At 71.7% G+C, this 56,981-nt stretch carries 48 protein-coding genes and 1 pseudogene (2 of these 49 cut by a window edge); 18 read left to right on the top strand and 31 right to left on the bottom strand.

All coding sequences use genetic code 11. The features are described 5' to 3' along the window. Window positions 1-699, bottom strand: partial view of an ArsR family transcriptional regulator gene (locus tag ABKA17_RS12165; protein WP_353691985.1) — the 5' portion only. 285 nt of this gene lie to the left of the window's left edge; the window shows 699 of its 984 coding nt (coding positions 1-699); its start codon is at window positions 697-699; its stop codon lies beyond the left edge, outside the window. A 56-nt stretch (window positions 700-755) separates the two neighbouring features. Between ABKA17_RS12165 and ABKA17_RS12160 the strand changes: the two genes are divergently transcribed. Then, window positions 756-2,033, top strand: a complete 1,278-nt coding sequence (locus tag ABKA17_RS12160; RefSeq protein ID WP_353691984.1) for an MFS transporter — start codon at window positions 756-758, stop codon at window positions 2,031-2,033. A gap of 353 nt (window positions 2,034-2,386) precedes the next feature. Here ABKA17_RS12160 and ABKA17_RS12155 read toward each other — a convergent pair whose 3' ends face one another. Beyond that, window positions 2,387-3,409: a ketopantoate reductase family protein gene (locus tag ABKA17_RS12155; protein ID WP_353691983.1), complete on the bottom strand. Its 1,023-nt coding sequence runs from the start codon at window positions 3,407-3,409 to the stop codon at window positions 2,387-2,389. A gap of 56 nt (window positions 3,410-3,465) precedes the next feature. Here ABKA17_RS12155 and ABKA17_RS12150 point away from each other — a divergent pair, with 56 nt between their 5' ends. Beyond that, entirely contained in the window at window positions 3,466-4,314 is an 849-nt protein-coding gene (locus tag ABKA17_RS12150; RefSeq protein ID WP_353691982.1) for a transglutaminase-like domain-containing protein, read from the top strand. On the opposite strand, the gene ABKA17_RS12145 is transcribed toward ABKA17_RS12150, so the two are convergent. Continuing rightward, on the bottom strand, window positions 4,286-4,834 hold the full coding sequence (locus ABKA17_RS12145) for a DUF1697 domain-containing protein (RefSeq protein WP_353691981.1): 549 nt from the start codon (window positions 4,832-4,834) through the stop codon (window positions 4,286-4,288). The two genes, ABKA17_RS12150 and ABKA17_RS12145, sit on opposite strands and share 29 nt — an antisense overlap. A gap of 213 nt (window positions 4,835-5,047) precedes the next feature. Between ABKA17_RS12145 and ABKA17_RS12140 the strand changes: the two genes are divergently transcribed. After that, entirely contained in the window at window positions 5,048-7,312 is a 2,265-nt protein-coding gene (locus ABKA17_RS12140) for an MMPL family transporter (RefSeq protein ID WP_353691980.1), read from the top strand. Between the two features lie 135 nt (window positions 7,313-7,447). After that, window positions 7,448-8,410, top strand: coding sequence for a hypothetical protein (locus ABKA17_RS12135; protein ID WP_353691979.1), 963 nt, complete (start codon window positions 7,448-7,450; stop codon window positions 8,408-8,410). Here the strand turns inward: ABKA17_RS12135 and mgt are convergent. From mgt to ABKA17_RS12110, 5 genes and pseudogenes are all read right to left on the bottom strand, one after another. Further along, window positions 8,407-9,640: pseudogene (gene mgt / locus ABKA17_RS12130) on the bottom strand (macrolide-inactivating glycosyltransferase). The gene ABKA17_RS12135 and the pseudogene mgt overlap by 4 nt on opposite strands. A 7-nt stretch (window positions 9,641-9,647) precedes the next feature. Then, on the bottom strand, window positions 9,648-10,427 hold the full coding sequence (gene erm, locus ABKA17_RS12125) for an ErmE/ErmH/ErmO/ErmR family 23S rRNA (adenine(2058)-N(6))-methyltransferase (RefSeq protein WP_353691978.1): 780 nt from the start codon (window positions 10,425-10,427) through the stop codon (window positions 9,648-9,650). Between the two features lie 277 nt (window positions 10,428-10,704). Continuing rightward, entirely contained in the window at window positions 10,705-11,988 is a 1,284-nt protein-coding gene (locus tag ABKA17_RS12120; RefSeq protein WP_353691977.1) for an ABC transporter substrate-binding protein, read from the bottom strand. Continuing rightward, window positions 11,988-12,821 (bottom strand): carbohydrate ABC transporter permease, encoded by an 834-nt coding sequence (locus ABKA17_RS12115; protein WP_353691976.1) that lies wholly within the window; start codon window positions 12,819-12,821, stop codon window positions 11,988-11,990. The genes ABKA17_RS12120 and ABKA17_RS12115 overlap by 1 nt, the downstream gene beginning before the upstream one ends. Next, on the bottom strand, window positions 12,818-13,753 hold the full coding sequence (locus ABKA17_RS12110) for a carbohydrate ABC transporter permease (protein ID WP_353691975.1): 936 nt from the start codon (window positions 13,751-13,753) through the stop codon (window positions 12,818-12,820). The genes ABKA17_RS12115 and ABKA17_RS12110 overlap by 4 nt, the downstream gene beginning before the upstream one ends. A 220-nt stretch (window positions 13,754-13,973) precedes the next feature. On the opposite strand from ABKA17_RS12110, the gene ABKA17_RS12105 reads away from it, so the two are divergent. Then, window positions 13,974-14,837, top strand: coding sequence for a phosphotransferase enzyme family protein (locus ABKA17_RS12105; protein WP_353691974.1), 864 nt, complete (start codon window positions 13,974-13,976; stop codon window positions 14,835-14,837). Window positions 14,838-14,855: 18 nt separating this feature from the next. Here ABKA17_RS12105 and ABKA17_RS12100 read toward each other — a convergent pair whose 3' ends face one another. The 4 genes from ABKA17_RS12100 to ABKA17_RS12085 form a co-directional block, all read right to left on the bottom strand. Next, window positions 14,856-15,578: a 3'-5' exonuclease gene (locus tag ABKA17_RS12100; RefSeq protein WP_353691973.1), complete on the bottom strand. Its 723-nt coding sequence runs from the start codon at window positions 15,576-15,578 to the stop codon at window positions 14,856-14,858. A gap of 107 nt (window positions 15,579-15,685) precedes the next feature. Then, complete coding sequence (locus ABKA17_RS12095) at window positions 15,686-16,927, bottom strand: DUF5919 domain-containing protein (protein WP_353692327.1); 1,242 nt, start codon at window positions 16,925-16,927, stop codon at window positions 15,686-15,688. Between the two features lie 114 nt (window positions 16,928-17,041). Continuing rightward, window positions 17,042-18,364, bottom strand: a complete 1,323-nt coding sequence (locus tag ABKA17_RS12090; protein WP_353691972.1) for a copper amine oxidase — start codon at window positions 18,362-18,364, stop codon at window positions 17,042-17,044. 55 nt (window positions 18,365-18,419) lie between these two features. Continuing rightward, window positions 18,420-19,247, bottom strand: a complete 828-nt coding sequence (locus ABKA17_RS12085) for a Tat pathway signal sequence domain protein (RefSeq protein WP_353691971.1) — start codon at window positions 19,245-19,247, stop codon at window positions 18,420-18,422. Between the two features lie 191 nt (window positions 19,248-19,438). On the opposite strand from ABKA17_RS12085, the gene glgX reads away from it, so the two are divergent. Then, entirely contained in the window at window positions 19,439-21,556 is a 2,118-nt protein-coding gene (gene glgX / locus ABKA17_RS12080; protein ID WP_353691970.1) for a glycogen debranching protein GlgX, read from the top strand. Here glgX and ABKA17_RS12075 read toward each other — a convergent pair. After that, the gene (locus ABKA17_RS12075; protein WP_353691969.1) at window positions 21,553-22,911 is read right to left on the bottom strand and encodes an MFS transporter; all 1,359 of its coding nucleotides are present in this window, start codon (window positions 22,909-22,911) and stop codon (window positions 21,553-21,555) included. The two genes, glgX and ABKA17_RS12075, sit on opposite strands and share 4 nt — an antisense overlap. An 81-nt stretch (window positions 22,912-22,992) precedes the next feature. Between ABKA17_RS12075 and treY the strand changes: the two genes are divergently transcribed. Together treY and ABKA17_RS12065 are read left to right on the top strand one after the other, a co-directional pair. Next, window positions 22,993-25,353 (top strand): malto-oligosyltrehalose synthase, encoded by a 2,361-nt coding sequence (gene treY, locus ABKA17_RS12070; protein ID WP_353691968.1) that lies wholly within the window; start codon window positions 22,993-22,995, stop codon window positions 25,351-25,353. 361 nt (window positions 25,354-25,714) lie between these two features. After that, window positions 25,715-26,965: a M14 family zinc carboxypeptidase gene (locus ABKA17_RS12065; RefSeq protein WP_353691967.1), complete on the top strand. Its 1,251-nt coding sequence runs from the start codon at window positions 25,715-25,717 to the stop codon at window positions 26,963-26,965. A gap of 22 nt (window positions 26,966-26,987) precedes the next feature. Here ABKA17_RS12065 and ABKA17_RS12060 read toward each other — a convergent pair whose 3' ends face one another. From ABKA17_RS12060 to ABKA17_RS12050, 3 genes are all read right to left on the bottom strand, one after another. Further along, window positions 26,988-27,425, bottom strand: coding sequence for an SSI family serine proteinase inhibitor (locus ABKA17_RS12060; protein WP_353691966.1), 438 nt, complete (start codon window positions 27,423-27,425; stop codon window positions 26,988-26,990). Continuing rightward, a complete protein-coding gene (locus tag ABKA17_RS12055) occupies window positions 27,422-28,789 on the bottom strand; it encodes a M14 family zinc carboxypeptidase (protein ID WP_353691965.1) in 1,368 nt (455 codons plus the stop codon). Before ABKA17_RS12055 ends, ABKA17_RS12060 begins: the two co-directional genes overlap by 4 nt. A gap of 140 nt (window positions 28,790-28,929) precedes the next feature. Further along, on the bottom strand, window positions 28,930-29,481 hold the full coding sequence (locus tag ABKA17_RS12050) for an FHA domain-containing protein (protein ID WP_353691964.1): 552 nt from the start codon (window positions 29,479-29,481) through the stop codon (window positions 28,930-28,932). A gap of 184 nt (window positions 29,482-29,665) precedes the next feature. Between ABKA17_RS12050 and treZ the strand changes: the two genes are divergently transcribed. After that, window positions 29,666-31,411, top strand: coding sequence for a malto-oligosyltrehalose trehalohydrolase (gene treZ, locus ABKA17_RS12045; protein ID WP_353691963.1), 1,746 nt, complete (start codon window positions 29,666-29,668; stop codon window positions 31,409-31,411). 33 nt (window positions 31,412-31,444) lie between these two features. Here the strand turns inward: treZ and ABKA17_RS12040 are convergent, their stop codons facing one another. The 4 genes from ABKA17_RS12040 to ABKA17_RS12025 all read right to left on the bottom strand — a co-directional run bounded on the left by ABKA17_RS12040 (window position 31,445) and on the right by ABKA17_RS12025 (window position 35,655). After that, entirely contained in the window at window positions 31,445-32,380 is a 936-nt protein-coding gene (locus tag ABKA17_RS12040) for an aminoglycoside phosphotransferase family protein (RefSeq protein WP_353691962.1), read from the bottom strand. A gap of 47 nt (window positions 32,381-32,427) precedes the next feature. After that, a complete protein-coding gene (locus tag ABKA17_RS12035) occupies window positions 32,428-33,555 on the bottom strand; it encodes an aminopeptidase P family protein (protein ID WP_353691961.1) in 1,128 nt (375 codons plus the stop codon). 516 nt (window positions 33,556-34,071) lie between these two features. Then, window positions 34,072-34,644: a PDZ domain-containing protein gene (locus ABKA17_RS12030; protein ID WP_353691960.1), complete on the bottom strand. Its 573-nt coding sequence runs from the start codon at window positions 34,642-34,644 to the stop codon at window positions 34,072-34,074. A gap of 150 nt (window positions 34,645-34,794) precedes the next feature. Beyond that, window positions 34,795-35,655: a LysR family transcriptional regulator gene (locus ABKA17_RS12025; RefSeq protein WP_353691959.1), complete on the bottom strand. Its 861-nt coding sequence runs from the start codon at window positions 35,653-35,655 to the stop codon at window positions 34,795-34,797. Window positions 35,656-35,742: 87 nt separating this feature from the next. Here ABKA17_RS12025 and ABKA17_RS12020 point away from each other — a divergent pair, with 87 nt between their 5' ends. Next, the gene (locus tag ABKA17_RS12020; RefSeq protein ID WP_353691958.1) at window positions 35,743-36,477 is read left to right on the top strand and encodes a CTP synthase C-terminal region-related (seleno)protein; all 735 of its coding nucleotides are present in this window, start codon (window positions 35,743-35,745) and stop codon (window positions 36,475-36,477) included. Here the strand turns inward: ABKA17_RS12020 and phsA are convergent. Both phsA and cyc2 read right to left on the bottom strand, forming a co-directional pair. Then, complete coding sequence (gene phsA / locus ABKA17_RS12015; protein WP_353691957.1) at window positions 36,465-38,342, bottom strand: O-aminophenol oxidase PhsA; 1,878 nt, start codon at window positions 38,340-38,342, stop codon at window positions 36,465-36,467. The genes ABKA17_RS12020 and phsA overlap by 13 nt on opposite strands. 115 nt (window positions 38,343-38,457) lie before the next feature. Beyond that, the gene (gene cyc2, locus ABKA17_RS12010) at window positions 38,458-40,614 is read right to left on the bottom strand and encodes a germacradienol/geosmin synthase Cyc2 (protein ID WP_353691956.1); all 2,157 of its coding nucleotides are present in this window, start codon (window positions 40,612-40,614) and stop codon (window positions 38,458-38,460) included. A 362-nt stretch (window positions 40,615-40,976) separates the two neighbouring features. Between cyc2 and ABKA17_RS12005 the strand changes: the two genes are divergently transcribed. Next, a complete protein-coding gene (locus ABKA17_RS12005) occupies window positions 40,977-41,144 on the top strand; it encodes a hypothetical protein (protein WP_353691955.1) in 168 nt (55 codons plus the stop codon). A 22-nt stretch (window positions 41,145-41,166) separates the two neighbouring features. On the opposite strand, the gene ABKA17_RS12000 is transcribed toward ABKA17_RS12005, so the two are convergent. The 7 genes from ABKA17_RS12000 to ABKA17_RS11970 form a co-directional block, all read right to left on the bottom strand. Continuing rightward, window positions 41,167-41,916 carry an ABC transporter ATP-binding protein gene (locus ABKA17_RS12000; protein WP_353691954.1) on the bottom strand — a complete coding sequence of 250 codons (750 nt, stop codon included), beginning with the start codon at window positions 41,914-41,916 and terminating at the stop codon, window positions 41,167-41,169. 64 nt (window positions 41,917-41,980) lie between these two features. After that, window positions 41,981-42,814 (bottom strand): ABC transporter permease, encoded by an 834-nt coding sequence (locus tag ABKA17_RS11995; protein WP_353691953.1) that lies wholly within the window; start codon window positions 42,812-42,814, stop codon window positions 41,981-41,983. A 293-nt stretch (window positions 42,815-43,107) separates the two neighbouring features. Continuing rightward, window positions 43,108-43,902, bottom strand: coding sequence for an ABC transporter permease (locus tag ABKA17_RS11990; RefSeq protein ID WP_353691952.1), 795 nt, complete (start codon window positions 43,900-43,902; stop codon window positions 43,108-43,110). A 13-nt stretch (window positions 43,903-43,915) separates the two neighbouring features. Continuing rightward, window positions 43,916-44,890 (bottom strand): ABC transporter substrate-binding protein, encoded by a 975-nt coding sequence (locus tag ABKA17_RS11985; RefSeq protein WP_353691951.1) that lies wholly within the window; start codon window positions 44,888-44,890, stop codon window positions 43,916-43,918. 95 nt (window positions 44,891-44,985) lie between these two features. Further along, window positions 44,986-46,158 (bottom strand): damage-control phosphatase ARMT1 family protein, encoded by a 1,173-nt coding sequence (locus ABKA17_RS11980; protein ID WP_353691950.1) that lies wholly within the window; start codon window positions 46,156-46,158, stop codon window positions 44,986-44,988. Between the two features lie 22 nt (window positions 46,159-46,180). Continuing rightward, complete coding sequence (locus ABKA17_RS11975; protein WP_353691949.1) at window positions 46,181-46,828, bottom strand: ScbR family autoregulator-binding transcription factor; 648 nt, start codon at window positions 46,826-46,828, stop codon at window positions 46,181-46,183. Window positions 46,829-47,120: 292 nt separating this feature from the next. After that, window positions 47,121-48,923, bottom strand: a complete 1,803-nt coding sequence (locus ABKA17_RS11970; RefSeq protein ID WP_353691948.1) for a S8 family peptidase — start codon at window positions 48,921-48,923, stop codon at window positions 47,121-47,123. A gap of 353 nt (window positions 48,924-49,276) precedes the next feature. On the opposite strand from ABKA17_RS11970, the gene ABKA17_RS11965 reads away from it, so the two are divergent. Further along, window positions 49,277-50,191, top strand: coding sequence for a lytic polysaccharide monooxygenase (locus ABKA17_RS11965; protein ID WP_353691947.1), 915 nt, complete (start codon window positions 49,277-49,279; stop codon window positions 50,189-50,191). 35 nt (window positions 50,192-50,226) lie between these two features. Here ABKA17_RS11965 and ABKA17_RS11960 read toward each other — a convergent pair whose 3' ends face one another. Continuing rightward, entirely contained in the window at window positions 50,227-50,880 is a 654-nt protein-coding gene (locus ABKA17_RS11960; RefSeq protein ID WP_353691946.1) for a Tat pathway signal sequence domain protein, read from the bottom strand. A gap of 635 nt (window positions 50,881-51,515) precedes the next feature. On the opposite strand from ABKA17_RS11960, the gene ABKA17_RS11955 reads away from it, so the two are divergent. Both ABKA17_RS11955 and ABKA17_RS11950 read left to right on the top strand, forming a co-directional pair. After that, complete coding sequence (locus tag ABKA17_RS11955) at window positions 51,516-52,187, top strand: DUF6230 family protein (RefSeq protein WP_353691945.1); 672 nt, start codon at window positions 51,516-51,518, stop codon at window positions 52,185-52,187. Next, a complete protein-coding gene (locus ABKA17_RS11950; protein ID WP_353691944.1) occupies window positions 52,187-52,642 on the top strand; it encodes a DUF6114 domain-containing protein in 456 nt (151 codons plus the stop codon). The genes ABKA17_RS11955 and ABKA17_RS11950 overlap by 1 nt, the downstream gene beginning before the upstream one ends. A gap of 99 nt (window positions 52,643-52,741) precedes the next feature. On the opposite strand, the gene tatA is transcribed toward ABKA17_RS11950, so the two are convergent. After that, on the bottom strand, window positions 52,742-52,957 hold the full coding sequence (gene tatA / locus ABKA17_RS11945; RefSeq protein WP_353691943.1) for a Sec-independent protein translocase subunit TatA: 216 nt from the start codon (window positions 52,955-52,957) through the stop codon (window positions 52,742-52,744). A 155-nt stretch (window positions 52,958-53,112) separates the two neighbouring features. Between tatA and ABKA17_RS11940 the strand changes: the two genes are divergently transcribed. The 4 genes from ABKA17_RS11940 to ABKA17_RS11925 form a co-directional block, all read left to right on the top strand. Further along, a complete protein-coding gene (locus ABKA17_RS11940) occupies window positions 53,113-54,633 on the top strand; it encodes an LCP family protein (RefSeq protein ID WP_353691942.1) in 1,521 nt (506 codons plus the stop codon). Between the two features lie 108 nt (window positions 54,634-54,741). Next, on the top strand, window positions 54,742-55,557 hold the full coding sequence (locus ABKA17_RS11935; protein ID WP_353691941.1) for an SAM-dependent methyltransferase: 816 nt from the start codon (window positions 54,742-54,744) through the stop codon (window positions 55,555-55,557). A 207-nt stretch (window positions 55,558-55,764) separates the two neighbouring features. Then, window positions 55,765-56,778 (top strand): substrate-binding domain-containing protein, encoded by a 1,014-nt coding sequence (locus ABKA17_RS11930; protein ID WP_353691940.1) that lies wholly within the window; start codon window positions 55,765-55,767, stop codon window positions 56,776-56,778. A gap of 73 nt (window positions 56,779-56,851) precedes the next feature. Continuing rightward, window positions 56,852-56,981: the 5' end (the start) of a sensor histidine kinase gene (locus ABKA17_RS11925; protein ID WP_353691939.1), read on the top strand. Its footprint extends 2,357 nt past the window's final position; the window shows 130 of its 2,487 coding nt (coding positions 1-130); its start codon is at window positions 56,852-56,854; its stop codon lies beyond the right edge, outside the window.

Genomic DNA, 56,981 nt, shown 5'->3' with positions numbered 1-56,981 from the left:
GGGTGGGCGGTCGGGGTCGATGAGGGGCTGGGCGCCGCGGGCGAACATCGTCGGCAGGAGGACCAGGCCGCGCCCCGCGATGCTGGTGTCGCCCCAGGGCGCCTGCTGCATGAAGTCCTGGGTGGACAGCGTCAGTCGGCCGTCGGTCCAGGAGAGCCTGCGGTCGAGGTCCTCGAACATCGCGCCGGCGCCGTGCTCCGCCAGAACCCGCCCGTAGTGGGCGAGGTCGGCCTCCAGGATGCTCTGCACACGGGGCCACCAGTCGGCGACCAGGCAGGTGTGCCAGTACGCGTCGAGGGCGTCCGCGACCTGGGTGAGGAAGGCCTCCGGTCCGGTGAGCCCCCTGGCCACGACGGGCGGCAGCGCGTCCTCGGTGCGATAGGCGGCTCGGAAGTCGGCGTCCAGGACAGTCAAGGGTGTACGGCGGACCCGGTCCAGTTCGTCGGCGAACGCGGGGCGGGCCCGGTCGGGGCGCGGGGTGAGGAAGTCCGGCACCCAGAGCCAGGGCGTGGTGAGGGCGGTGAGCAGTTCGTGGTCGAGGGTTTCGAGGCGGGGGCGCATCCGGCGCAGCCACGGCCGGTGATGCGGGTAACGGGCCGGGTCGTGCAGACAGCGCAGCGAGAACACCGTCTCCTGGAGCGGGGAGTACGCGAAGGAGGTGGTGGCGAGGTCGCCGACCGCGAAACGGAACTCGATCATTGAGCCCCACGCTAAATCATTGTCGGTACGGTCCGGCCGCCGGGTGGGATGTCCGCATGACCACGACTCCCACCGCCGCACCCGCCGACGAACGGCTGCGCCCCTCCCGGCTCCCCACCGACCCGACCCTGCGCCGCGCCACCCTGCTGACCGCGGTCAACTCCCTCGGCAACGGCCTCTACTTCCCGCTCGGCGTCCTGTACTTCACCCGGATCGTCGGCCTCGACGCGACCTCCGTCGGGCTCGGGATGACGGCGGCGGGGCTGGTCGGCGTGGCCGCGGGCGTGCCGGCCGGGCGGGCCGCGGACCGGTGGGGCGCCCGGCGGGTCGGGGCGTGGCTGTGGGCCGGGACGGGGGTGGCTACGGCCGCGTACGTCTTCGTGCAGTCCTACGCCGGGTTCCTCGTCGCGGTGCTGTGCGCGACCGGGTTGCAGATGGCGAGCCGTGGCGTGCAGGGCGCGATCTACGCCGACGTGCTGCCGCTGGCGACCCGGGTCGAGGCGCGGGCGTATCTGCGGATGGTGGTGAACGTCGGTATGGGCGTGGGGGGCCTGTTCGGCGCGATCGCTCTCCAACTCGACACCCGTGCCGCGTATGTGACGGTCATTCTGGTGAACGCGGCGACCTTCGCGGGACCCGCGCTGCTGCTGCCCCGGCTGCCGCTGGCGCCGCACGCCCTGGAGCGCGCGGCCTCGACGGACGACGTCCCGGCCGCGGACCGCTGGCGGGCGGTGCGCGATCTGCCGTTCCTCGCGGTGACCGTGCTCAACGCGATCCTGGTCGCGCAGTACACGCTGAGCGAGGTCGGGCTGCCGCTGTGGATCGTGGAGCGGACCGAGGCGCCGCGCTGGACGGCGGCCCTGCTGATGATCCTCAACTGTGTTCTGGTGGCCCTGCTCCAGGTGCGGGTGGCCCGTAACGCCTCCCAAGTCCCCTCCGCCGTGAGGGCGATGGGCTGGTCGGGACTCCTGCTGGCGGTGGCCTGTGCGGTGTACGCGCTGTCGGCGGGGCTGTCGCCGGTGTGGGCGGTGCTCGCGCTGAGCGTCGGCGCGATCGTGCAGGTCTTCGCCGAGGTCCTGTCGGCGGCGGGCGGCTGGACCCTCGGCTACGAACTCGCCGACTCCCGCCTCCACGGCGTCTACCAGGGCGTGTTCGGCGCCGGCATGTCGGCGGGCATGATGGCCGGCCCCGCCCTGGTCACGGTGACCGCGATCCAGCACGGCTCGGCGGGCTGGGCGGTACTCGGCGTCCTGTTCGCACTCGCGGGCCTCACGGTCGCCCCCGCCGTCCGCTGGGCACAGCGCAACGGCGAGTGGCGAGGCGACAAACACTGACACCCGACGACGACGGCCCCGGCCACCCGGGAGCCAGGGCAGCCGGGAGCCAGGTCGAGTGGGAGCCAGGTCGAGTGGGAGCCAGACCACGCCGAAGCCCGGTCACACGGCACCTCGGTCACTCCGGAGCCGGCCGCGCCGGAGCCGGGCCATTCCGGAACCTGACCCCACGAAGCCGGTCACACCGGAGCCGGGCCACTCCGGAGCCGAGCCCCTCCGGAGCCGAGCCCCTCCGGAGCCGAGCCCCTCCGGAGCCGGGTCACTCCGGAGCCTGGCCACATGGGCCCCAGCCACGCCGAAGCCCCGCCACGCGAAACCCAGCCACGCCGGACCCAGGTCACACGGAACCCCCGTCAAGCCGAAGCCCCGTCGCCCGCCTCCTTCTCCGCGAGTCGCACCAGCTCCGCCACCGGCATCGACCCCGCCGCCCGGTGCTCCCTGGCGAAGGTGTTGGCGAGGCGTTGGAGGAGGTCGTTGAGGGGGGTGGGTACGTCGTGGAGGCGGCCGAGGAGGGCGATCTCGCCGTTGAGGTAGTCGGCCTCGATGGTGCCGGTGCCGCGGCTGAGGGACTGCCAGGAGGAGCCGCCGCCGCGCGGGGTGCCGTGGAGGGGGACGAGGAAGACCTTGTCGCCGCGTACCGCCCGCTGTTCCTCGGTGCTCGCGTACGGGATGCCGGCGGCGTCGAGGACGGCCGCGCCCTCGGCCTTCACCCGGTTCACCAGGGCCACGGCCTCGTCGCTCTCCAGCGGCCCGGTGACAGCCTCCAGCGCGTTGGCGAGGTTGGACAGCAGTTTGGCGTACTGCCAGCGGGCCACGTCCGCCACGACCGGTGCCTCGAAGTGCGACCTCTCCAGGTCGGCGGCGACCAGCCGGGCGGTCTCGTCGGTGCCGTGCGGGTGGCGGCCGAGGTGGAGGATGCCGGTGAGCGGGTCGCCGGCGGCGCTGACGACACCGGGTTCGACATGGGCGCAGGGCAGCCAGACGCAGACGCCGTACACGTTCCGGAAGGTGCGCAGGGCGAGGCGCTGGCTCTCCACGCCGTTCTGCGCGCAGAACAGCGGCAGCCGCTCGGCCGCCGTACCGCCGTCCGCGACCGGTGCCGGGCCCCAGGTCTGGAGGGCCGCGGTGCTGTCCTGGGTCTTCACGGCGAGGACCAGCACGTCGTCGGCGCGCAGCTCGCCGAGCCCGTCGGGTCCCTCGACGACCGGCAACCGGTACGTCAGCTCGCCCTCCGGCACTTTGAGCCGCAGCCCGCCGTCCTCCAGTGCCGCGCGATGGGCGCCGCGCGCGACCAGGACGACCTCGTGTCCCGAGCCGGCGAGCCGCCCGCCGATGGTGCCGCCGACCGCTCCCGCTCCGATGATGATGTAACGCATGGGACGAGCCTCGCACGCTTGACCTTGTCCTTGGGTAAAGGCCGACGGTCGCGCCCATGGACGACTACCTGAGGCAGACGGTGTTCAGCGACCCGGGCCGCCTGGACATCGGCGGGCTGCCGCGTGATCCGGCCGAACTGGCCCGCCTGGCAAGGAACCTGATCATCCATCGGGGCGAGTGTGAGCGTCTGGGGTACGCCGTTCCCGAGCAACGGCTGCACGGGGACGCGGAGTCGCGGTACGTCGGCGAGCTCCTGCGGATCCTGCGGGAGCGCGGCGACGCCCCGCTGACCGAGGCGCGGGGGCCCGAGGGGCGGTTCGTGGGCACCTGCCGGGACTTCGCCCTGCTGCACTGCTCGCTGCTGAGGGCGACGGGGACGCCCGCGCGGATCCGCGGCGGCTTCGCGACGTACTTCGTGGCGGGCTTCCACGAGTGCCACTGGGTCAGCGAGTACCGTCTGCCGGACGGGAGTTGGCGGCTGGTGGACCCGCAGGTCCTGCACGATTCGTACGACGTGCCCTTCGATCCGCTGGACGTGCCCCGGGACCGTTTCCTCGTCGCGGCGGACGTCTGGCGGGCCTGCCGGGAGGGCCGGATCGACCCCCGCACCTGTGGCTTCAGCCCGATCGAGCACCTGAGGGGGCTGTGGTACGTCCGGGCGCGGCTCATGCAGGATCTGGCGGCCCTGAACGGGGTCGAACCGCTCCCCTGGGACGGCTGGGGCCCGCGGCAGATCATGGCCGACGCGGACCTGACCGCCGAGGACCTCGCCCTGGCGGACGCGGTCGCCGCGGGCGAGGTGGCCCGCGACGACCCGCGGCTGGCCGTGCCGGGCACGATCACCTCGTACACCACCTATCGCGGCGTACGGCAGGTCACTCTGCGGTCATCTCCACCAGCTTGACGACGGTGTTCCAGTTGCGGGTGGTGGCGATCAGGCCCTTGGTCACGCGTGGCTTGGCGAGCTGTTCGGAGAGTTTGGAGCGGCCCAGACCGTCCGGCGTGTACAGGTACAGCGCGCGGTCGCCGAGCCTGAACTCCTCGGGGAGGAAGGCGGGTTGGTCGACGGCGGCGAAGCGGTCCGCGTCGACGGGGGCCGAGAAGTAGGTGACATGGAGCTGCTTGGCCTCCAACTCGGACGCCGGGAAGGGGCAGTTGTCGGCGATCGCGGCGAGGTAGGCGTGGTCGCGGACGAGCACGTCGACAAAGAAGCCGAAGTGTTTCTCGATCGCCCCGGTGAGCTCGGCGGCGAGAGCTTCCGCGTCGCCGTGGTCGCTGGTGAAGACGGCCTGGCCGCTCTGGAGGTAGGTGCGCACTCCGCCGTGGCCCAGGCCCTCGAGGAGCGTGCGGAGCTCCGCCATCGGGACCTTCCTGGCGCCGCCCACGTTGATCCCCCGGAGCAGCGCCGCGTACGTCGTCGTCATGGGCCCACCCTAGGACGGCCTCCCGCAGAACCGGCATTAGTTGTAAGGGTCACCCTCCTCCTCAGTGAGGAGGGTGCGGGGGGTCCGAGCGGACGATCCCGCCCACCGCACTTCACCAGGTCGGACGACGAGATGGCTTTATCCGCGCCATACCTTCGAATCGAACGGTGTGCGGCAGGGGGCCGCCACCTCACTCAAGGGGGCAAGCCCGTCATGGGGAACGGAGAAACACGCGTGCGGGGCCTGGCGGCCCGGGCCGGCGGCTGGAGCGCCCGGCATCGCTGGGCGGCTGTCGGCATCTGGGTGCTGTTCGTGGTCCTGGCGATGGGACTCGGTTCGGCGGCGGGCCGGGTCGACGTCGACGAGAGCGAAGGCCTGAAGGGCGAGACACACACCGCCGCGACGATCATCAAGGACGCCGACATCGACGAGCCGGCCGGCGAGACGGTTCTCGTCCAGGCGAAGGGCGCCGGGCTGAAGGCCACGGACGCCGAGTTCCGGGCCGCCGTGGACGCGGTCGTCAAGGCCGTCGACGCGACCGGGAAGGTCGCGGACGTCCAGTCGCCGTACACCGCCGACACGATCTCCAAGGACGGCCGCAGCGCGCTGGTCCAGTTCGACATGCGGGGCGACGCGGAGACCGCGGCCGAGCGGGTCGAGCCGGTGCTGAACGCGGTCGACAAGGTCCAGCAGGACCACTCCTCGGTGCGGATCGAGGAGATCGGCAGCGCCAGCATGCAGAAGACGTTCGACGACGCGTTCGGCGACGACTTCAAGAAGGCCGAGTACTCGGCCGTGCCGGTGGCCCTGGGCATTCTGCTGATCGCCTTCGGCGCGCTTGTTGCGGCGCTGCTGCCGGTGGCCCTGGCGCTCACCGCGATCATCGCGACGATGGGCCTGATGGGCATCGTCAGCCACGTCATGCCGATGGGCGATGTCGCCAACTCGGTGATGCTGCTGGTCGGTCTGGCCGTCGGCGTCGACTACTGCCTGTTCTATCTGCGCCGTGAGCGCGAGGAGCGCGAGGCCGGCCGGGACGCCCAGACCGCGCTGCGGATCGCCGCCGCCACCAGTGGCCGCGCGATCGTCGTCTCCGGTGTCACGGTGTGCGTGGCGATGGCCGGCATGCTCTTCACCGGGATCGCCGACTTCGAGGCGATGGGCCTGGCCTCGCTGATCGTCGTCGCCGTCGCCATGGTCGGGTCGGTCACGGTGCTGCCGGCGGTGCTGTCGCTGCTCGGCCACCGGGTGGAGAAGGGCAAGATCCCCTTCCTGCACCCGGAGAGCCGGCTGCGCCGCAACCGCGGGAGTGTCAGTCGCGAGAGCCGGTTCTGGACGGCCGTCCTGGGCGGTGTTTTGAAGCGGCCCATGGTCTCGGTGGTCGTGGCGGCCGGTGTGCTGCTCGCGATCGCGGCGCCCGCGGTCGGTATGAAGACCCAGAACCTCACGCTGGACCAGGAGTTCGGCGACTCGCTGCCCATCGTGCAGACCTACGACCGGGTCAACGAGGCCTTCCCCGGCGGCTCCGAGCCGGCCGAGGTGATCGTCAAGGCCGACGACATCAACGCGCCCGAGGTCACGAGCGCGCTGGCCGCCTTCAAGCAGCAGGCGATCGCCTCGGGTGCCTCGCGCGGCCCGGTGGAGATCAAGCTGCACGACGCGCAGAACCTCGCCTTCGTGTACGTCCCGCTGGTGGGCGGCTCGGATCTCGACAAGGCGGGTCAGAGCCTGGACAAGCTGCGGGACGAGGTGCGGCCCGCCACGCTCGGCAAGGTGGACGGCGTCGAGGCGCCGATCACCGGGCAGGTCGCCGGGTCGAAGGACTTCAACGACCAGCTGACCGGCGCGGTCGTCCCGGTCTTCGCGTTCGTCGTGGTCTTCGCCTTCCTGCTGATGCTGCTGTCGTTCCGTTCGCTGACGATCGCGATCACCTCGATCGTGCTGAACCTGCTGTCGGTGGGTGCGGCGTACGGCATCCTGGTCGCCGTCTTCCAGCACGGCTGGGGCGCGGGCCTGGTGGGCGCGGAGGGGGTCGGCGCCATCATCAGCTGGCTGCCGCTGTTCCTCTTCGTGATCCTGTTCGGCCTGTCGATGGACTACCACGTGTTCGTGGTCTCGCGGATCCGCGAGGCGCGGCTGCGGGGTCGTACGACGAAGGACGCGATCCAGCACGGTGTGGTCACCACCGCCGGTGTCGTCACCAGTGCCGCGGTCATCATGGTCGCCGTGTTCGGGATCTTCGGGACGCTGTCCATGCAGTCCATGAAGCAGATGGGTGTGGGCCTGGCGGCCGCGGTGCTCATCGACGCCACGATCATCCGGGGTGTGCTGCTCCCCGCGGTCATGGCCCTGCTCGGCGAGCGCAACTGGTATCTGCCGAAGTGGCTGAACCGGCTCCCGGACCTCACGCACGACGAGGCGCCCGAGGCCGTGGTGCGCTCCTCGCGGGACGACGAGGGCGATCGCGTCCCTGTCTGATTCCGCCCCCTCGCCCACAGGGCCCGTCGGTCACCGGGGAACCGACGGGCCCTGTGTGTCATCTAGCCGACCGATCCCCGGAAGTCGTCCGGGGGTCGGTCGACCCGGTTCGGGTCACGGGGGGAAGGACCGCACATGGACAGGCGGAGTCTGCTGAAGGGCGTGGTGGCGGGGGCGGTGGCCGCTCCGGCCGCCGGGCTGCTGACGGCCGGACCGGCGAGCGCGGCGCCGGCGCAGTTCAACGTCCTCATCGGGGACGTCACTTCGGGGAGGATCTTCCTCTTCGACCGCAACAAGCCGTTCACCGACGCCAACATCAAGTGGTCGCTGAACCCGGCCGGTTCGGGCCATCCCATGGAACACCGGTTCCGCGACACCAACGGCGACGGCCGGATCCTGCTGGCCGTGACGGGCACACCGACGAGCGGTACGGCGAGCATCTACCGTCGCTCCGACAAGGCGAAGCTGTGGCAGGCGAACGTGCCGAACTATCCGCACGCCATCGAACGGGCCCGCGGCACCGGGGTGGTGGTGGTCGCGGGCCGCAGCCACGGCAGCGGCGGCGGCACGGCGACGGGCGGCAGTCTGCATGTCTTCCGGCCCACGAACAGTCACAGCAGCTCATTGGTGAGGGCCGGCGACCCGATCCCGTTCCACCAGGCGCACGGCCTGCTGTGGGATCCGCAGCTGGAGCGGATGTGGGTGGCGGGCGGCAAGCGGCTGACGGCGTACCGGATCGTGACGACGGGCGGTACGGCCAGACTCGTCGAGGACACCGACCGCCGCCTGGACACCTTCACCCGCGCCCACGACCTCCAGCCGGACTACCAGAACCCCGGCCGGCTGCTCGTCACGGACACCTACGGGGTGTACGCCGTCGACAAGGCGAGCATGAGCGAGAGCGCCCCGCTGCACAGCCGCCGGCTGGTGAAGTCCTACGTCCATCACTCGTCCGGCGAGCAGATGTGGACGGGTGCCGTGGAGGGCGGCAACGCCTTCGGCACCAAGTACGTCCACTTCAACGTGAGCGGGGTCGCTCGCGCGCGCAACGGGGCGATCGTCTACAAGGCACGCCTCGACACCCCGAACTACCTCTAGCGGGCTGCCAGTTCGGCCTCGATGAGGTCGGCTGCCCGCTTGGTGCCGCCCTCGTGGGCCATGTCGGCCTGGATGTCCTTCAGCTTCCGGGCGACCTCGGGGTCGTCCACGAGGGCGAGGGCCGTGGCGCGCAGGATGTCGGCGGTGGCCTCCTCCGTGGGGACGTGGCGGGCGACGCCGAGCGCCTGGAGCATGTCGGCGTTGCCGAACTGGTCCACGGCCTGCGGTACGGCGATCATCGGCGTGGCGGTGGCCAGACCCTCCTGGCTGCCGCCGGCGCCGGCGTGCGTGACGAACAGGTCGGCCTGCTGGAGCACGGCCAACTGCGGTACCCAGGACCGTACTTCGACGTTGTCGGGCAGCTCGCCCAGTTCGGCCGGGTCCACGTTCCGCCCGATCTGGAGCACCAGGTGCCAGCCGGGCAGCTCACCGAAGGCCCGCACGCACTCCCGGTAGAAGCCGGGCTGCTTGGTGAAGGTGGATCCGAGCGACACGAGCACCACCTTCTCGGCGCCCGCGGGCCGCTGCCAGTCCCCCTCCCCGGTGCGGTCGCCCTGGCAGGCGCCGACGAAGCTGTACGTGGTCTCGTCGACGCGATCGGCGTGCGGCTGAAGCGCCTTGGGGATCAGGACGATCGACCGTGCGGGCCGGCCGGCGAAGTCGTCGGGGTGCTGGGTCACGCCGTTCTCCTCCAGCCAGGCGTGGAAGCGGGCGTAGTACGCCTGTCCCCGTTCGGTCTTCCTGGGTTCGGCCCACATCGGCTCGGCGACCTCCTGTTCGTAGCCCTCCCAGGCGACGAGGTTCGGCGAGAGCGAGACGGCGGGCACGCCCCAGCGGTGGGCGAGGACGCGCGCCGGGTAGGAGGTGACGTCGTGCAGGACGAGGTCGGGCTCGTCCCCGTCGTAGGCCTCGATCAGCTGGGGCAGTGCCTGGATCGCGTCGGCGAGGAACGGTTCGACGTTGTCCAGCAGGGTGCTGCCCCAGGCCTCCGGGTCGGCACCGGGGCCGGGCAGGGTGGAGTTCCAGAGTCTGGGCTCGGCGCCGGTGGCGGCGACCTTGTCCGCGAACACCGGCGGGATCGCGTAGGTGACGCGGTGGCCGCGGGCGACGAGCTCCCGGATCACCTCCAGGTTCGGGTTCACGTGGCCGTGGGCGGCGATGGAGAACATGGCGATGTGTGCGGGAGTGGTCATGTCGAAGACAGTAAACGAGACGAGACGTCTCGTGCAACCTCTTTTCATGATCCCAACACCTCGTGCAGCCTCAGCCACGCCCCCGGAGGGACCTCGCCGACGAGCGCGCGCGGGTCCAGGCACGCCCATCGGAACGCCGCGTCGACCCGCCGCCTCGGGTGCTCCCGACGCAGGGACGCGTGCAGCGAGCCGCCGACCCCGGAGAAGCCCAGCTCCACCAGCCGCCGCCAGCCTTCGTGGGCGCCCGCGTCGAGCAGCGGCGTGCGCCGCCGCTCGATGCGCACGATCCCGGCGTCCACGCGCGGCACGGGCCTGAAGCTGTTCCGGCCGACCCGCCCGACCAGCCGCCACTCGTGACGGGGCCAGGACAGGATCGTCAGCCGCGTCCAAGTGCCGTAGTCCCCGGTGCGTTTGCGGGCGTACTCGAGCTGGGTGAGGAGCGTGGCGTCGGTGAGGGCGGGTGCGCGCAGACACCAGTCGACGATGTCCGCGGTGCGCGAGAAGGGCACGTTGCCCGCGACGGAGAAGGGCGTACGGGGCGGGCGGGCGGCGAGGAAGTCCCCGGCGACGACGTGCACGTGGGGCAGTCGGGCGAACCGGGTCCGCAGCGCGGGCAGGAGTCGCGGATCGATCTCGTAGGCGCGCAGCTCCCGGCAGCGCGGGGCGAGCAGATCGGTCAACGCACCTTTTCCCGCGCCGACTTCGAGCAGCAGAGGGCTCTGCCGAAGGCGGGGGACGGCGAGTTCGGCGAGGCGTGCGGCAGCCGCGCGATCGGTCAGGAAGTTCTGCGAGAGGGCGCGGGAAACGCGCGGAGGGCGGGCCATGGCCTGCGGTCCTTGTCTTCCGTGATCGGGAAACGGGCAGACGAAGGCCCCGACCGGAAGACAGAGGAAGAGAGAAGAAGGAGAGGCCGCGGACGGATGCGCGTCAGCGGACGGTGTCCCTCAGCCGGTCAGGGCACCGAGGCCGGCACGCTCCCGAACGGAGTACGTGCTGCCCCGGCCGTGACCGGAGATGTTGATCGCGTTGCAGGCTCCCACGGACGGCACGCTAGGCGCGGACCGTGGGCGGCGACAACCGAATTTCCGCAGCGCTTGTACCTCAGCGCTGATAGCGGGCGAGCACCAGATTGCCGTCCTTCTCCAGCCGCTCACGCAGCTCGTCGAGTGAGATCGCCCCGCTGTAGTACTCCTGGAAGGCGGGGGTGGCGACCTTGTCCTTCCACTCGGGGTAGCCCCGGACGGACTGCGCGGGCGCCGAGCGCAGCCCGTCGGCGAGGGCGGTGCCGGTCGCCCAGTCGTCCTTGTCCGTGCGCAGGGCCGGGTCCTTGAGCGCCTCGGTGCCGGTGGGCAGCATCCAGTCCCCCAGGGCGAGGCGGACCATGTTCTTCGGCTGGAGCAGGAAGTCGATGAACCGGGCGGCCTCCTTCTTGTGGGGGCTGTCCTCGGCGACCGACAGGGTCTGCGGGCTGACGCCCTGGCTGAGTCCGTCGGCGCCGGCCGGGGCGGGCAGGACCTGCCAGTCGAAGCCCTTCGGCGCCTGCTGCACGATCTGCTGGCGGTAGGAGAAGCCGAGCGGGACCATCGCGTACTTGCCGCCGAAGAAGCCGGGCAGGGTGTCCGAGCCGCCGCTGCCCAGGGTGGTGGGCGAGGCGCTGTGGTCGGTGTTCGCCTGGTCGTGGATGGTGCGTGGCACGACCTGGTCGCCTTCCTCGAACCGGATCGTCACCTTGCCGTCGCCGTCCCGGTGGAAGAGCTGCCCGCCCGCCGACAGCGACAGGTTGAGGGTGGCCGAGACGGGCTCCTTGAGCGGCCAGGCGACGCCGTACCTGCCATCCCCGCTCAGCTCGTCGGTGATCCGCCGGAACTCCGCCCAGCTCCAGGGGTCGTCGGGCGTCGGGATCCGTACGCCGGACTCCCTCAGCCACTTGGCGTTGGCGATCAGCACCCGCGGTTCCTGGAGGAAGGGCACGCCGTAGACGCCGTCCCCGAAGGTCGCCGTCTCCCAACTGCGCTGCGGGATGTCGGACTTGAGGCGGGCGGGCAGCAGGTCGGTCAGGTCGGCGAGATAGCCGCCGTAGGCGAAGTCCGCGAGGTCGTCGGAGGCGTCGTGGATGATGTCCGGCGCCTCGCCGCCCTCGAAGGAGGTCAGGAGCTGGTCGTGGACGCTGTCCCAACTGCCCTGGACGTACTCGACCTCGATGTCCGGGTGGGTCGCGTTCCACTCCTTCACCAGCTGCTGGTTCGCCTCGACGGACTCCTCCTGCCAGGCCAGCGACTGGAACCGGAGGGTGATCTTGCCGGCGGTGCCGGTGTCGCCGCCACCGCCGGTGCAGGCGGCGAGCAGCAGGGTCAGACACAGGGCGAGGATCGCTCTCGTACGCATCAGCTCTTCACCGCCCCGGCGAGCATGCCGCCCGTGATCCGTCGCTGGATGATCGCGAAGACGATCAGTGAGGGCAGGGTCGCCAGGAACGCGGCGGCGGCCAGCGGGCCCAGGTCGGCGACGCCCTCCGCGCCGATGAAGTGGGTGAGGACGACCGGCAGGGTCTGTTTCTCCGGGGTCTTCAGCAGGACCAGCGCGAAGAAGAACTCGTTCCACGCGGTGATGAAGGCGAACAGCGCCGTCGCCACGATGCCCGGTGCCAGCAGCGGCGCGGTCACCGACACCAGTGTCCTGAGGCGCCCGGCCCCGTCGACGGCCGCCGCCTCCTCCAGTTCGGCGGGCACCGCGCGGACGTATCCGACGAGCATCCACAGCGCGAACGGCAGCGACCAGACGACGTAGACCAGCACCAGCCCGAACAGCGAGTTGATCAGCTGGAGGTTCTTCAGCACCAGGAACAGCGGGATGATCACCAGCACCAGCGGGAAGGCCTGGCTGACCACCACCCAGCCGGTCGCCGCCCGCGCGAGCAGGGTGCGGCGCCGGGCCATGACGTAGGCCAGTGGGGTCGCGATCAGTACGGCGATCAGGGCGGCGCCGAGTGCGGCGAGCAGGGAGTTGCCGGCGGCGCGCAGCAGCGGCTGTTCGTCGAAGGCCTGCCGGAAGTTGTCGAGGGTGGGGTCCTCGGGGATCCAGGTGGGGTGCAGACTGCCCAGTTCCCGGGGCGACTTGAAGGCGGTGGAGATCAGCCAGAGGAACGGGAAGGCGAGGAAGACGAGATACCCGAGCAGGGCGAGATACTGTCCGACGCGGCCCGTGGTGCTGGTCCTCATGCCTCGTCACCTCCCCTGATCCGGCCGACGAGGAAGACGGCGAGGCAGAGGGAGATCACTGCGACCATCACACATCCCATGGCCGCCGCGTAGCCGAACTGGCCGTAGCGGAAGGCCTCTTCGTAGGCGAAGAGCATCGGCAGCCGGGTCCGGCCGCCGGGGCCGCCGCTGGTGAGCACGTAGACCAGGGCGAAGGAGTTGAAGTTCCAGATCAGGTTGAGCGCGACCATGGCGAGGGCGACCGGCCTGAGGGCGGGCCAGGTGACCGTCCGAAAACGCCGCCACGCGCCGGCCCCGTCGACCGCCGCCGCCTCGTGCAGTTCGCGCGGGGTGTTCTGCAGGCCGGCGAGCAGGGCGACCGTGGTGGTCGGCATGCCGGCCCAGATGCCGACCACGATGACGGCGGGCAGGGCGGTGGCCAGGCCGCTGAGCCAGTCGCGGCCGTCGCCGAGGCCGAGGTCGCGCAGGGTCTCGTTGAGGACGCCGGCGTCCGGGTTGTAGACGAGGCGCCACATGACGCCGACGACGACCTCGGGCATGGCCCACGGGATGATCGCCAGGGCGCGGGCCAGCCAGCGCAGGCGCAGGTCCTGGTTGAGCAGCAGGGCGAGGCCGAGCGCGAGCAGGAACTGCGGCACGGTCACCCCGACGGCCCAGACCAGGCCGATCCGGAACGACTCCCAGAACAGGGTGTCGTGCAGCAGGTCCTGGAAGTTGAGCGTGCCGATCCACTGGGTGGACCGGGTCCGGCCCGACTGGGAGTCGGTGAAGGCCAGGAGGATGCCGTAGAGCAGCGGGCCGACGCTCAGCACCAGGATCGGGATCAGCGCGGGCAGCACCAGGAACCAGGCCCCGCGGTCCAGCGTCCGCCGGCCTCCGTCGGCGCCCGGCGCGCCCCGCGTCGACCGCTTGCTCGCGGTCACCGTCGTCACGTGATCGGCTCCTTCGCGCGGTTCGTGACCGTACGGCCCCGGTGGGCCTCCGTCATGGTCGTGAAGGGGTTATGGGTCGTCAAGGCACCGCGCACACGCTCCGACCTGTACGAATGCGAGACTGGCCGCTGGATGGCGGGAAGTCGACGCCGTGTGCACGAGCACATCGGCGCATCCGGGACATCCGGTACGGGCTGGGTCGAGGACACGGAGGCGGACGATGGACGAGGCACGGGCGCGGGACGTGCTGGCCGCGGCGGGCGTGCTGCCCGGGCCGGCCGAGGGGGCGCGGCTGCTCGCGCTGGGCGAGAACGCGGTGTTCGCCGCCGGTGACCTGGCCGTCAAGGTGGGCCGGGACGCCGAGTTGCTGGACCGGGCGCGCCGGGAGCTGGACATCGCGACGTGGCTCGCCGAGGCGGGCGTACCGGCGGTGCGGGCGGCCGAGCCGAAGGCGCTGCTCGTCGAGGGGCACCCGGTGACGGTGTGGCACCGGCTGCCCGATCCCGTACGACCCGCCGAGCCGCGGGATTTGGCCGAACTCCTACGGGTGGTCCACGCTCTGCCCTCCCCCTCCTTCGAGCTGCCGCCCCGGGAGCTGCTGGGCGGTGTGGAACGCTGGCTGCGGCTCGCGGGCGAGGCGATCGACCCAGCCGACGCGGCCTACCTCCGACAGCGCCGGGACGGCTTCGCGGCGGCCGCCGCCGCGCTCACCCCGCATCTGCCGCCCGGCCCGATCCACGGCGACGCTCTCCCCCGCAATGTGCACATCGGCCCCGACGGTCCGGTCCTGGTGGACCTGGAGACCTTCTCGGCCGACCTGCGCGAGCACGACCTGGTGGTGATGGCCCTCTCCCGCGATCGCTACGGGCTGCCCGCGGCGGCCTACGACAACTTCACCGAGGCCTACGGCTGGGACGTACGCGAGTGGGAGGGCTGCTCGGTGCTCCGGGGCGCCCGGGAGACGGCGAGCTGCGCCTGGGTGGCCCAGCACGCGCCGAGCAACCCGGAGGCACTGGCCGAGTTCGAGCGTCGGGTGGCGTCTTTGCGGGACGGGGACGAGACGGTGCGGTGGTATCCGTTCTGAGCCCATCGCCCCGAAGGGTCACACCGTCTCGTCCGCCAACTCCCTGAGCGGCCAGGTCCCGTCCACCACCGCGTCGGCCTCCCCCTTGCGGCGCAGGAAGCTCTGGAAGTCCGCCGCCCACTGCGCGTACCACTCGATCTGCCGGCGGTGCAGTTCCGCCGGGCCGAGGGAGGCGATCTTGGGGTGCCGGTCGGCTATCGCGCCGGCGAGCCGGGCCGCGGCGAGGGCGTCGGCCGAGGCGTTGTGCGCGGCGTCGAGCGGGACTCCGTACTCGGTGCAGACGGCTTCGAGGTTGCGCTTGCCTCGGCGGTAGCGGTCGACGGAGCGGTCGATCGTGTACGGGTCGACGACCGGGGCCGGGTCGCGGCCGCCCAGGCGGTCGCGCAGCGAGGGCAGACCGTGGCGGCGCAGCTCCGCCGAGAGCAGCGTCAGGTCGAAGGCCGCGTTATAGGCGACGACCGGGACGCCCGTCTTCCAGTACGTCGCGAGGACGTCGGCGATGGCGTCCGCGACCTGGTCCGCGGGGCGGCCCTCGGCGGCCGCGCGTTCGTTGCTGATCCCGTGGACCGCCACCGCGTCCGCCGGGATCTCCACGCCCGGATCGGCCAGCCACTCGCGGTGCCCTATGGGCTGCCCCGCCCTGACCTCGATCACGGCCCCCGTGACGATGCGCGCCTCGCGCGGATCGGTTCCGGTCGTCTCCAGGTCGAAGCCGATCAGCAGCTCCTGGTGCCAGCCCATGGGCGGCCCCCCTTCTTGGTGGTGCTTTCCCCCAGTGGTCTCCACGATCCCATGCGCCACTGACAATCAGAGGACCGCGTTCCACTTACCCGCCGCGCCAGGAGCTTTCAGGACACCGGCCGCGAATCGGCCCAAGACGTCTCGAACTCCTCGCGGTAGGTCGGGAAGAGCCCGCTCTCGTCGATCTCGCCCGGCTTGACCACTTTGTTCCCGTTGCGCAGCACCAGCACCGGCGCTTCCATGCCGCGCGACCGTCTCAGGTACGACTGCACGACGGCGACCCCGTCCGCGCCGTCCCCGTCCACCAGGTAGGCGGTGCAGCGGGGTGTCTCGTCGTAGACCTGGATCTCGAAGGCGCCCGGGTCGCGCAGCCGGGATCGCACCCGGCGCATGTGCAGGATGTTCATCTCGACGGACCGGCTCAACTCGCCGCGTTTCAGGCCGAGTTCCCGCTCGCGCCGCTTGACGGCGCTGGAGGCCGGGTTGAGGAACAGCAGCCGCACCCGGCAGCCGGCCTCGGCGAGCCGCACCAGACGGCGGCCGGAGAAGTTCTGCACGAGGAGGTTGAGGCCGATGCCGACGGCGTCGAGGCGGCGGGCGCCTCCGAAGATGTCCTCGGCGGGGAACTGCCGTAGCAGCCGCACCCGGTCGGGGTGGACGGCGACCACGTCCGCGTACCGGTCGCCGACGAGGTCCTCGACCGCGTCCACGGGCAGCCGGCGTGCGGACGGCACGTCGCCGCCGGCACCGAGTATCTCGAGGAGTTTCGCGGAGGCCCGCTCGGCCTGGCCGAGGACCGCCTCGGACAGGGCCCTGTTCCGGGAGACGACGTTGCGGGTCACTTCCAGTTCGTCCAGGGCGAGTTCGACGTCCCGGCGCTCGTCGAAGTAGGGCTCGAAGCACGGCCAGTGCTGCACCATCAGCTCGCGCAGCTGCGGCAACGTGAGGAAGCTCAGGACGTTGTCGTCGGCGGGGTCGAGCAAGTAGCCCTTGCGGCGGCTGACTTCGCGTACCGCGACCGCCCGCTGCACCCATTCCTGTCCCGCGGGACCGGCGGCGGCGACCACCCACTCGTCGCCGTGGACGGGTTCGTAGATGGGACGCAGAACAGCGGCCACGACCGCGCGCAACCGCTGTTCGACGAGGTTCAGCCAGATGTAGGCCCGGCCGGCCCGCTGGGCGCGCGTACGCACCTCGCGCCAGGCGTCGGCGTCCCAGTCCAGCTCCGGCCCGATGGAACCGGCGGCGTCCATGGGCCGTGCCAGCGACACCGTGCCGGGCGGGACGTCTGCGGAGTTCCCCTCGTGACCCTCGTCACCAGGGGGCAACTCCAGCCCTCCCGAGCCCACCCGCGCACCGCCTTCCGCTCCCCCGAGCACCCCGGGGGTCTCGCCCCACCCAACGATCAAGGAAGGGTACTCCGGGAGCGGTCGGCGGTGCAGCCGGATGGACAGGGTCGTTTCTCAACTACCGCGGTTCCAGTCGCCGTTCTGCCCGGCGAGGGCGGCGGGAGTGAGCGGATTCATAGCCGTCACGTCACGCGGGGCGATGGAGAAGCCCTGCCAGTGGACCGGCATCGGCTGCTGGTCCTCGTCCCGGGCTATGTGGTGGAAGCCGATGTTCATCCAGACCACGGGCTGGGTGAGAGCCTGGCCGTTCACGAACTTGTCGACGGAGGAACCCGATCCGGTGGCGCAGCCCGGCTGGTTCTCGCTCGCGTACTTCTCGCACTTCTTGTACTGGGTGAAGTACACGTCGTGCTTGGTGAAGGGGCGACCCGAGTACTTGCTGCTGGGTCCGGGGACGAGCTCGTAGGAGCGCGGGTGGCCGTCCTTGTTCTTGCCCGCCGAACTCACCACGCGCCACCAGCGCATGTTCTTGTTGTCGCCCGCCAGTTCCTTGGTCACCGTGGTGCGCTTGGTCTTGGCGGTCGGACCGTTGCCGGCGCCGGCCGGCGCGCTGACCGTCGAGTCGTACTGCTCGACCTTGGCCTTGGAGGAGCCGTCGAGGGCGAAGTCGAGCTTCCAGAAGACGTTGTGGCTGTGGCTGTCCGCCTTGGCCGCGGCGCCCTTGCCGATCGGCCAGCTGCGGCCGTCACCGGCGTCGTAGTCGTAGGGCGAGAGGCTGCCGGTGGCGCCGACGTTCATGTGGACGGTGCCGTCGTCCTGGAAGCGCCACTCGGTGATGTACTCGTACCAGTCGACCTTGTTGACCGTGTAGACCAGCAGGTCCTTGCCCTGCGCCTGGTAGACCTTCTGGTCCTGGTTGCTGTTCATGAAGCGGTAGGCGTGACCGCGGGACCTGGTGGTGGTGCACAGGCCCTTGATGTTCGGGTCCTGGTAGTACGACGTGTCCTTGACCTTGACCGTCTTGATCGTGCCGCCGGGGCACTCCGCGGCGGTCATGTTCATCAGACCGTCGCCGAAGTTGTACGTCGTCAGGTCGTTGTACTCGCTGCGGCCGTCGTCGTACGGCACGTGGATCTGGGCCAGCCGGGCGCTGTTGAGGACCTTGATCGGCTTGGTCTCGCCGGGCGGCTGGTACGAGATGTCCTCCAGGACGATCCCGGCCTTGCTCTCGAAGCGCCAGCACATCCGCCAGGTCGTGCCGGAGGCGAGCTTCTGCTCGATCTGGTAGGCCGTGCTGCAGTCGGCCGCCGCGGCGGGGGCCGCCTTCGGCTGGGCGGTGGCCGGTCCCGCACCGGTGGTCACGCCGGCCGCGAGCGCGGCGACGGTGAGCCCCAGGGCCGTCCGCCTGCGGGCACGGCTCGTTCTGTTGACGCGCATGAAGAAATGACTCCCTTACAGGAGGAGCAGGTTGGAAAAGTGAACGGACGACGGCTCAGCCGCGGTCGATCTCGACGACCTTGCGCGTGCTCAGGTCGATGACCAGGTCCCGGGTGTCGATCCACGGCCCGTTCACGACCTTCGGGGTCAGCGTCGCGCAGCGGTGCTCGCCACAGGCGGCGAGTGCTGCGGGCCTGACGCCCGGGTTCGCCCGGTAGACCATGCTGTTCAGCTGCAGCTGGTCGGGCGAGGTGAGCTCCTTGCCGGTGGCGTCCTTGAAGTCGCCCTTCAGCCCCGCGGACAGCGGGTCGGCGAGCAGCAGTCGGGCCGCCTCGGTCGTCTCGTCCCGGCTCAGCGGCGGCTGTACGCCGTGGTTCGTGGAGGTCCCCTCGACCCTGCCGGTGTCGAGGTTGACGGTCCGGGTGACGAGGGTGTCGTCCTTGTAGTCGTAGTACGTCACGTCGGCGCGTCGCGGCGCCTTCGGGTCGTCCAGCTCGTTCGCCTCGGGGTCGGCGAGGTCGATGCCGAGCTGCTGCGGGCCGCGGTCCCCGTCGACGTCCTCACTGGCGTTGAACAGCTGCCGGTTGAGGGCGATCTTGGCGACCCGGTCCATCTCGTCGTCGGTCAGCGGGTCGCGGCCCGTGCCCTTGTCGCCCTCGGCGGGGGCCTCCTCGACGACACCCGGCGCGGCGGCTGCCGAGCCCTGGGCGTCCTGCCCCTCCTGCTGCGTGGCGGCCGTCCCCCCGCCCGCGCCGGTTCCTCCCGATTCGTCGGCCCCGGCCGTGCCCGGCAGGGTGATTCCGACCATCACGGCGGTGGAGGCCACCGCTATGGCCGCACCGGCCACCACCTTGCCAAGGTGGCGGCGCACTATTTCGCGCACGTCTTCCCCTTACTCCCCCTGGTCCACGGGAGTATGTGATTGCCCCACAGATACGTCGTGCCACGCGCGTACACGCGTGTGCACTGGTCGATCGGTAAGAGGGACGTAAGTCATAGGTGGTTCCATCACTTTCGGGGAGACTCGGGGCCAAGGCGCCCCGGCGGCGAGCACGAGCTGAAAGAGTCGTATCCATGCAGGTCTGGCCTGGAGAGGCGTATCCACTCGGTGCCACGTACGACGGCGCCGGTACCAACTTCGCGGTCTTCACCGAGGCCGCGGACCGAGTAGAGCTGTGTCTGCTGCACGACGACGGCTCGGAGACGGCGGTGGAGCTGCGAGAGAGCGACGCGTTCGTCCGGCACGCGTACCTGCCCGGTGTGATGCCGGGTCAGCGTTACGGATTCAGGGTGCACGGCCCGTACGCCCCGGAGCGCGGACAGCGCTGCAACTCCGCGAAGCTGCTCCTGGACCCCTACGCGCGCGCGATCAGCGGGGCGATCCAGTGGGGCGAGGAGGTCTACGGCTACCACTTCGACGCGCCCGAGAAGCGCAACGACCTGGACTCCGCCCCGCACACCATGAGCTCGGTCGTGGTCAATCCGTACTTCGACTGGGGCGACGACCGGCGCCCGCGCACCGACTACCACCACACGGTGATCTACGAGGCCCATGTGAAGGGCCTCACCATGCGCCACCCGGGCCTGCCGGAGGAGCTCCGCGGGACCTACGCCGCCCTCGCGCACCCGGCGGTCATCGAGCACCTCACCGAGCTGGGCGTGACCGCGCTGGAGCTGATGCCGGTCCATCAGTTCGTCAACGACCACCGGCTGGTGGACATGGGCCTCAACAACTACTGGGGCTACAACACCATCGGTTTCTTCGCCCCGCACAACGCGTACGCCTCCTGGGGCGACCGCGGCCAGCAGGTCCTGGAGTTCAAGTCGGCGGTACGGGCGCTGCACGAGGCCGGTATCGAGGTCATCCTGGACGTGGTCTACAACCACACCGCCGAGGGCAACCACCTGGGTCCGACGCTGTCCTTCCGGGGCCTGGACAACCCGTCGTACTACCGGCTGACGGACGATCCGCGCTACTACATGGACACCACGGGCACCGGCAACTCCCTGCTGATGCGCTCGCCGCACGTCCTCCAGCTGATCATGGACTCGTTGCGCTACTGGGTCACCGAGATGCATGTCGACGGCTTCCGCTTCGACCTCGCGGCGACGCTGGCCCGGCAGTTCCACGAGGTGGACCGGCTGTCGTCGTTCTTCGACCTGGTGCAGCAGGACCCGGTGGTCTCGCAGGTGAAGCTGATCGCCGAGCCGTGGGACGTCGGCGAGGGCGGCTACCAGGTGGGCAACTTCCCGCCGCTGTGGACCGAGTGGAACGGCAAGTACCGCGACACCGTGCGCGACCTGTGGCGCGGCGAGCGGCGCGCGGTCGCGGAGTTCGCGTCCCGGCTGACCGGCTCCTCGGACCTGTACCAGGACGACGGGCGGCGACCGCTGGCCTCCATCAACTTCGTGACCTGCCATGACGGTTTCACCCTCCACGACCTCGTGTCGTACAACGACAAGCACAACATGGCCAACGGCGAGGAGAACCGGGACGGCGAGAGTCACAACCGGTCCTGGAACTGCGGGGCCGAGGGCGACACCGACGACCCGCACGTGCTGGAGCTGCGGGCCCGGCAGATGCGGAACTTCATCGCGACGCTGATGCTCTCCCAGGGCGTGCCGATGCTCAGCCACGGCGACGAGTTCGGCCGCACCCAGCGCGGCAACAACAACGCCTACTGCCAGGACAGCGAGCTGGCCTGGGTGCAGTGGCCGGAGGAGGGCGAGGTCTTCGGCGATCTGCTGGCCTTCACGCGCGCGATGGTGTGGCTGCGCCGGGACCATCCGGTCTTCCGCAGGCGGCGCTTCTTCCACGGGCGGCTGGTGGAGGGCACCCACGACGAGCTGTCGGACATCGCCTGGTTCACCCCCGAGGGCGAGGAGATGACCCAGCGGGACTGGGACCGAGTGCGGGCGTCGGCGCTGTCGGTCTTCCTCAACGGCAACGCGATCTCCGAGCCCGGCCCGCGCGGGGAGCGCATCAGCGACGACTCGTTCCTGCTGATGTTCAACGCCTCCCACAAGACCTTGGACTTCGTGGTGCCGGTCAACCACGGCCGGCAGTGGGAGGTCGTGGTCGACACCGCCCGCACGGAGGGGCAGCCACCGGGCGCGGGACCGAAGGTGCGGGCCGGGGACCGGCTGACGCTGGTGGACCGGAGCATGACGGTGTTGCAGCGGCCGGTCTAGGGACGGCCGGTGGGCACGCGCGCGTGCGGTGCGCCGCGGCCCTCCCGGGCGTACGACGTCGGCCGCGCCGTCAGTGCGATCGCACAGGCGAGCGCGGCCGCCAGGCTCGCCGCGCCGAAGGCCGCGGCGGGGCCGTACGACTCGGCGAGGCGCCCGGTGCCGGCGACCGCCAGGGCCTGACCGCCGACCAGGGCGCTCGTCGCGAAGGCCATCGCCTCGGCGAGCCGCGCCGGCGGCACCGCGCGCTCGGTCAGCCCGAACACCGTGACGAGGTGCGGCGCGTAGGCGACACCCAGGACGGTCACGACCGCGTACAGGGCGCCCAGGCCCTCCGCCCACAGCAGGGGCAGCGACAGCGCGAACGCCGCCGCGGTGGCCGCCCGCCAGCGTGTCCTGAGGCCGATCCGTGCGGGGACGGCCGCCATCGACAGGCCCGCGACGGCGCTCATCACTCCCATGGCGGCGTAGACGAGCCCCGCCTGGTCGCCCTGCCCGAGCCGCTCGGTGAGCGCGGTGATGCCGGCTTGGCAGGCGCCGAACATGGCTCCCTGGAGGGCGAGGGCGGCACGGAGGGCGTGGACGGAGCGGGGCATGGGAGGGCGGCGTGACTCGGTGTCACCGGCGGGGGACGTCGGGACGGGACCGTGTCGTCGCACCGCGGGCGTCGGGACGGGGCCGTTGCGACGTACCGTCGGCGTCTCCACGGGACCAGCGCGTCGAGACGTACCCGTACCGACGTGACCCGCCCGTACCGTCGCCGTCGGATGGAGCGCGAAACCGCTGCCGCATACGGCCACCAGCAGCGCGGCTGCGCCCAGCGCGTACGCCGGGTGGGCCAGCACCGCGGCGAGGCCGACCAGGGCGGGGCCGAGGACGAAGGAGATCTCGTCGAGGGTGCTCTCGAAGGAGAGCGCGGTGGACACCGTGGCCTCGGGGGCGTTCGCGCGACGGGCCAGGGCGATCAGGCGGGCGCGGCCCAGGGGCCCGATCAGCGGTACGGTCGCGCCCGCCGCCGTGCCGAGGAGGGCCAGCAGCGGTGTGGGCAGTCGGGCCAGCGCTCCGGCCACCAGTGCGGTGACGGCGAGCGCGTTGGCGAGGGAGAAGGCCAGTACGACCGTCCGCTGGCCGTGCCGGTCGGCGAGCCGGCCCACCAGCGGGCCGCAGACCACCTGGCCCAGCGCGAGCGCGCCGCCGGTCAGCCCCGCCGCGGTCAGGGAGCCGCTCGTGCGGGCGACCAGCAGCACACTGCCGAACTGGACGGTCGCCGTCGGCAGCCTGCCCAGGAAGGACACGACCGGCAGCAGCGGTCCGGTCAGCGCGATGACCTCGCGATAGGTGCGTCCCACGGTCCCCATCGCTCGAAGCTAGCCACGCGCGCGAGGGGCCGTGCAGAGGGCGATGACACGAAAGGCGGCGGGGCGGGTACGTAGGTTTGCATGACACCTGAGCGTCCCGACCCGGTGGTGCCGACGGCCACGTACCGGTTGCAGCTCCAGCCCGACTTCCCCTTCCACGCCGCGGCGGCGGCCGTTCCCTATCTGGCCGGGCTCGGCGTCTCGCATCTGCATCTGTCCCCCGTCCTGGAGGCCGTCCCCGGCTCCTCGCACGGCTACGACGTCGTGGACCACGCGCGCGTGCGGGCCGAACTGGGCGGCGAGGACGGGCTGCGCGCGCTGGCCCGTACCGCGCGGGAGCACGGTCTCGGCCTGGTCGTGGACATCGTGCCGAACCACATGGCGATGGCCCCGCGCCACAACCGCGCCCTGTGGGAGGTGCTGCGGGAGGGCCCCAAGTCGCCGTACGCGCGGTGGTTCGACATCGACTGGGAGGCGCAGGGAGGGCAGGTGCTGCTGCCGGTGCTGGGCGGCCCGCTCGGCTCGGTCGTCGGTGACCTGCGGGTCGACGGCGACGTCCTGCGCTACCACGACCACGTCTTCCCGCTGCGCGAAGGCACCGAGGAGCTGCCGCTGCCGCAGTTGCTGGACGCGCAGTGGTACCGCCCGGTGTGGTGGCGGCTGGCCCGTACCGAGCTCAACTACCGGCGTTTCTTCAGCATCTCGGAGCTGATCGGGGTGCGGGTGGAGGATCCGGAGGTGTTCGAGGCCACCCACGCCAAGATCCTCCAGCTGCTGCACGAGGGGGTCGTGGAGGGGCTGCGGATCGACCATCCGGACGGGCTCGCCGACCCCGACGCGTATCTGCGGCGGCTGCACGAGGCGAGCGGCGGCCGGTGGACGGTGGTGGAGAAGATCCTCGCGGACGGGGAGCCGCTGCCGGCCTCCTGGCCGGTGGCCGGCACGACCGGCTACGACGCCCTGCGGCACCTCGACGGGGTGCTCACGGACCCGGCGGGCTTCGGTGAACTCCTCGGCCAGTACCGGCGGTTCGCGGCCCCCCAGACGGACCGGGGCGGGCACTGGGAGGCGACGGTGCGGCGGGCCGCGTACAAGGTGCTCACGCACGAGCTCGCGGCCGAGATGGAGCGGCTGACCCGGGTGGCGGCCCGGCTGTGCGCCACGTCCCCGGAGCCGGCCCTGCGCGACCGCGCGCCGTGGGCGCTGCGCACCGCGCTCCAGGAGCTGCTGGTCCGGATGGAGGTCTACCGGCCCTACGGTTCCGTCGACGCCGCGTCGGTCGTCACCGAGGAGGCCGCCGCACAGGCCCGGCAGGCGTTCGTGGTACCCGAGGAGGCCGGGGCCGTGGACGTGGTCCGCGATCTGCTGCTGGGGCGGTGGGGCGACGGGCCCGAGCACGTGGAGTTCGGGACCAGGTTCGCGCAGACCTCGTCGGCGTTGCGGGCCAAGTCCGTGGAGGACACGGCGTTCTACCGCTATGTGCCGCTGCTGTCGGCGACCGAGGTGGGCGGGAATCCGGGCGCTCCGGCGGTGTCCCCGGACGAGTTCCACGCGTACTGCGCGCGCGTGCAGCGCGACTGGCCGGCGACCGGCACCGCGGTGTCCACGCACGACACCAAGCGCAGCGCCGACGTGCGGGCGGCGCTCGCCGTGCTCACCGAGTGCCCGGAGCGCTGGGCGGACGTCCTGGCCGAGGTGACGCGCAGCGGCGAGGGCGTGCCGGACGCGCAACTGGCCTGGGCGGCCTGGCAGACGGTGTTCGGGCTCGGCCCGGCGGACGGGGAGCGGGTGCGTGAGGCGCTGCTGAAGCATGTGCGGGAGGCGGGGCTGTACACGAGCTGGACGGAGCAGGAGCCGCCGTACGAGGAGGCGGTGGCGGCCTTTGTCGCGGCGGGGCCGTGCGGGGCGCCGGGCGAGCACGTGGCGGCGTTCCGGAGCGCGCTCGGGCCGAACATCCGGGCGAACATGCTCGGTACGGCGCTGCTCCATCTGACGATGCCGGGGGTGCCGGACGTCTACCAGGGCACGGAGGCCGAGTACCGCGCGCTGGTGGACCCGGACAACCGCCGTCCGGTGCGGTTCCCTCCGGAGGAGCCCGGCGAGAAGGGCGCGCTGACCGCGGCCGCGCTGCGCCTGCGCGCCCGGCGCCCGGCGTGCTTCGGTGACGCGGCGACGTACGCCCCGCTGTCCGCCGAGGGCCCGGCGGCGGCCCACTGTCTGGCGTTCGCGCGCTCCGGGGAGGTCGTCACCGCCGTCACCCGGCTGTCGCTGCGGCTGGCGGAGGGGGGCGGCTGGCGCGAGACCGTGCTGCCGCTGCCCGCGGGCCGGTGGCGGGATGTGCTGGCTCCGGGACGGGAGTTCACCGGGCACGCGCGCGTGGCGGAGCTCTTCGAGGAGCTGCCGGTGGTGTTGCTGGAACGGGTCGCGGCGCAGGACGGCTGAATCGGGTCCGCGAACTCGCCCCGGGCGTACGCGGCTTCACCGTGCGCCACGCGCGGCGCCGGGGCACCGGCTCGTGACCGCGTGCGCTCCCGGAGCACGGGTGGGGCGGCCGGCGTGCGGCGACGGACGGCGGCGCGTGCCCGTTCCGCCCCGTGCGGGGCCCGCTCGACCGGTCCGGACGGGTGCGCCGGGGCCCGCGCCGCGCCCCATCCGGCCCCGGCACCCCTGCTGGCACCAACGGTCTTTCCCGCTGGCGGTAAATGCATCTGGGCGCCCCCTGGAGCCTCCCCCATGGTGTGCTTGACAGTTCACAGAGGGCGTGGGGTACTGCGGATTGCGAAGCCGGTCGGATGTGTCGGGGGTGAGTCTCCTGCCGGAGCTGCGCTACCCCTCAGTGCCCGAAGTCGTCGCGTCGGCAAGGTCGTTGGCCGCGCGGCGACCCGCTCTCTGCGCCCTGCGGGAGGTCGGCCGGTCCCGGGCGGGCAGGCCTCTCCTGCTGCTGTCCGTGGGCCACGCCCGACGAGCCGTGCTGGTCGTGGCCGGCGCCCACTCCAACGAGCCGGCGGGCGGCGCGACCCTGCTCGCGGTCGCCGAACGCGTGCTGAACGAACGGGAGTTGCGGAGGGGCACGTCCTGGCACTTCCTGCTGTGCGCGGACCCCGACGGGGCGAGCCTGCATGTCACACCGGCGCCGCGCAGCCTGTTCGACTACCACCTCGGCTTCTTCCGGCCCGCGGGCCACGAGCAGCCGGAGTGGTCGCCGTCGGTGCTCCCGCCCGACCGGCTGCCCCCGGAGACCCGCGCCCTGACCGGCGTCATCGACGAGCTGCGCCCCTACCTCCAGGTGACCCTGCACGGCACCGATCTGGGCGGCAGCTGGGTGCAGTTGACGAAGGACATCCCGGGGCTCGCGGAGCCGTTCGCCAAGTCGGCGGCGGAGTTGAACATCCCGGTGGAGACGGGCGCCTCGGACGCCGCGGGCTGGCCCGCGTCGGGGCCCGGGGTGCATGTGATGCCCGCTCCGGGCGCGGGGGCGGCGTACCCGAGCATGCCGGACGACGCGCGCAACAGCACTTGGTACCACGCGCATCGGTACGGCGGTCTGACCGCGATCGTCGAGGTGCCGATGTGGGCGAGCGACCTGGTCGACGACCCGGCCCCGCATCCGGCCCCTGCGGTGGCGCTGCGGCGCCTGGCGGGGCGGCTGCTGCGGGACGCGACGCTGGTGGAGCGGGTGCTCGCGGACGCGACGCCGCGTCTGCCGGACCTGGACGGGCCGCTGCTGCGGGCCGCCAGGTGGGGTCTGGAGCTGGTGCCGGGGCTCGCCGCGGACTGGATGCACACCCCGCCCGCCGACGACACGCGCGCGTACGTGGGCAGCGTGGACGCGTTCGCGCGCCGGCTGCCGCTGCGGGCGGCGGCGATGCTGCTGCGGGTCCTGCTGGAGCACGACGATCGCGCGGCGCCGCGTCTGGAGCGGCTCGTGGCGGCCTGGAGCGAGGCCTTCGCGGACCGTTTCCGGGCCCGCTGGGTGCCGTTGGAGCACCAGATCGAGCACCAGTCCCGCACGGTGGTGGCGGCGGCGCTGCACGCGCGCGACCGGGCCGCGTGAGCGCCGCCGCCACCGGCCGGGCTCAGCGGCCGAGGCTGCCCGGGCTGTCGAGCGCGAACACCGATCCGGTCCGGCCGGCCATCACACAGCCGTTGGAGAAGGTCGCCGCGTAGTCGACCGGCCGCCCGTTCCACTGTCCACGCGCGTGTGCGGTGACGGGGGTGTAGATCATCGGGCAGTAGGTGTCCTTCGGCGGCAGCGCGGCGATGTCGCCGTCCACCGCCTCCAGTTCCGCGCAGGCCTCGGCGGCTTTCCCGTGCCCCTGCGGCGGATCGCACAGCAGCAGCGTGCCGCGTGTGTCGCTGGACCGGGCGTCGCCCTTGGTGACGCTGAGGAAGAGCCAGTCGCCGGTGCGGGAGTCCTCGGGCGCCGCCTGCGTGGAGGTCGTACCCGCGACGAGGAGGGCGGCCGCGGCGAGCAGGGTTCCTCGTACGGCCTTGGTTGCGGTGCAGTTCTTCATTCCAGGTGCATCGGCACGGCGGTCTGGGATCCCCACCCCGACTCACTCGAACGGGAGCGCACGCGCGCGTGCCGTCCGGCCAGTTCGAACACGGTCTGCACCACCCGCGCCTGGTACTCCACCTGCCGTGCGACGGGGATCCAGCGTGCCCCGCAGCTGTCGTGGTAGTCGGCGCACCACTCGTCGAGGAGCCGGTCCAGTTCGGGCAGGGCGCCCGCCGGGTCGGCCCCCGCGGCCGTGACGAGCTGGTGCAGCAGCCCGGCGGTGCGCAGCGCAAGGCGTCGCCCGGAGATGCGCAGGGCGGCCAGGTGGGCGTCGCTGAGGGGCGGCAGCGGATGGGAGCCGGCGCTGTCGACGTCGGGGTCCCAGGAGTCGGCGATGCCGGGGCAGACCAGTAAGTAGTCGTCGACCGGCGCGAGCAGACGCGCCGCGTCCGGGGCGGCGGCGACATGGGGGCGGATGCGGGTGTAGAGCCGTTCCAGGCGCCCGGTGTCGTGGCGCAGTGTGCGGCTGATGGCGCGCAGTACGGCGGCCGCGTCGGTGGGCGGGGAGTTGTCCTCGACGGCGGGCACGCCCCACATGGGCGCCTCGACGATCGCGGTCACCGTGCCGTACCGGTAGGGGTGGTACCAGGTCGACTCGACGGCGGCCTCGGTGATGGCCGCGGCCAGGTCGCCCCGGCGCGGTGGCGGGATACGGAAGACGGCGGGACCGAGGACCGGCCAGTACAGGGTGTCGTACGGGCCGAGTTCGCGCGGGATGCCGAGGCGGGCGGCGTGCTGGGCGACGCGGCGCGCGAGGCCCGGAAGGTCGTGGGTGAGCTCGACGAAGCCGCCGCCCACGTCGACGCCGTGCAGGGAGCACTGGAGGAAGGGCCGCAGTTCGTCCTGGACGTCGAGCAGGGCGCGGGTCTCGGGCAGCGCGGCGGCGTCGGCGCCGTCGGGCAGCCACTCGGGCTGTTCCAGGAAGCCGGGCCGGAAGAAGTTCCGGAAGTGTCTGCCGAGGGTGTACGGGCCGTGCAGCCAGCCCTCGTTGCGGCGCAGGCCGTCGGGGTCGAGGCAGAGCAGGAGGTTCCAGGTGGCGTCGGCGCCCTCGGTGAGCGCGGGGTCGGCGAGGGCGCGCTCGGCGAGCCGCAGGACGGTGCCGCCGCCCACGGGCTCGTTGGCGTGCGGGCCGGCGACGACGAGGGCCTGGCGGGTGCCGTGGCCGACGGACAGCAGCCACATCGGTGTGCCCGCGCGGGACGTGCCGACCTTGCGGAGTCGGGCGTCGCGGGGGTGGCGGGCGACGAGCGCGGCCGCGCGGGCGCTCAGCTCGTCGACGGTCGGGTAGCGGAGGAGTGGCGGCAGGGCACACCTCCACAAATGTGGTGCCGTCGGTTCACCTGATGTGCATGGTGTACGCACAGTGAGTCACGACTTGTGGGGTACGTCAACACCGCCGTCGGCAAAGGGATATGAGCCCTCGACAGGACGTAAACCCCAGGCCAGAGCTAAGGTTGGGCTCAGTTCGAGGAGAGCCGGAACCACATCCGACCGAAGCCGATCTGGTCGCCCTCGCGGACCACGGCGGCGCCGATGACGCGCCGTCCGTTCACCGTCGTGCCGTTGGTCGAACCGAGGTCCCGGAGCACCCACATGCCCCCTTGGCGGCTCAGCTCGGCGTGCACCCGGGACACCGTCTCGTGGCTCAGCCGGAGGCCGTTGGCGGGGTCGCGGCCGATGCGCAGCGGGTAGCCGTTGCCGGGGTGGGGCAGCAGCAGCTTGGGCAGCCGCTCGGCCTGCCAGGCGCGCCGCAGCCGCTGGGTGAAGCCGGACACCGCCTCCACGGAGCCGAAGACCAGCCGGGACAAGCGGCTCTCGGAGGGCAGATCGGCGGTGAGCGCGGCGAGTTCGTCCGAGCGGCGGGCGGCGAGCGCCAGCTCCATGCGCCGGATGAACGTGTCGTGCGACAACCGTCCCATCGCGACGCCGTCACGCAGCACCTTCAGCGCCTGGTCGCGCTCCGCGTCGGAGAGCCGCGCGGGGTACGTGTTGAACTCGAAGGACGACGTCACGTTCGTGATTGTCGGGCAGTGGACGCCGGGTGTCCAGAAAACGCGAGAACGGCCGCCGACCCGCGCACCGGACGCCACCTGCCGCGACACCCGCCGCGAAAGGGCGCATTCAAAAGCGGACCGATCTCGTTTGAAGCACCATGGACGGGCTACATCACGGTGAGCAGACGAAGGGGAACCGTCCGTGCAGTTCGAGGTGTGGGCACCGCAGACCGACCGTGTGACGCTCCAGTGCGACGGCACCACGCGCGCGTTGGAGCGCGATCCCGAACGGGCCGGATGGTGGCACGGGGAGGCGGAGGCGCGGGACGGCTCCCGGTACGGCTTCGCACTGGACGACGGCCCCGTCCTGCCGGACCCGCGCTCACGACGGCAGCCCGACGGCCCGGACGGGCTGAGCGCGGTCGTCGACCAGGGGCAGTACACCTGGCGGGCCGAGTGGTCCGGACGGCCACTGCCGGGCGCGGTGCTGTACGAGCTGCACGTGGGCACGTACACGCGTGAGGGCACGCTGGACGCGGCCGCCGAGCGGCTCGGGCATCTGGTCGAACTGGGCGTCACCCACGTCGAGTTGATGCCCTTGTGCCCCTTCCCGGGCCGGCACGGCTGGGGGTACGAGGGGGTCTCGCTGTGGGCCGTGCACGAACCGTACGGCGGCCCCGAGGGACTCAAACGGTTCGTCGACCGGGCGCACGAGCTCGGTCTCGGGGTGGTCCTGGACGTCGTACACAACCATCTGGGGCCGTCCGGCAACTACCTGCCCCTGTTCGGGCCGTACTTCACGGACACCCATCACACGCCGTGGGGGTCCGCGGTGAACCTGGACGCGCCGGGGTCGGACGAGGTGCGGGCGTATCTGGTGGGCAGCGCGCTGGCGTGGCTGCGGGACTACCGGATCGACGGGCTGCGGCTGGACGCGGTGCACGCGCTGGCGGACACGCGCGCGTGCCACTTCCTGGAAGAGCTGTCCGCGGCGGTGGACGCGCTCGCCGTCGAGGTGGGCCGGCCGCTGTTCCTGGCCGCCGAGTCCGACCTCAACGACCCCCGTCTCGTGACGCCCCGCGAGGAGAACGGCCTCGGGCTGCACGCACAGTGGAACGACGACTTCCACCACTCGCTGCACACCGCGCTGACCGGCGAGGACCAGGGCTACTACGCCGACTTCGGGCGCGCCCCCTTGGCGGCGCTGGCGAAGACGCTCACCGGCGGCTACTTCCACGACGGCACGTACTCCAGCTTCCGGGGCCGCCGTCACGGGCGTCCGCTGGACCGGTCACGGGTGGCCGCGCACCGGCTGCTCGGCTACAGCCAGACCCACGACCAGGTGGGCAACCGCGCCCAGGGCGACCGGCTTTCGGCGTCCCTCTCCCCCGGCCTGCTGGCCTGCGCGGCGGCGCTGACGCTGACCGCGCCGTTCACGCCGATGCTGTTCATGGGCGAGGAGTGGGCGGCGGGCACCCCCTGGCAGTTCTTCACCGACCACACCGACCCCGAGCTCGCGGAAGCCGTACGCCGGGGCAGGCGGCGGGAGTTCGCCGCGCACGGGTGGGCGGAGGAGGACGTACCCGATCCGCAGGACCCGGCGACCCGGGACCGCTCCTGCCTGGACTGGTCCGAGCTCGACCGTGAGCCCCACGCGCGCGTGCTGGCCTGGTACCGGCAGCTCCTCGCGCTGCGCCACGAGCAGGCCGACCTCACCGACCCGGACCTCGCCGACACGAAGGTGGCGTACGACGAGCGGAGCCGCTGGCTGGCCTTCCGGCGGGGGGACGTGCGGGTGGCGGTGAATCTGGCCAAGGAGCCCGCCGCGATCCCGCTGGGACCCCGTCAGGCGCGTGTGCTGGCCGCGTGGGAGCCGGTGCGGGGGCCCGGTGCGGACGGGGTGCTGCACGTGCCCGGGGAGTCGTGCGTGGTGCTGCTCCAGGAGTGAGCGGCGCCGTCGCGGATCCGGGGGCCGTGGCGGCTACTCCTCCCCCTCGCCCGGTCTCAGCTCCGTGACCCGCTCCAGCAGGATCGCCTCCCAGGCGTGCCGGAGCTGGAGCCGCAGCTCCGGCAGCGGGGTGGTACCGCGGCCCCCCAGACGTTCGGCGAGGCGGATCACCGCGTCGCACCGGGCCAGCCACAGGCCGCGCAGACAGGGGCGGGCGCCGTAGCCGGCGAGGGTGGCGGCGCGGACGGCCGCGGGCGATCCGACGGCGAGGGCGAGCCCCGCGATGTCCTCGGCGGGGTCGCCGACGACCGCGTCGGCCCAGCCGAGCACTCCGCGTACCCGGCCGTCGGCACTGACGACGAGATGGTCGCCGGTGAGGCCGTGGTGGACGAGGACGGCGGTGCCGGCCTGTGCGACGAGCTGGGCGGCGGCGGGCAGACCGAACTGGTTCAGCCGGCCGGGGTCGAACTCGTCCGCGGCTCCGAGGAGTTCGGCGGCGTTCCCGGCGGCGCGCCGCCGTGCCTCCAGGGAGCGCGGGGCGGTGCGCGGGACGCCGAGGGTCTCGGCCTGCCGGGCCGGCACCTCGCGCAGTCCGGTGAGCAGCCCCGCCAGGTCGGCCTCGCCGACGGCGGAGACGTCGTGCTCGCGCGCGGAGCCGCCGGGCAGCAGGGCGTCGAGGGTGTACGTCAGACCGGGCGCCCACTCGCCGTGCGCGACGCTGGTCGGGACGGCGACCGGGACGTGCGGCCGGACGAGGTCGCGCAGCCGCAGTTCGCGGCGCTGGCGCAGGGCGGCCTCGCGGTCGGGGGCCAGGCACAGCACATGGCGGCTGCCGACCCACCAGGTGGCGGGCTCGGCGCTCTCGACGACGGGCCGGACGTCGGGTCCGGCGCCGCTCGAAGCGTCCTTGAGGAGGGAACGGACCAGCCGGCGGACGGTGTCCGCGGTGGGTGTCGGTGCCTGGGTCATGGTCGCGCCGTACTCACTCGGGGGTGTGCTGGGGCTCCGATGGCTGCTCAGTCCACTATGACCAGCTCGCGGCTGGTGTCGTTCAGCCGACGCCCGCCGTCCTCGGTGACGGTGACGATGTCCTCGATGCGCACTCCGAAACGGCCGGGCAGATAGACGCCGGGCTCCACGGAGAAGCACATACCGGGGACCAGGGGCTGCTCCTCGCCCTCGATCATGTAGGGCGGTTCGTGCGTGGTGACGCCGATGCCGTGACCGGTGCGGTGGATGAAGTACTCGCCGTACCCGGCGGCGGCGATGACCTCGCGGGCGGCCCGGTCGACCTCCTGGCAGGCGACGCCCGGCCGCACCGCGCGGAAGCCCGCCTCCTGGGCCTCGCGCACGAGGTCGTGGACCCGGCGTTCCTCGTCGCTGGGCTCACCGACGTGGACGGTGCGGGAGGTGTCGGAGCCGTAGCCGTCCTTGAGGCCGCCGAAGTCGAGGACGACCATGTCGCCGTGTTCGATGACACGGTCGCCGACCTCGTGGTGCGGGTTGGCGCCGTTGGGCCCCGAGGCGACGATGGTGAAGTCGACCTGCTCGTGCCCGAACCGGCGCAGCAGATCGGCGAGGTCGGCGGCGACCTCGGACTCCCGGCGGCCGCCGAAGGGAACCTTCCGGATCTCCTCGAACGTCGCGTCGGCGGCTGCTCCCGCGGCCGCCAGCAGCTCCAGTTCCGCCGTGTCCTTGACGGCGCGCAGCATGGGCAGGGCGTCGGTGAGGGAGGCGTACGACGTACCGGGCAGCGCCTTCTGCAGGCCGAGCAGATGCATCGCCCAGGCGTTGTCGCTGATCCCGAACCGGCCGCCGGAGTCGAGGAGGGCGGCGGTGGCGGCGTAGGGGTCCTTGCCGTCGGTCCAGTCGCGCAGGGTCAGCGCGGACGCGCCGGTGGCGTGCGCGGCGTCCGGGGCCTCCAGGGTGGGCACGACGAGCACGGGGTCCTGGCCGGGCGCGAGGACCAGCAGAGTGAGGCGTTCGGTGACCGCGGTCGGGCTGTAGCCGGTGAGCCAGACCATGTCCGGGCCGGGTGCCACGAGCAGCCCGGCGAGTCCGGCGTCGGCGGCCGCCCGGGCGGCACGCGCCATGCGGGCCCGGTAGTCGTCGGCGGTGAAGGGCGCGGGCGTACTGCCGGTCATCCGGGCCTCCCTGAGCGGGCGAAAGGACTACGGGCAGCATCCTGCCCGGACAGCGGGGGCAGCGCGAGCCGGTTGACGGGGGTTTCGGAGGGTGTGGCGGAGGTTTCGAAGCGGCGGCGGAGGCTTGGGAGGGGGCGGGGGGTCGATGGGTCGGGCAGGTACGTCGAGAGGGTGTGGCGGAGGTTTCGAAGCGGCGGCGGAAGCTTGGGAGGGGGTGGCGGGGGGTTTCGACGGGTCGACGAGCGGTGCGCCGACGCATCGGGCAGGGACGTCGGCGCGTCGAGCAGGTGTCTCGGCGGGTCCGGGTCGGCCACCGTGCCCGGCGCGCGCGGTCGTCGGCGCCGCCGCTTTCGCCGGCCGGCCCGAACAGCCGGCGGTGCGGCTCGAACGCCGTCCCGGGATCGCCGGGCTGAGCCCCGGTCCCGCCCGCCTGCCCGCCGCAGCCACCTTCGCCGGTCGGGGGCGCCTTTCACCCCCTCGACGGCGCCGGACGACCCCGCAGACTCTTCCGTATCGTCACGTGACGACTCCGGGGATCGCCGTCAACTGCTGGTAGCCGCCGCTTTGGTGACGCACCGTCAGAGTGATCGCTCGGCCGGGGCGGGTGTCGGACACGGCGTGGGCGAGGTCGGTGGCCGAGTCGATGCGGGTCTTGCCCAGCTGTAGGAGTACGTCGCCCCGTACCAGGCCCGCCGCGTAGGCCGGTCCGGGCACGTGCACGCCGACGACCAGGGCACCCGTCTTCTCGGCGTCCACGGCCTCCACACCGAGCGTCGCGGCGGCGCGGGTCGGCGAGGGGGACGACGGCGCGGGGGTGGGCACCGGGGCCGGGCGGGGCGCGGTGGGTGGCGTCTGTTGCAGCTGGCGTCGCATCTCGGCGAGTCTGCTCATGCCGATCACCGTGGCGCCGACCGTGCCGAGACCGACCCCGGACAGCACCAGGACCGTTCCGACGAACAGCGCGAGCAGCAGGGTCCGCAGCCTGCGCCCGCGGCGGGGCGCGGCGTGCGGGTGTCGGGGCGCGCGGGGTCTGCCGCCGTCGGGCTCCTGTCCGGGCATCGGCTTCGGACGCAACGCGGTCTGTTCCATGGCTTGCCTCCGGCGGACACGGGTCGCTCCCGGCTGATGCTCTACCCGGGTCACGGGCGCCGGACGAGCCACGAACGAGTGAGACTGACCGGCGGTCAGGAACGGGAAGCCATGGGTGTTCGGCCCGCTCGGAACCGGCCCGTCCGAGGCTCAGCCGGTCAGCGCGGCCGCCAGCGCCGCCGCCGCTCCCCGGGGCGACCCCGCGTACACCAGCTCCGTGCGATGGACCACGCGCGGCTGTGTGACCGGGACGGCCACCGTGCCCGGCACGCCGGTCGCCGCGGCCCGCGGCAGCAGGGTCAGGCCCCGGCCGGCCGCGGCCAGTGCCGTGAGGGTGCGGACGTCCGTGCCGTCGTAGCGCAGGGCGGGGCGGAAGCCGTGGCCGCCGTTCGCGGCGCGGAGGTGGGTCAGGGGCAGACCGGCGTCGGGGGCGTCCAGCCAGCGGGCGTCGGCGAGGTCGGCGAGGCGCAGCCGGGCGCGGCGGGCGAGTGGGTGCGTGTCGGGCAGCAGCACGCACACGGGCTCCTCGCCCGCGCCGCGGGTGGTGAGCGGTGCCACGTCGGGCAGGCGGAGCGGGTCGCTGGGTGCGGCCAGGCCGTCGACCAGGCCCAGGTCCGCTGTGCCGGTGGCGACGGCCGCGGCAACGGCGTCGCGGGCGAGAACGCGCAAGGTCACCCCGGCGGCCGGGAGGGCGGCCAGGACCCGGGCTCCGAGCGCGGTCGGTGCGGCGGCGAGCGTCAGCCCGTGCTCGGGCGCCGCCGCGATCCGTACGACGTCCGCCCGGGCCGCGTCCAGGCGCAGCAGCAGCGGTCCCGCGTGTTCGAGGAGCCGCTCGCCGGCCGCCGTGGGCGCGACGGGACGACGGGTCAGCAGCGGCGCGCCCAGATCCTGTTCGAGCGCCTGGATGTGCTGGGACACCGCCGACTGGGTGTAGCCCAGTTCGCGGGCGGCCTCGGAGAAGGAGGCGAGGCGGGCGACGCTGACGTAGGTGCGCAGAAGGTGCGGGTCCATGCCGACCAGGGTCTCATCAGTGTTGCTTATCGGCAGTGCAGAAATCATCGTTGGACGCGATCCGGCGGTCGCGCCCAGGATGGCCGCATGACGAACCCAAGCCCCCGAACCCCCCGGATCGCCCTGGTCGGCGACCGCTCTCCGAGCGTCGTGTCCCACACCCGTGTCCCCCTCCTTCTGGACGCCCTCGCCGAGCGCGACCGCCTTGTCCTGGACGCCTACTGGATCCCGTCCGAGGACGCCGAGGAGGAAGGCGCCGTCAGTGGGTTCGACGCGGTGTGGGTGCTGCCCGGCAGCCCGTACCGCAGCCAGGCGGGCGTGCTCGCGGCGATCCGTACCGCGCGCGTGGAGGGCATCCCCTTCCTCGGCACGTGCGCCGGCCTCCAGCACGCGCTGCTGGAGTACGCCCGCAATGTGTGCGGTCTCGCCGAGGTGGCGCACGCCGAGACCGATCCCGACGCCGAGGATCTCCTCATCGAGCCGCTGGCCTGCTCACTCGTGGGCCACGAGGGCGTGGTCGTCATCGAGCCGGGCTCGCTCGCCCAGTCGGTGATGGGCTCGGAGCGCACGGTCGAGCGCTACTTCTGCGCCTACGGCCCGTCGCGCCACCTGGACACCCTGCGCGCGCACGGACTGCGTTTCTCGGGGTACGACGAGGACGGCCATGTCCGTATCGCCGAACTGCCGGGCCACCCCTTCTTCCTGGCCTCGCTGTTCCAGCCCGAGCTGTCCGGCGACGGCTCACGCCCGCACCCGATGGTCCGGGCGCTGGCGCGAGCCGCCGTGACGCGTGCGACGGTCGAGCGGGGTCAGCCCGTGTGACCCTGCCCGTGCCCGCCGTGGTGGCCGCCTCCGTGGTCGAACTTCAGAGCCTCGGCGGGCATGACCACGAAGGGCCGCATCATGCCCATGTCCTCGTGCTCCAGGAAGTGGCAGTGGTACATGAACCGGCCGTACGCCCCGTCGAACTTCCCCATGATGCGCAGCATCTGACGGCCCGGGACCCGGTAGACGTCCTTGTACCCGAGTTCGTTGGGCGCCAGCGGGATGGTGATCGACGGGTCGAAGGTGATCGGTGTGCGGGTGCCGCCGACCGTCGCGTCGAAGCCCGTCACCACGTACGGGTCCCGCCCGAGGGCCTGGAAGTCGGCCAGGTGGATGTGCATCGGGTGCGGGATCGGCGCGAGGTTGAGGAAGCTCCACTGCTCGTGGCTGCCCTCGGCGATGGTGAAGCCCAGGCCGTCGTTGAAGGTCCGGGCCGTGCGCCGATAGGTCTTCGTGCTTCCGTCGGGGCCCGTGACCTGGATGATCCCCTCGGCCGGGAACGTGATGCCGCTCGCGTCCTCGACCTCGGTCATCTCCCAGATCTCCGGGTGTCCCCCGCCGCCCTTGGTGCCGGGCGGGGTGAGCACGATCAGCCGGTGGCCGTGCTCCACGGTGTGCGTGATCCGGCGGAACGAGCCGGAGAGCATCTCGGGCAGCTCGAAGGTGTCGGTCTCGCAGGACTCGCGGACGCGGAACTCCATGACCGCTGGATAGCGCACGTTGCCCACCGGATCGGCCACGCCCGCCGGCTGGTTGGGGCCCTTGTTGACCAGGCGGAGCCGGCGCCCCGCGAGGCCGCGGAAGTCGACCAGCAGGTCGAAGCGCTCCGCCGGGGCGGCGGTCAGGGTGGGCAGCGCGCCGTCGAAGTCGATCGGCACGGGGCGCGGCAGCAGCCCGCCGTCGCTGCCGATCTGGTGCACGATGCCCGGCACCGGGTGGTCGTCCTCGTCCAGCAGGACCAGGTCGTAGATCCGCGCGTTGGACGCGTTCACCAGGCGGAAGCGGTACCAGCCGTCGTCCACGTCGGCGTAGGGCCAGATGCGGCCGTTGACCGTGGTGTACGGGCCGAGGAAGGGTGTGGTGACCGGCTTGCCCGTCTCTGGGTGGGACGGGTTCACCACGATCGTCTTGTGCAGCAGCCGTCCGTTGAGCCGGCCGTCCTCGTCGGTGTCGAGGTTGCGGTCGGCCAGCAGCAGCGGGATCTCCCGCTCCCCGCAGGGGAGATGGAGGGCGTCCTCCTCCTCGTCCCGGACCAGGTAGGTGCCGTACAGGCCCGCCATCACGTTCCACCGCGTGATGTTCATGGCGTGGTCGTGGTACCACCACTGGACCGCCTGATGGTCGTTCGGGTACTCGGAGAGCTGGGCGTCACCGGAGCTCACCGCGTTGTCGGCCCAGCCGTCGTTGCCGCCGCCCGTCTGGGCGCCGTGCAGGTGGGTCACCGACCAGGCGGGCAGGGCCGCGACGTTCTCGTCGGGCTTGACGCCGCCGCGGCCGGGTTCGGTCGTGGCGGGCGCGGTGCCCGGCGGGCGGACCGGTACCTCGACGGCGGTGACCGGGTACTCGCTGCCCTTGGGAATGCGGTTGGTCCAGGCGATGCGGACCCGCTGTCCGCGCCGCACCTCGATGGTGGGGCCGGGCACCAGGCCCTCGTAGCCCCACATCAGGGTCGGTGGCAGCTGCGGGTGCAGCCGGACCCAGGTCGGGTGCAGGGCGATCTCCGTCTCGCGCAGCAGATCGCCGGTCGCGGGCCGCAGGACGGGCGGGACAGGTAAGGGCGCCACGTACGGCGTGAGTTCGCCTGCCGCCGACCGCTCCCCCGCCTCGTCGCTCTCGGTGATCCTCTCGATGATGTCGGTCAAGATCGAACACCCCCGTGTGTTCTGTCGTCTGTTTCACCTCACCCCGGAAGACTCACGGCGCATCGCCCAAGTTCCCTGAATGTCCCGTTCCGGGCGAGAAATTTCAAATGCCCGTTCAACTAACCCGCGGTAGCGCCGGAGCCTGGTCCGGGCGGAAGCCGTGGGTCCGGCGGGCCAGGTACTCGGGCTTGTAGCGGTCGACGCTGCGGTGCCAGTGCAGGATGCCCGCCATCCAGTTCTGGAGGTCGAGGACGTGGTTCCGCATGATCTCGCGTGCCTCGTCCGACAGGTCGAAGTCGTCGTACACGACGGGCAGTTCATGTGCGGCGACATGCTGGAACTGCTGCATGCGCTGGGTCATCAGGTCGTGGACGACGTCGAGCGCGGTGGGGTAGTCGACGCCGAAGAAGTTCTGCACGACGAGGATCGCGTTGTGGACCTCGCCCTCGTACTCGATCTCCTTCTGGTAGGAGAAGACGTCGTTGATGAGCATGCCGTAGTCGATGGCCGCGTTCTCCAGAGAACGGACCGGACCGCTGCGGTAGACCTCCGGCGGGACGGCGGGGCCGTGGCCCATCCGGCACAGGCTCATGGTGAGGTCGGAGCCGAAGGTGGCGCGCCGCATCTCCAGGTAGTCGACCGGGTCGGGGATGCGGTTCTGGATCTGGTTGGAGAGCTCCCAGACCCAGCTCTCGGTCATCACGTTCACGGAGTCCTTGAAGGAGCGCCGCTGGTCCGGTGTCATCCCCGCCGTGGTGCGCGGCCACAGGTCGATCAGGCCGCGCTCCATGCCGTTCAGGGGCACCGGGACCTCCTCGCCCGCGACGGGCATGCAGTCCGACAGGCGCTGGGTGATCAGCCGGGCGGCGGCGAGGTCGCGGCGGTGGCCGAAGACGAGCGGGTAGTAGTCGTCGCCGTACGTCCCCCAGGCGAGCCACTGCGCGCTGAGGTCGAGGGCCTCGGGGGTGGCGTCCGGATCCAGCCCCGCCGAGCACAGGGCCAGGTCGCCCGCGGCCAGCCGGTCCTCGTCCCAGACGCCCTCCTGGAGCATGCCCATCCGGTGCATCCACTCGGTGAGCCGGGGTCGGGCGGCGGGCAGGTGCGGGCAGAGCTCGACCTCGAACGGCATGTGGAAGTCGGGCAGTTGGGACGGGCCGACCTTCTGGTACGGCACATGTGTGTACGCCCGCAGGCGTTCCGCGCCGGCCGAGGCGAGCAGGGCGCCGATGTCGGCGGCAGAGGTGCCCGGGCCGGTCAGGCCCTGCCAGGGGTTGGAGGAGGTGGCGCCCTCGTTCATGTAGCGGCTGGAGCGCAGATGCCATTCGTGGCCGCCGGACTGCCAGTCCTGAAGTCCCTTGGTGTAGGCGGCGATCGCGGCGACCTCGGCCGCGCTGAGACCTTTCTCCAGAGCGACCGCGGGCACCTCGGTGAGGGCGGTGTGCTCGAACTGGTGGAGCCGTGAGGTCAGGATGTCGTTGACGGTGTCGGCGGCCTGCTGGGTGGTGCAGCCGAAGAAGGTCTCCAGGACCAGCACGCCGTTGCTGTTCTCACCTTCGTCCTCGACCTCCCGCTGGTAGGAGAACAGGTCGTTGCGCAGGTGGACGGCGTCGGAGAACGTCTCCATCAGGACCCGCAGCGGCCTCGACTCGGCGACGGACGCCGGGACTTCGGCCGTCGCGTACTCCACGAGCCCCGACGACCAGGGGGCGCCGCCGACCTTGCGGCGCATCTCGATGTACTCGACGGGGTTGGCGATCCGGCCCTCGTTGATGTTGGACAGTTCCCACAGGGACTCGTTGAGCAGGTGCTCGGTGGCGACGGCGAAACGGCGGCGCCAGTCGGCCGACATGGCCGGCACGGTACGCGTCCACAGGTCGGCGAGGCCCGCCTCGACGGGGTTCTGCGGCTCCGGCATCGGGGTGGCGAGGTCCATCGGCATGAACAGCGGCAGCCGGTCGAGGTAGGCCTTGCCGCCGGCGCGGTCCTGGGTGCGTTTGAAGATCTCCAGGAAGTGGTCGTCGAAGAAGAAGACCCACACGTACCAGTCGGTGATCAGCGAGAGCGCGGGGCCGTCGCAGTCGGGATGGGTGTAGGCGCAGAGCAGGCCGTAGTCGTGGGCGTCGAGGTCGGACTGCTCCCAGACCCCGGATCCCTCCAGCATGCCCATGTCGCGGGCCCACCGCGTCGAGTGCGCGCGCGCCTCGTCGACGTGCGGGTTCAGCCGTGCGGGATACGGCATGTAGAAGTGCGGGAGTTCGAAGGGCTGCGTCATGGGCGGGGCCCTACCCAGGGCCTTCCGGGGGCATCCACGGCACGGCACATGATCACACCATCGCGTGAATCAGGGCCGAGGTCGGGCGCAGGGCATCGCACTGCGCGGCTATGGTGCCTCGCATCCGTCCGTCAGCTTGCAAGGCACGAACCGGCTTGCCGGGGACACGGTTTCATCGGCGTCAAACCGGACGGGAGTCGCTGGACCAGGTCCAGCGTGAGGCCTCGCCAACGGTCCCGCGCCACGCTGTGGTGGGGGCAGTACGGCATGCCGGGCTACTACGGCGACGAGGCCCGCGCGCGAGCTCCTGTCTCTACGACGGCAAGGGGCGCCGGGGCGGTCTGCGGCCGGGGTCGCGGTTCGTGATCACGGGCGACCTCAACGCCGGTCCGTCCAGAGGGCTTCAGCCGCTGGGCGACGGGGTGTTCTGGTCGACGTCCGACGATCCGCTGTACCGACTGGTCGGGGGCGGGACGAATGTGCCGACCTCGGACCACCGGCTGGTGTGGCAGGACGTACGGGTCGTCTGAGCGGACGGCGGGCGGTCGGAGTCTAGGTGCCTCGCACCGCCCGTCCCACCCGGGCCCTCAGTGCCACGAACTCCGGCAGTCCTCGGGTGCCGATCTGCTCCCGCTTGCCCGGCAGTTCGACCGGCAGGTCGAGGACGACGTGGGAGCCGGGGCCCGGGGAGAGGACGACGACGCGGTCGCCGAGGTAGACGCTCTCGTCGATGTCGTGGGTGACGAAGACGATGGTGGTGCCGTCGGTGCGGTGGACCTCCAGGAGGAGGTCCTCAAGGTCCTCGCGGGTCTGGGCGTCCAGGGAGCCGAAGGGTTCGTCCATCAGCAGCAGCGAGGGGCGGCAGACCAGGGCGCGGGCGATGGCGACGCGCTGCTGCATGCCGCCGGAGAGCTGCCAGGGGTGGCGTTTCGCGGTGCCGTCGAGGCCGACGCGTTCCAGGATGCGCTCGGCCTCGACGCGCCGCTCGGCTCGGGCCAGGCCGCGGCGGCGCAGCGGGAGGGCGACGTTGTCCCGGACGGTGAGCCAGGGGTAGAGCGAGCGGCCGTAGTCCTGGAAGACGACCGCGAGCCGGTCGGGTACGCCGGTGACGGGTGTGCCGTCGATGCTGACCTCGCCCGCGCGGGCGGGCAGCAGGCCGGCGACGGTGCGCAGCAGGGTGGACTTGCCGCAGCCGGACGGGCCGACCACGCACAGGAGTTGGCCGTCGGGCACGGTGAGGGTGAGGTCGGTGAGGACCGGGTGGTCGCCGTAGTACTGGCCGACTGCGTCGAGGCGGAGCATGCGGTGGTCTCACCTGGCCCGGGGGTCGTGGGGTGGCTGTGTGCGGTTCATGGCCGGGTACGTCTCATGCGGTCGCCCTCCCTCGGCCGACGAGCCGTTTCTCGACCGCCAGCAGGCCGGTGTTGAGGAAGTAGCCGAGGGCGCCGAGCAGGACCAGGGCCGCCCATACGGTGAGCAGGTCGGAGCGGGTCTGGGCGTCGGTGAGGGTGAAGCCGATGCCGTTGGCGGTGCCCGGGAGCAGCTCCGAGAACACCATGAGGATGAGGGAGAGCGACAGGCTCAGGCGCAGGCCCGCGAAGATGCGGGGCAGCGCGGAGGGGAGGATGAGGAACCGGAGCCGTTCGACGGGGTTCAGGCGCAGGACGGCGGCGACGTCCAGGCGCAGCGGGTCGGTGTCGCGGGCGCCTTCGGCGGTGTTGATCAGGACCGGCCAGACGGCGCTGAAGACGATCGAGGCGATCTGCATCGGCGTACCGAAGTCGAGGACGACGACGAAGACCGGGACCAGGGCGGGCGGTGGTACGGCACGCGCGAACTGCAGGACGGGGTTGCACAGGGCGTACGCGCGCCGCGAGCGGCCGACCGCGACGCCGAGCGCGATCCCGGCGACGGCGGCGAGCCCGAAGCCGGCGCCCATCCGGCCGAGGCTGGGCAGGATGTCGGCGACGGCGGCCTCGGTGAGGAACAGGTGCCGGACGGGCCCGGAGAACCACAGCTCGTAGGCGTGCCGCGCGATCCGCCCCGGCGGCGGGAAGTACACACTGCCGTGCGCCCGCGCCACCACCTCCCAGACGCCCACGGCGACGGCGAGAACGAGCCAGCGCAGCAGGGCGTGCCGCAGCCCGACGGGGAGCCGGGTTCGCGGCGCCGCGACTGCGTCCCGCCGGTCTCGGCGCACGGGGCCTGCCGCCGCCCGGACCGACCGCGATCGCGCGCCGGGGCGTCTGATGCACTCCCCCGGAGCCTCCGATCCACCACCCGCGCGCTCCGGCTCGTCCGGCGACCCGCCGGCCTCCGCTCGTGTGTCCGGGCCCGATGAGCCACGCCCGGCCACACCTCCCGCACCGACGGGCCCACACCCGGGCTCCCGCCCGCCCCCGGTCCCGCCCCCCTCACCGCCGGCACGACACCCCGGATCTCGCGCACCCGCGGCCTCGCCTCCCTGTCCCTCGCCCGTCTCCCGGCCGCCGTTCACCTCCGCACCCCGCTCCCCCGGTGTGCCGGCGTCCACGGGAACAGGCGGCGTTCTCCCCACACCAGGGCCCCGTTGACGAGCAGCCCGAGGGTGCCTGCCCAGACCACGCCGGCCAGGACGTCGCGGGTGCCGTCCGTGGCCAGGCCTGCCTGGGCGATGAAGATGCCGAGGCCCTCGCCGAAGCCGGCGAGGATCTCCGTGGCGACGGCGAGGATGAGGGCGACGGCGGCCGAGATGCGGATACCGGCGGCGATGAAGGGGGCGGTGCCGGGGAGTTCGACGCGCAGGAGCACCGAGAGCCGGCCGAAGCCGAAGGCGCGCAGGGTGTCCTTGGCGAGGGGGTCGGTCTCGCCGAGGCCGTAGACGGTGTTGAAGAGGATCGGCCACACGGAGGCGTACGTGACGAGCGCGACCTCGGTCTCGGTGCCCGAGCCGAGCAGCAGGGAGACCAGTGGGATCAGCGCCACGGACGGCAACGGCCGCAGGAACTCCACGATCGCGCGCACGGCGGCGTCCACGACGGGCACGCTGCCGAGCAGCAGGCCGAGCGGGACGGCTATCGCGCAGGCCAGTCCGAGACCCAGTGCCCAGGCGTGCAGCGTCGCGCCGACTCCGGCCAGGAAGGTGCCGTCGCCCGCCAACTCCAGTGCACGGCCCAGGACTTCGGAGGCCGGCGGGAGATAGCTGCGGCGGACGATGCCGGCCCGGCTCACCGCCTCGCACACCCCGAAGGCGAGCAACACGCCGAGCGCGCCGAGCAGCAGATCCCGCCGCCCCCTCAACCCCCGCACACCCGGGGCCTTCTCACTTCACCAGCAGCGTCGACGGGTCGATCGCCTTCTTCAACATCCCCTGCTTCTTCATGAGATCGGTCAGCCGGGCGATCTGCGCGCCGTCCATGGTCTCGGGGAAGACGGGCAGGTCGATGGCGGCCGCCTGTTTCTCGGTCACCTTCGTGTAGGTCGGCAGGATCTCGCGCACGACCCCGGGGTCCGACTCGGCGATCTTCACCGCGGCCTTGAGGGCCCGTTGGAACGCGGCCAGCGTCTCGGCGTTCTCCGAGGCGTACTTCCGCGTGGTGATGTATCCGCTGAGCGGGATGCCCTGCACGGGCGCGGACGCCCCGTCCACCAGGACTCTGGCGCCCAACTCGTCCTGGATGGCGCTGTCGTAGGGCTCGACGGCGTGGACGGCGTCGACCTGACCCTTGTCCAGGGCGGCGCCCATCTGCGGGAACGGGATCTGCCGGTAGACGGGCTCACTGGGGGCGCCCTGTTCGGCCAGGATCTCGTCGAGGGTGAGCGACTGGACGTTGTTGAGGACGTTGACCGCGACTTTGCGGCCGGTGAGGTCGGAGACGGACTTGATGTCGGAGTCCTTCGGCACCAGGACGTCCATCATCTTCGGCGCGGCCCTGATCGACTCGGCGACGATCCGGATGTCGAGGGTGCCCTTCTCGTGGGCCTGGAAGTAGGTGACGTAGTTCGCGCTCGCGACCATGTCGATCTGGCCCTTGGACAGGGGCGGCAGTGCCTGGAGACTCTGCTGGATCTGCTGGACTCGGACGTCCAGGCCCTCCTTCTCGAACAGGCCCCGGTCCCGCGCGATGTAGAGCATGGCGCAGTCGACCAGCGGCAGCCCGGCCACGGTGACCGTGCGCCGGTCCCCGTCCGCGGACGGGGAGTCCCCGTCGTCGCCGCAGGCCGTGAGCGCCAGTGTGAGGGCGACCGCCGCGGCCGCCGCCTTTCCTCTTCCCGAACACAATGCTCGTGACGCCATTCGGGCATGATGACGCCCTGATTGACATGATCACTACATAAAAGCCAGCCGAATCGTCAAACCTTGGAGCATGGCCGGATCCGCTCCCGTACCGGCTACTCGGCTCCCCGCACCTGGATCAGCGCGTGGGTGCCCCCGGTCCGCCAGCGCTGTCCCTCCGCCGCCACCAGGGCGGCCTCTGTCGCCTCGTCGAGGCCGGTGATCACATCGGACTTCAGGGTGCGCAGGGCGGCCACCGGGCCCGGGAAGTGGGCGGTGACATCGGCGAAGGGGGTCGTGGGCGGCCACCGTCGATCGCCCACCAGACGCCGGTAGTTGAGGTCGCCCTTGAAGACGGTGAGGGTGGCCTCGGCGAACTCCGCGCGGAGGTCGTCCGGCATGGCCTCGTACGGCAGCGGCGCGCAGGAGAAGGGGTGGGCGCGCACGGCGAGGCGGCCGTCGGCCATCGCCGACCACACCTCGCGTCCGTAGCGGGCCGCCGCGCCCGGCGCCCGGGTCAACCGGCGTACGGCGTCGACGACATCGGCGGTCGTGGCGTCGGAGACGTAGTACGGATACGGCTTGACGTGCAGGATCGCCCGCCGGACGCGGCCGTGGGCGAGGAGATGGGCGATCAGGAGCAGGTCGGGGACGAGTTCGCGGCCGGCGTTGTCGGCGACGACACAGAGGGTGTCCGCGTCGTCGAGCAGCGACCACAGCGCGGCGCTGTCGTCGGCGACCAGCCCGGGTACGGCGGCCCGGCTCTCGGCGTCGCCGTCGGAGAGACGGAAGCCGAGGTCGGCGCGGTTGCCCCAGAGCGAGCCGTGCAGCAGGGCCGCTTCCCGGTCACCGACGGGACGGCTGTCCAGGGCGTCGAGGGCGGCCAGTTCCTCGTCGGTCTCCGGGGAGTCGAGTTCGGCGAGCTTGACCGGGCGGAAGGGGTCGATGCCCTGCCAGGGTCCGGGGCCGAAGTAGCCCACGGCGTCCAGGAGTCGGCGGTAGAACCAGCTCTCGGACCAGAGCCACGGGACGTCGAACCAGGAACGGCCGGTGTACTCGGCCGCTCCCCAGAGCGCCCAGGCCGACCGGTCCGGCGCGTCGGCGGCGAGGGGTTCGACGGCGCCCTTGGTGCAGTTCTCCAGCAGCGCGTCGAGGGCGCCGTGCCGCTCGGGGTCGTAGGGGAAGGACTCCCGTACCTGCCGGATGATCGCGGGATGCCGCTCGGCGAGCACGCTGTGGGGGAACGAGCCTGGTTCGTCGCCGAGGATCACGGGCGGGATGTGGGACATGCGCGCCACCGTACCGCGCGGGTCAGGCGGTTCTGAGCTCCCGCTCCAGCTGGGTGACGAGGCTCAGGTAGCGGGCGCGGCGGGGCACCGGCACCATGCCGCGGATGAGGATGTGCCACAGCTCGGCCAGTCGGCGGGGGTGGCGGGTGACGGGTTCGAGGGTGTGGCCGACGACCCGGGTGCCGACGAGGGAGCAGACCAGCGAGTGCGCGGCGGCGTCGACATCGATGTCCGGGTGCAGGTCGGACTCCCTGACCGCGTCGCGGAGTCGGCGGGTGGCGATGCCCAGGCACTGCGTGAAAGGGTGCGGCAGCTCGGGCGGCAGTTCCAGGCCGCCGGTGGCGAGCCGGAGTCCGGCGCTCGGCACCGGCCCCTCCAGGGACAGCCGCGCCATGCCGAACGTCGAGCGGATCAGGGCCTCGAGGGCGGTGCAGCCGCGGCCGTCCATCTCCTCGCTGAGCCGGCGCAGGTTCCCGGACAGGAGTTCCATGACGGCGTGGGCGAGATCCTGTTTCGCCGCGAAGTGGAAGTAGAGTGCCCCCTTCGTGACTTGGGCATGATCGACGATGTCGCTCAGACTCGTCGACTCGTATCCGCGGCGGTCGAACAGTTCTGCGGCGGCGGCGATGATCGCCGCGCGAGTCTGTTCGGCTCGTAACTGCCTGGCCATAGGCGAGTCTCTCCTGGGGGCGAGAGAGCATGGCCCGAAAAGAACAGGCCATGCCGTTTGTTTCTTACTCCCCGTACACGATATCTCACCGTCCGCCGGTCAACCCGGGGCACTCCAACTCCGTGCAGTTTCCAGGCCTCCCACAACTTGTAGATCACTTGTGTGTGCCACGCACACGGCGTCGCCGGAAACAGGACGCGCGGTAGAAAAAACGACGGGCCGGCCGGTGCCCCATCCGCACCGGCCGGCCCGCCCGCTCAGGGCGCTCGCTCGCTCAGCGAGACCCGAAGGCTCAGAAGGTGAGCTTCCAGCTGTTGAGCCTGCCCGTGTCCTGCGCGGCCGTGTCCTGGACGCGCAGCTTCCAAGTGCCGTTGGCCGTCTCGCTCGAGGCGTTCACGGTGTAGGTGGTGTTGACGTTGTCGGCGGAGTCGGAGGTGCTCGCCGCCTTCAGGGTGTACACCGTGCCGTCCGGGGCGACGAGGCTGACGACCAGGTCACCGCGGTAGGTGTGGGTGATGTCCACGGCCACCTGGAGCGCCGAGGGGGCGTTGCCGGTGCGGCCGGTGACCGCGATGGAGGACTCGATCGCCGAGCCGTTGTCCGGGATGGACACGGCGGTGGTGTTGGAGAAGGTGGTCCCCGTGCTCGTACCGCCGCTCACGGCCGCGACCGTCTTCGCGGCGTCCGCGAGGCCGGCGCCGCAGCCGCCCGAGCAGGCACCCGGCAGGGCACGGGCGTTGGTCTTGATGGCGGACTCGATCTGGGCCGGGGTCAGCGAGGAGTTGGCCGACTTCAGCAGCGCGGCGAGGCCCGCGATGTGCGGGGTGGCCATGCTGGTGCCCTGGTAGTAGTCGTAGCTCTCGCTCGACGGCGTCTTGGCGCCGGAGTTCAGCGTGGACAGGATGCCGTTGGCGGTGCCGGTGCTGGTCTGGCCGCCGGGGGCGGAGATGTCCACCAGGGAGCCGAAGTTGGAGTACGACGCCTTGGCGCCGGTACGGCTGGTCGCGGCGACGGATATGACGTTGTTGCAGTTGCCCGGCGAGTGACCCGACACGTTCTCGTTGTCGTTGCCCGCGGCGACGGCGACGACGGTGCCGCGGTTCACGGCCGCGTTGATGGCGTTCTGGGTCGCGGTGGTGCAGGCCCCGTCGCCGCCCAGGCTCATGTTGATGACCTTGGCGACGTTGGTGTTGGCGGGCACGCCGGAGACGCTGCCTCCGGACGCCCAGGTGATGGCGTCGATGATGTCGGAGTCGTAGCCGCCGCACTTGCCGAGCACCCGCAGCGGGGAGATCTTGGCGCCGTACGCGATGCCCGCGATGCCCTTGCTGTTGTTGGTGACCGCGGCGATGGTGCCGGCCACGTGCGTGCCGTGCCAGGAGGAGTCGGACGCGGGGATGCCCGAGCCGCACTCGTTGGCGTTGTACCAGTCGCCCGGGTCGGCCGGGTTGCTGTCACGGCCGTCGCCGTCCACCGAGACGGCGGTGTCGGCGATGAAGTCGTAACCGGCGACGATGTTCGCGGCGAGGTCGGTGTGGGCGACGTAGCCGGTGTCGATGACGGCGACGGTGACGCCGGAGCCGGTGGTGGTGTTCCACGCGCCGGGGACGTTCATACCGGCCGTGGACTCGAACAGGTCCCACTGCTTGGTGTACTCGGTGTCGTTCGGGTCGGCCTGCGGGGTGTTCAGACGGTCCGGCACGACGAAGGCGACCTGCGGGTCCGCCTTGTACTCGGCGACGACGTCGGCGACGTCCGCGCGGCTCACATCGGAACCCAGGTCGACCAGGGCGGCGCCGGTGCCGAGGCGGCGCTGGAAGTCGACGTCCTCGCCGGCCTCCTTGCCCTTGGCGGCGGCGTCGGCCTCGGCGGCCTTGTTCGACTTGGCCTCGGAGGCACCGGACTTGTAGCCGACGATCAGCCGCTCGGCCGTGACGCCGGGGGCGGCCTCGGTCTGCGCGGCGGGCACGGCGGCTGCCTTCGGGGCGGCGGCCTCGTCGGCCACGGCCACCGTGGCGGTGGCCGCCGTGAACAGCGCGGCGGAGACCGCGGCGACGGAGATCATCTTCCGTCGCAGGGAGGGGGAGGTACGCAAGGGCTTGCCTTTCGTGGCCGGCCGCCTCCGGGCAGAAGGGAGCGGCGGACTGATCGCTTCGTCGGTGAAGCGGCGGGGGGTGGGTCGAAAAGCGGCGCGGGGGCCGGCCAAGCGCGTCAGCCGATTGTTGAAGGGGTCACCTGTGGGTCGGCTGTGGTCGAACGATAGGCAAAGGGAAGGTCATGTGAATACAGGGGAAACCCTCGATCCGACCGGAAACCCACCCTCGCCGTCGGGAAGTTGGGAGGTGATGAACCCTTTTGCCCGTACTGTCCCGCACTGAACGCGCCGGACCTGATTTCCGTACTGCACGGGAGCAAACCGTTCCCGCGCCGGTCGAGGAGACGTCCCGGATGCCCCGGATGACCGCATACCGCACCGCCCTGGCGGCCACCGCCACCGCACCGCTGCTGCTCGGCGTCTGGGCGGCCGGTCCCGCGCAGGCGCACGGCGCGCCGACGGATCCGGTGAGCCGGGTCTACGCCTGCTCCCCCGACGGCGGCGCCCCGGCGGGCTCGGCGGCCTGCCGTGCCGCCGTCGCCGCGAACGGCACGTCCTTCGCCGCCTGGGACAACCTGCGTATCGCGAACGTGAACGGGCGCGACCGGCAGACCGTCCCCGACGGTGAGCTGTGCAGCGGCGGCCTGCCCGCCTACAAGGGACTCGACCTCGCCCGTACCGACTGGCCGTCGACCCGTCTCACGCCGGGCGCGACGATGACGATGAGGTACGCGTCGACGATCCCGCACACCGGCACGTTCAAGCTCTTCCTGACGAAGCCCGGCTACGACCCGGCGAAGCCGCTGACCTGGTCGGACCTGCCGTCGCAGCCGTTCGCCGAGGTCAAGGACCCGGCCCTGACGGGCGGCGCGTACCGGCTGCGGGCGACGCTGCCGGCCGATCGGACCGGGCGTCATGTGCTGTACACGATCTGGCAGAACAGCAGCACGCCGGACACCTACTACTCGTGTTCCGACGTGGTGTTCCCGGCGGCCGAGAAGAAGCCCGCGCCCCAGTCGCCCACGCCGTCCAGGACCGCGAAAGCGAAGGCCCCGGCGAGCGCTTCGCCGAGTGCCGAACCGCGGACGACGGCACCCTCCTCGGCGCCGGTGTCCGCGCCGTCGAAGGCGGCCCCGGACACCACTCCCGTGGCGTCCACGCCCACCGCCGACTCGGGACCCTCGGCCCCGCTCGTGGCGGGCGGCGCCGCCGCGGTGCTGGTGCTCACCGGGGGCGCCGCCCTGGCGCTGCGTCTGCGTCGACGCTGAACGCCCTTGGTACGAGGGTTAGTTGACTACGAAGGTCAGTTGACGAAGACCGCCGCACCGTCGGAGGTGGCGACCGGGGCGTACTTCGCGGTCCAGAAGCCGCTGCTCGGGCAGAGGGTGGAGCCCGAGGTCCGGGTGAACTGCTGGTTGGTGAACTGGATGCTGTTGTCGGTGTTGGAGGCCGCGCCGGCCAGGCTGCCGTTCGTCGCCTGGTAGACACAGGTGACGCTGCCCAGCAGGGTCCGCAGCACGACGGTGGTCTGGATCGCCCCGTTGGCCCCCGGGGCCACGGCGACGGTGCCGTCGGAGGCCACGGTGGTGGTGTAGCCCAGGTTGTTGACCGTGACGCTGGTGACGCCGAGCACACCCACGTTGTTCGAGGTGCAGTTGCTGAAGGTGTGCGCGGACAGCGACTCGGAGGCGGTGCCGGGAGCGGCCGGGTTGCTGTCGACCGTCGCGGTGAACTGCGAGGTGTTGCAGGTGATGCCGGTGGTGCCGGTCGCGCTGGAGAACAGCGTCGCCGTGGTGCCGCTCGCCAGGTTGGCGGTGAGGGTGGTGCCCTCGGCGACGGCGTCGCCGGCCAGGGAGCCGGTGGTGAGGACGTTGTCGGCGGCCGACGCCGGGGCGATCGCCGGGAGGGTGAAGGCGGCGAGGGCGGCGGTGAGGGTGAGCAGGGTGCGAGTACGCATGCGGGGGTGCCTCTTTCCGAGGTGGGGGGGTTCTGAGGGGATGGGGGACGCGACGCGGCGTCCGCCGTCTCCGGCCCGTCACGCCTTCTCCGTACGTGACGGACCGGGAACGGCCGCCGGCCGGTGACCGGCCGGAGACCGTGGGGTGGCCTCCGGCCGGGCCGGGCGGGATGGGCACTCGGCACGGACCGAGGGGGGAAGCGACCGTGTGGGTGCCTGGGAGGAAGGCGGGCACGGGAGGTGCCCGGTACGGACAGGACGTCCGGGAGACGCGGACGATGCCGCGTGACGGATCCGGCGCCACGGATCCGGGATGAGCCAGGGAGAGTTGTAGACCTGAGCACCTGTCAACGTCAAGAAGAATCAAGGGAGTTGACGATTAGTCAATGACTTTGCCAAGACCCTGGAAGCCCTTGAGGCACAGGTGGGGCACAACCGACACCCTTTTTCCACAACTCTCTTGACCCTCGAAAGTAACCCCGGGTAACTTCCTCAGCGGCTACTGCGGAGTAGCGAGAAAGCCCTTGCGTCCGCCGGGAGTTGCGAGGAGTCGCGCACCGCATGCGCTGTCCGCGCCAGGACAACGTGCCAGTGAGATGCCAGACCGCACTATTCCAATGCACCTGGGAGCAGACATGGCCTCGTCCTCGGACGCCTTCTCGTCCGCCGACAACACCCCCGAGAACCCGGAAAGCGGTTCCTCGCCCGACCCCGTCAGACGTGGGCGGGTCCGGGCTCGCCGGGCCGCCGTGATGGCCGTGCCGGCCACGCTGGTCGCCGCGACCCTCGCGGTCCTCACCGCGGAGGGCGCGCTGGGCGTGCAGTTCGCGATCTCGGGCATGCCGTTCACGGTCACCGCCAAGGAGCTGAACGGCACCGGGTTCGAGCAGTTCGGCGGGCTCGACAACATGGCGCCGGGCAGCCCCAACGAGGGGGACACCGGCGGACAGGTTCTGGTCGTGACCTCCGCGATCAAGAGCGCGACGCTGGACAGCCTGTGCCAGAGCGTCAACCTCGGCGGCATCAACCTGCTCATCAAGGCGGGCAGCGGGTCGCAGAAGGTCCAGGCGACCGACCTGACCACCGACTCGACGGAGCTGACGGGCGACGCGTCCTTCACCAACATCGAGATCGGCAACGACGCCAGCACGCTCACCAAGGCCGGCGTCAAGGGTCCGATCGGTGTCTTCAGCCAGCAGTCCGACACCGTGCACATCGCCAACCTGCGCCAGACCAACTACGCCACCACGGCAGCGGTGTTCAAGCTTCCGGGTCTCAAGCTCAGCTTCAGCGAGTCGGGTTGCTGATGTCGGACACTTCACTCCGGTCACCACAGGGAGTGCGGTCGGCCTTCCGAGCCTGGCGGGCCGACCGTCCGTTCGTGGGCGGGCTGCTGCTCGCCCTGGGCGGGGCCGAGATCCTGCTCACCATGAAGGTGTCGCTGAAGGTCGTCCTGCACATCGGTATGCAGGGCCTGGCCGGCTATCTCCTGCCGGCCCTGATGGTGGTGCTGGGTCTGCTGATCATGTTCAACCCCACCCAGCGTCTCTTCTACTCGATCACCGGGGTGCTGCTGACCTTGGGCACGTGGCTCACGTCCAACCTCGGCGGCTTCTTCATCGGCCTCCTGCTGGGCGTCATCGGCAGCTGCATGACCTTCGGCTGGCTGCCCGACCAGGAGCCGCGAGTGAGCCGCCGCAAGCGGCGCAAGGCCGCGCGAGCGGCGGCGGTCCCGGGGACCGCCGGAGAACAGCCTGCCTGAACCGGCCGACGCCCCCTGGGAACCCGGGGGGCGGTCCGGTTCGCACCCGCGGTCCGGCTCACACGCCCGGGCAGGTTCGGTTCACACCCGCGGTCAGGTTCAGACCGTGGGGCCCGCCGCCTGTGTCGTGGCGGCCGGTGACTCCGCGACGGCGCCGCCGTCGTCGTCCTTCAGCGCCTTCGCCTCACTCTTGAGGATGCGCATGGACCTGCCGAGGGCGCGTGCGGTGTCGGGGAGCTTCTTCGAGCCGAACAGCACGATGACGACTATCGCCACGATCAGCAGGTGCCAGGGTTCCAGTCCGTTACGGAGCACGGCCGCGACCTCTTCCTTCCGGTCCTTCTCAACTCACTCTTACGTCGGTCGAGCACACTTGCCCCGGCCGCCCGTCGGTTGACGGTTGCTGCGGTGCGCAACTGTACAACTCGGGGCGAACGTCGCAAACCCCCGCAATACGCAAGAGGTCCCGCATGACGATCACCAGCACGCGGAGGCCGGCGCCCCCTCGGCACAAGCACGCCGGCCGTCGCCGCGCGGACCGTCGTCGGGGCCGCCGGACACGGATCGCGCTGGCCGTCTGCCTCTCGGTGCTGGTGCTCGCGACCGCCGGGGCCGGCTGGCTGTATCTCAGGCTCGACGGCGACATCAGCACCTTCGACGCCACCGGACTCTCCGGCCACCGCCCCGACCCGGGCTCCTCCAAGGGCGAGAACGTCCTGCTCATCGGCTCCGACGCGCGCACCGGCGGCAACGACAGGCTCGGCGGCGGCGACAAGGACGACATCGGGCGCTCCGACACCACGTTCCTGCTGCACATCTACGCCGACCACCGGCACGCCCTCGCGGTCTCCATCCCCCGCGACTCCCTGGTCACCGTCCCGTCGTGCAAGCTGCCCGACGGCGGCTGGACGAAGCCGCAGACCGACACGATGTTCAACGCCGCCTACTCGGTCGGTGACACCGTCAAGGGCAACCCGGCCTGCACCCAGAACACCGTCGAGCGGTTGACCGGGTTGCGCGTGGACCACACCGTCGTCGTCGACTTCAAGGGCTTCGCCCGGCTGACCGAGGTGGTGGGCGGGGTGAAGGTGTGCCTGCCGCAGGACGTCCACGAGAACGACCTGAACCCCCATCGCACGACACCGGGCAGGCTGCTCTTCAAGAAGGGCGAGCAGACCGTCTCGGGGCAGAAGGCCCTGGACTACGTACGGATCCGGCACGGCATCGGCGACGGCTCCGACATCGGCCGGATCAAGCGCCAGCAGGCGTTCGTGGCCGACCTGCTCAAGGAGGTCAAGGGCAGGGGGCTCACGCCGACGAAGCTGCTGCCGCTCGCCGACGCGGCCACGAAGTCACTGACCGTCGACCCGGGGCTGGGCTCGGCCGACAGACTCATCTCCTTCGCCATGACGCTCAAGGACATCGACCTGCACAACACCAAGTTCGTGACCGTGCCCTGGCGGTACGAGGGGTCGCGGGTGGCGATCGTGCAGCCGGACGCGAGCGAGCTGTTCGCGGCGCTGAAGGCGGACCGGACGATCGACGGCAAGAACGCGAGCGGGAAGAAGACCGGCGGTAAGGGCGCGAGTGAGAGTCCGACCGCGCCGGCCACCTCCGCACCGCCGGTCTCGGGGGCCGGTGTCGACGTCGCCGTCTACAACGGCACCACCGTCACGGGCCTGGCCGCCCGGGCCGCCGCGACCCTCACCTCGGACGGGTTCACCGTCACCGGTACGTCGACGGCGGCCGCCCAGGACCACACCGCTACGTCCGTCGAGTACGGGCCCGGAGAGTTGTCCCAGGCCCGCACCGTCGCCAAGGCCTTCCCGGGGGCCCAGCTGGAGTCCGTCACGGGCACCGGCGTCAGTGTCGTACTCGGGCAGTCGTACGCCGACGCTCCCGCCGCGTCGCCCACGGCGCTGCCCACTCAGGTCGCGGACGGGGCGCGGTCGGCGGACGACGATCCCTGCTCGAATCTGACGTACGGGTGATGCCAAGGGTCACCCGAGGGGTGTTTGCTGTTGTCCGGCGGCCATCGGTTCGGCCGTCCAACTACCCGTGGCCCACAGGTAGTTGACGCAGCCGACACAGGAGGCACCGTGCCCGCCGACGGACGGCCCACCGACCGTATCGACACCGAGACCGCCCACGCCGCCCGGATCTACGACTACATCCTCGGCGGCGCGGACCACTACCCCGCCGACCGGGAGGCGGGTGACGCCATGTGCCGGGAGTGGCCCGCGCTGCCCGTGCACATGCGGGCCAACCGCGACTGGTTGAACCGGGCGGTGCGTTGGCTCGCCGCGGAGGCCGGGATCCGGCAGTTCCTGGACATCGGCTCCGGCATCCCCACCTCGCCCAACATCCACGAGATCGCCCAGTCCACGGCCCCCGACGCCCGCGTGGTGTACGTCGACAACGACCCCCTGGTCCTCACGCTCTCCAAGGGGCTGCTGAACAGCACGCCCGAGGGCAGGACGGCGTACGTCGAGGCGGACATGCGTGACCCGGCGAGCATTCTCGACTCCCCCGGGTTCCGCGAGACGCTCGATCTCGGCGAGCCCGTCGCCCTGACCGTGGTCGCGATCGTCCACTTCATGCTGGACGAGCACGACGCGGTGGGCATCGTCCGCCGCCTCCTCGAGCCACTCCCCTCCGGAAGCCATCTGGCGATGTCCATCGGCACCGCCGAGTTCGCCCCGCGAGAGGTCGGCCGGGTCGCTCGCGAGTACGCGGCCCGTGACATGCCGATGCGGCTGCGCACCCACGCGGAGGCCGCCGAGTTCTTCGACGGGCTCGACCTCGTCGCCCCCGGGATCGTGCAGGTGCACAAGTGGCATCCGGACGGCACGGGCACCGAGGCGATCCGGGACGAGGACATCGCGATGTACGGGGCGATCGGGCGCAAACCGTGAAGCTTTACGGCTGGTCCGCACCTGAACATCACGAAGCGGCAGCAAGAACTCACTGAAAGTCGCTGCTCACTTGACTACCGACGGCCGCACGCGATTGGCTCCGGCCAGCGAGAGTCACCCGGACGGCGTACGACAAGTCGAACTTCACCGGAGTGCTCCCTCTCGTCGTTCCTCCAGCTCGGCCGCACAGCGAGGTGTCGCACCATCATGATCACTCCTCCCCCACCTCCCGTTTCCCACAGACGTGTTGCCGTCCTGGCCGTCGCCGCCGCCTGTCTGCTCATGGTCGGCTGCTCCGCTTCCGGCGGTACGTCGGACTCCGACGCCGACACCGCCGCCGTCGGCAAGGCGGACGGAGCCGGGCTCAGAATCGCCCTCATCACCCACGCCCCCGAGGGCGACACCTTCTGGGACCTGGTGCGCAGGGGCGCCGAGGCGGCGGCCGCCAAGGACGGCGTCGAGCTGACGTACACCAGCGACCCCGACTCGGCCGGACAGGCCGAACTGGTGCGGGACGCGGTGCGCGAGAAGGTCGACGGCATCGCGGTGACCCTCGCCAAACCGCAGGCGATGCGCGGACCGGTCGCCGCCGCCAAGGCCGCCGGCATCCCCGTGGTCGGCCTCAACTCCGGCAGCGACTCCTGGCAGTCCGCGGGGCTGCTGGAGTTCTTCGGCCAGGACGAGAGCGTGGCCGGCCGGGCCGTCGGCGACAAGCTGGACGGCCTCAAGGCAAGGCACACGCTCTGTGTGATCCACGAGCGCGGCAACATCGCCCTGGAGGCGCGCTGTGCCGGGGTGAAGAAGACCTTCGGCGGCGAGACCGAGAACCTCTATGTCGACGGCACCGACACCAAGGCCGTGGCCGCCGTGATCACGGCCCAGCTGCGACAGGACCCGACGGTCGACGAAGTCGTCACGAACGGCGCGCAGTTCGCCCTCACCGCCGTCGCGTCGGTGAAGGAGGCGGGCAGCAGGGCGCGCGTCGCCACCTTCGACCTCAACAAGGATCTGGTGAAGGCGGTCAAGAGTGGTGCCGTGCAGTTCGCCGTGGACCAACAGCCCTACCTCCAGGGGTATCTCGCCGTCGACTCGCTCTGGCTGTACCGGACCAACGGAAATGTCAGCGGGGGCGGGGTGGCGCCCGTGCTCACCGGTCCGGCGTTCGTGACGAAGGCGAACGTGGACGCGGTGGCCAGGTTCGCGGCCAACGGCACCCGCTGACCGCCCCGACCCGAGCCCGCGACCCCGCTCTCCCCACCCCCCTCCCCTCCCTGCTCATCGCCTAGGACGACGAATGTCTCCACGGACAGGTGCAAGGCGCCGCCTCGGCTCCATACGTCTCTCCCTGATCCTGCTGGCCCTGGTGCCCAGCGTCACGCTCACCGCCCTGTGGGGCGTGACGACGACGCAGATGTTCACCGAGG

This window comes from Streptomyces sp. RG80 (assembly GCF_040446465.1).
In the GTDB taxonomy this organism is placed as follows: domain Bacteria; phylum Actinomycetota; class Actinomycetes; order Streptomycetales; family Streptomycetaceae; genus Streptomyces.
The sequence above is the reverse complement of the archived record's forward strand: the minus strand, read 5'-3'. Positions and strand labels throughout refer to the sequence as shown.

Coding starts and splice junctions, on each gene's coding strand:
- ABKA17_RS12075 (WP_353691969.1), bottom strand. CDS start 22,911: ATGGGGACCGTGGGACGCACCTATCGCGAGGTCATCGCGCTGACCGGA.
- ABKA17_RS11930 (WP_353691940.1), top strand. CDS start 55,765: ATGATCACTCCTCCCCCACCTCCCGTTTCCCACAGACGTGTTGCCGTC.
- ABKA17_RS12060 (WP_353691966.1), bottom strand. CDS start 27,425: ATGAAGAACTGCACCGCAACCAAGGCCGTACGAGGAACCCTGCTCGCC.
- erm (WP_353691978.1), bottom strand. CDS start 10,427: ATGGCCCGCCCTCCGCGCGTTTCCCGCGCCCTCTCGCAGAACTTCCTG.
- ABKA17_RS12145 (WP_353691981.1), bottom strand. CDS start 4,834: ATGACGACGACGTACGCGGCGCTGCTCCGGGGGATCAACGTGGGCGGC.
- ABKA17_RS12025 (WP_353691959.1), bottom strand. CDS start 35,655: ATGGACCCGCACCTTCTGCGCACCTACGTCAGCGTCGCCCGCCTCGCC.
- ABKA17_RS12105 (WP_353691974.1), top strand. CDS start 13,974: ATGGACGAGGCACGGGCGCGGGACGTGCTGGCCGCGGCGGGCGTGCTG.
- ABKA17_RS12035 (WP_353691961.1), bottom strand. CDS start 33,555: ATGACCGGCAGTACGCCCGCGCCCTTCACCGCCGACGACTACCGGGCC.
- ABKA17_RS12000 (WP_353691954.1), bottom strand. CDS start 41,916: ATGCTCCGCCTCGACGCAGTCGGCCAGTACTACGGCGACCACCCGGTC.
- ABKA17_RS12140 (WP_353691980.1), top strand. CDS start 5,048: ATGGGGAACGGAGAAACACGCGTGCGGGGCCTGGCGGCCCGGGCCGGC.
- ABKA17_RS11960 (WP_353691946.1), bottom strand. CDS start 50,880: ATGCGTACTCGCACCCTGCTCACCCTCACCGCCGCCCTCGCCGCCTTC.
- ABKA17_RS11985 (WP_353691951.1), bottom strand. CDS start 44,890: ATGGCGTCACGAGCATTGTGTTCGGGAAGAGGAAAGGCGGCGGCCGCG.
- cyc2 (WP_353691956.1), bottom strand. CDS start 40,614: ATGACGCAGCCCTTCGAACTCCCGCACTTCTACATGCCGTATCCCGCA.
- ABKA17_RS11975 (WP_353691949.1), bottom strand. CDS start 46,828: ATGGCCAGGCAGTTACGAGCCGAACAGACTCGCGCGGCGATCATCGCC.
- ABKA17_RS12120 (WP_353691977.1), bottom strand. CDS start 11,988: ATGCGTACGAGAGCGATCCTCGCCCTGTGTCTGACCCTGCTGCTCGCC.
- ABKA17_RS12160 (WP_353691984.1), top strand. CDS start 756: ATGACCACGACTCCCACCGCCGCACCCGCCGACGAACGGCTGCGCCCC.
- glgX (WP_353691970.1), top strand. CDS start 19,439: ATGCAGGTCTGGCCTGGAGAGGCGTATCCACTCGGTGCCACGTACGAC.
- ABKA17_RS11940 (WP_353691942.1), top strand. CDS start 53,113: ATGACGATCACCAGCACGCGGAGGCCGGCGCCCCCTCGGCACAAGCAC.
- ABKA17_RS12020 (WP_353691958.1), top strand. CDS start 35,743: ATGACGAACCCAAGCCCCCGAACCCCCCGGATCGCCCTGGTCGGCGAC.
- ABKA17_RS12135 (WP_353691979.1), top strand. CDS start 7,448: ATGGACAGGCGGAGTCTGCTGAAGGGCGTGGTGGCGGGGGCGGTGGCC.
- ABKA17_RS11980 (WP_353691950.1), bottom strand. CDS start 46,158: ATGTCCCACATCCCGCCCGTGATCCTCGGCGACGAACCAGGCTCGTTC.
- ABKA17_RS12040 (WP_353691962.1), bottom strand. CDS start 32,380: ATGACCCAGGCACCGACACCCACCGCGGACACCGTCCGCCGGCTGGTC.
- ABKA17_RS11950 (WP_353691944.1), top strand. CDS start 52,187: ATGTCGGACACTTCACTCCGGTCACCACAGGGAGTGCGGTCGGCCTTC.
- ABKA17_RS11965 (WP_353691947.1), top strand. CDS start 49,277: ATGCCCCGGATGACCGCATACCGCACCGCCCTGGCGGCCACCGCCACC.
- ABKA17_RS12155 (WP_353691983.1), bottom strand. CDS start 3,409: ATGCGTTACATCATCATCGGAGCGGGAGCGGTCGGCGGCACCATCGGC.
- ABKA17_RS12090 (WP_353691972.1), bottom strand. CDS start 18,364: ATGCGCGTCAACAGAACGAGCCGTGCCCGCAGGCGGACGGCCCTGGGG.
- ABKA17_RS11955 (WP_353691945.1), top strand. CDS start 51,516: ATGGCCTCGTCCTCGGACGCCTTCTCGTCCGCCGACAACACCCCCGAG.
- ABKA17_RS12100 (WP_353691973.1), bottom strand. CDS start 15,578: ATGGGCTGGCACCAGGAGCTGCTGATCGGCTTCGACCTGGAGACGACC.
- treY (WP_353691968.1), top strand. CDS start 22,993: ATGACACCTGAGCGTCCCGACCCGGTGGTGCCGACGGCCACGTACCGG.
- ABKA17_RS12030 (WP_353691960.1), bottom strand. CDS start 34,644: ATGGAACAGACCGCGTTGCGTCCGAAGCCGATGCCCGGACAGGAGCCC.
- ABKA17_RS12115 (WP_353691976.1), bottom strand. CDS start 12,821: ATGAGGACCAGCACCACGGGCCGCGTCGGACAGTATCTCGCCCTGCTC.
- ABKA17_RS12150 (WP_353691982.1), top strand. CDS start 3,466: ATGGACGACTACCTGAGGCAGACGGTGTTCAGCGACCCGGGCCGCCTG.